Origin of the sequence: Syntrophothermus sp. (assembly GCF_013314835.1) — a bacterium.
Classification (GTDB): Bacteria; Bacillota; Syntrophomonadia; order Syntrophomonadales; family Syntrophothermaceae; genus Syntrophothermus; species Syntrophothermus lipocalidus.
The window spans coordinates 1-57032 of the sequence record NZ_JABUEX010000009.1 but is presented as its reverse complement, the minus strand read 5'-3'; the positions used below and the strand labels follow the sequence as shown (position 1 = coordinate 57032).

General features: G+C 54.4%; 64 protein-coding genes and 1 pseudogene (1 of these 65 running past the window's edge). 64 read left to right on the top strand and 1 reads right to left on the bottom strand.

Features of this window, described 5'->3' with window-relative positions:
- The 19 genes and pseudogenes from HPY90_RS04630 to HPY90_RS04550 all read left to right on the top strand — a co-directional run.
- A protein-coding gene (locus HPY90_RS04630) for an ADP-ribosylglycohydrolase family protein (protein WP_287191754.1) crosses the window boundary here: on the top strand, positions 1–717 show its 3' portion. The gene continues 240 nt to the left of window position 1, outside the view; the window shows 717 of its 957 coding nt (coding positions 241–957); its start codon lies off the left edge, out of view; its stop codon occupies positions 715–717.
- A gap of 17 nt (positions 718–734) precedes the next feature.
- Positions 735–1535 carry an MmcB family DNA repair protein gene (locus HPY90_RS04625; protein WP_287191753.1) on the top strand — a complete coding sequence of 267 codons (801 nt, stop codon included), beginning with the start codon at positions 735–737 and terminating at the stop codon, positions 1533–1535.
- The gene (locus HPY90_RS04620; protein ID WP_287191751.1) at positions 1532–1789 is read left to right on the top strand and encodes a hypothetical protein; all 258 of its coding nucleotides are present in this window, start codon (positions 1532–1534) and stop codon (positions 1787–1789) included. Before HPY90_RS04625 ends, HPY90_RS04620 begins: the two co-directional genes overlap by 4 nt.
- Positions 1786–2361 (top strand): Holliday junction resolvase RecU, encoded by a 576-nt coding sequence (locus HPY90_RS04615; protein ID WP_287191749.1) that lies wholly within the window; start codon positions 1786–1788, stop codon positions 2359–2361. Before HPY90_RS04620 ends, HPY90_RS04615 begins: the two co-directional genes overlap by 4 nt.
- Positions 2315–2560 (top strand): hypothetical protein, encoded by a 246-nt coding sequence (locus HPY90_RS04610; protein WP_287191747.1) that lies wholly within the window; start codon positions 2315–2317, stop codon positions 2558–2560. Before HPY90_RS04615 ends, HPY90_RS04610 begins: the two co-directional genes overlap by 47 nt.
- Before the next feature lie 21 nt (positions 2561–2581).
- Positions 2582–2797 (top strand): hypothetical protein, encoded by a 216-nt coding sequence (locus tag HPY90_RS04605; protein WP_287191745.1) that lies wholly within the window; start codon positions 2582–2584, stop codon positions 2795–2797.
- Positions 2794–3228, top strand: a complete 435-nt coding sequence (locus HPY90_RS04600; protein ID WP_287191743.1) for an RNA polymerase sigma factor — start codon at positions 2794–2796, stop codon at positions 3226–3228. The genes HPY90_RS04605 and HPY90_RS04600 overlap by 4 nt, the downstream gene beginning before the upstream one ends.
- Before the next feature lie 271 nt (positions 3229–3499).
- Positions 3500–3739, top strand: coding sequence for a DNA adenine methylase (locus tag HPY90_RS04595; RefSeq protein ID WP_287191740.1), 240 nt, complete (start codon positions 3500–3502; stop codon positions 3737–3739).
- Entirely contained in the window at positions 3736–4530 is a 795-nt protein-coding gene (locus HPY90_RS04590) for a DNA adenine methylase (RefSeq protein WP_287191737.1), read from the top strand. The genes HPY90_RS04595 and HPY90_RS04590 overlap by 4 nt, the downstream gene beginning before the upstream one ends.
- The gene (locus HPY90_RS04585) at positions 4530–5537 is read left to right on the top strand and encodes a ParB/RepB/Spo0J family partition protein (protein WP_287191734.1); all 1008 of its coding nucleotides are present in this window, start codon (positions 4530–4532) and stop codon (positions 5535–5537) included. The genes HPY90_RS04590 and HPY90_RS04585 overlap by 1 nt, the downstream gene beginning before the upstream one ends.
- Positions 5461–5901, top strand: a complete 441-nt coding sequence (locus HPY90_RS04580) for a hypothetical protein (RefSeq protein ID WP_287191731.1) — start codon at positions 5461–5463, stop codon at positions 5899–5901. Before HPY90_RS04585 ends, HPY90_RS04580 begins: the two co-directional genes overlap by 77 nt.
- Before the next feature lie 12 nt (positions 5902–5913).
- Positions 5914–7398, top strand: coding sequence for a terminase large subunit (locus HPY90_RS04575; protein WP_287191729.1), 1485 nt, complete (start codon positions 5914–5916; stop codon positions 7396–7398).
- Between the two features lie 13 nt (positions 7399–7411).
- Positions 7412–8995, top strand: a complete 1584-nt coding sequence (locus HPY90_RS04570) for a phage portal protein (RefSeq protein ID WP_287191726.1) — start codon at positions 7412–7414, stop codon at positions 8993–8995.
- Positions 8973–10040: pseudogene (locus HPY90_RS16090) on the top strand (minor capsid protein); the annotation flags it as partial. The gene HPY90_RS04570 and the pseudogene HPY90_RS16090, both read left to right, overlap by 23 nt.
- A gap of 85 nt (positions 10041–10125) precedes the next feature.
- A complete protein-coding gene (locus HPY90_RS16085) occupies positions 10126–10887 on the top strand; it encodes an HNH endonuclease (RefSeq protein ID WP_353733637.1) in 762 nt (253 codons plus the stop codon).
- Positions 10845–11288 carry a hypothetical protein gene (locus HPY90_RS16080; protein ID WP_353733636.1) on the top strand — a complete coding sequence of 148 codons (444 nt, stop codon included), beginning with the start codon at positions 10845–10847 and terminating at the stop codon, positions 11286–11288. Before HPY90_RS16085 ends, HPY90_RS16080 begins: the two co-directional genes overlap by 43 nt.
- A gap of 11 nt (positions 11289–11299) precedes the next feature.
- Positions 11300–13420 (top strand): hypothetical protein, encoded by a 2121-nt coding sequence (locus HPY90_RS04560; RefSeq protein WP_287191719.1) that lies wholly within the window; start codon positions 11300–11302, stop codon positions 13418–13420.
- A gap of 1 nt (position 13421) precedes the next feature.
- Positions 13422–13790 carry a hypothetical protein gene (locus HPY90_RS04555; RefSeq protein WP_287191716.1) on the top strand — a complete coding sequence of 123 codons (369 nt, stop codon included), beginning with the start codon at positions 13422–13424 and terminating at the stop codon, positions 13788–13790.
- Between the two features lie 15 nt (positions 13791–13805).
- A complete protein-coding gene (locus HPY90_RS04550) occupies positions 13806–14138 on the top strand; it encodes a hypothetical protein (RefSeq protein ID WP_287191712.1) in 333 nt (110 codons plus the stop codon).
- A gap of 102 nt (positions 14139–14240) precedes the next feature.
- Here HPY90_RS04550 and HPY90_RS04545 read toward each other — a convergent pair whose 3' ends face one another.
- Positions 14241–14621, bottom strand: coding sequence for a hypothetical protein (locus HPY90_RS04545; RefSeq protein ID WP_287191710.1), 381 nt, complete (start codon positions 14619–14621; stop codon positions 14241–14243).
- A 520-nt stretch (positions 14622–15141) separates the two neighbouring features.
- On the opposite strand from HPY90_RS04545, the gene HPY90_RS04540 reads away from it, so the two are divergent.
- From HPY90_RS04540 to HPY90_RS04320, 45 genes are all read left to right on the top strand, one after another.
- On the top strand, positions 15142–15696 hold the full coding sequence (locus HPY90_RS04540; protein WP_287191707.1) for an XkdF-like putative serine protease domain-containing protein: 555 nt from the start codon (positions 15142–15144) through the stop codon (positions 15694–15696).
- 1 nt (position 15697) lies between these two features.
- The gene (locus HPY90_RS04535) at positions 15698–16555 is read left to right on the top strand and encodes a hypothetical protein (protein ID WP_287191704.1); all 858 of its coding nucleotides are present in this window, start codon (positions 15698–15700) and stop codon (positions 16553–16555) included.
- 14 nt (positions 16556–16569) lie between these two features.
- Positions 16570–17499: a phage major capsid protein, P2 family gene (locus tag HPY90_RS04530; RefSeq protein WP_287191701.1), complete on the top strand. Its 930-nt coding sequence runs from the start codon at positions 16570–16572 to the stop codon at positions 17497–17499.
- A gap of 19 nt (positions 17500–17518) precedes the next feature.
- Complete coding sequence (locus HPY90_RS04525) at positions 17519–17758, top strand: hypothetical protein (protein ID WP_287191699.1); 240 nt, start codon at positions 17519–17521, stop codon at positions 17756–17758.
- Positions 17755–17964 (top strand): hypothetical protein, encoded by a 210-nt coding sequence (locus HPY90_RS04520; RefSeq protein ID WP_287191696.1) that lies wholly within the window; start codon positions 17755–17757, stop codon positions 17962–17964. Before HPY90_RS04525 ends, HPY90_RS04520 begins: the two co-directional genes overlap by 4 nt.
- Positions 17965–17975: 11 nt before the next feature.
- Positions 17976–18203 (top strand): DUF5659 domain-containing protein, encoded by a 228-nt coding sequence (locus HPY90_RS04515; protein WP_287191694.1) that lies wholly within the window; start codon positions 17976–17978, stop codon positions 18201–18203.
- A 9-nt stretch (positions 18204–18212) separates the two neighbouring features.
- Positions 18213–18830, top strand: a complete 618-nt coding sequence (locus HPY90_RS04510; RefSeq protein ID WP_287191691.1) for a hypothetical protein — start codon at positions 18213–18215, stop codon at positions 18828–18830.
- Between the two features lies 1 nt (position 18831).
- Complete coding sequence (locus HPY90_RS04505) at positions 18832–19206, top strand: hypothetical protein (protein WP_287191688.1); 375 nt, start codon at positions 18832–18834, stop codon at positions 19204–19206.
- Positions 19203–19775: a phage virion morphogenesis family protein gene (locus tag HPY90_RS04500; protein ID WP_287191686.1), complete on the top strand. Its 573-nt coding sequence runs from the start codon at positions 19203–19205 to the stop codon at positions 19773–19775. Before HPY90_RS04505 ends, HPY90_RS04500 begins: the two co-directional genes overlap by 4 nt.
- The gene (locus HPY90_RS04495; RefSeq protein WP_287191683.1) at positions 19772–20332 is read left to right on the top strand and encodes a hypothetical protein; all 561 of its coding nucleotides are present in this window, start codon (positions 19772–19774) and stop codon (positions 20330–20332) included. The genes HPY90_RS04500 and HPY90_RS04495 overlap by 4 nt, the downstream gene beginning before the upstream one ends.
- Before the next feature lie 15 nt (positions 20333–20347).
- Positions 20348–20551, top strand: coding sequence for a hypothetical protein (locus HPY90_RS04490; RefSeq protein WP_287191680.1), 204 nt, complete (start codon positions 20348–20350; stop codon positions 20549–20551).
- Entirely contained in the window at positions 20551–22086 is a 1536-nt protein-coding gene (locus tag HPY90_RS04485) for a phage tail sheath family protein (RefSeq protein ID WP_287191678.1), read from the top strand. The genes HPY90_RS04490 and HPY90_RS04485 overlap by 1 nt, the downstream gene beginning before the upstream one ends.
- A gap of 13 nt (positions 22087–22099) precedes the next feature.
- Positions 22100–22555: a phage tail protein gene (locus HPY90_RS04480; RefSeq protein WP_287191675.1), complete on the top strand. Its 456-nt coding sequence runs from the start codon at positions 22100–22102 to the stop codon at positions 22553–22555.
- A gap of 35 nt (positions 22556–22590) precedes the next feature.
- Entirely contained in the window at positions 22591–23340 is a 750-nt protein-coding gene (locus HPY90_RS04475) for a T4 family baseplate hub assembly chaperone (RefSeq protein WP_287191673.1), read from the top strand.
- Positions 23341–23534: 194 nt separating this feature from the next.
- Positions 23535–26798: a phage tail tape measure protein gene (locus tag HPY90_RS04470; RefSeq protein WP_287191670.1), complete on the top strand. Its 3264-nt coding sequence runs from the start codon at positions 23535–23537 to the stop codon at positions 26796–26798.
- Positions 26799–26819: 21 nt separating this feature from the next.
- On the top strand, positions 26820–27365 hold the full coding sequence (locus tag HPY90_RS04465; protein ID WP_287191804.1) for a CIS tube protein: 546 nt from the start codon (positions 26820–26822) through the stop codon (positions 27363–27365).
- 25 nt (positions 27366–27390) lie between these two features.
- Positions 27391–27687 (top strand): LysM peptidoglycan-binding domain-containing protein, encoded by a 297-nt coding sequence (locus HPY90_RS04460; protein ID WP_287191667.1) that lies wholly within the window; start codon positions 27391–27393, stop codon positions 27685–27687.
- A complete protein-coding gene (locus HPY90_RS04455; protein WP_287191664.1) occupies positions 27684–28769 on the top strand; it encodes a phage late control D family protein in 1086 nt (361 codons plus the stop codon). Before HPY90_RS04460 ends, HPY90_RS04455 begins: the two co-directional genes overlap by 4 nt.
- Before the next feature lie 6 nt (positions 28770–28775).
- Complete coding sequence (locus HPY90_RS04450; RefSeq protein WP_287191661.1) at positions 28776–29045, top strand: phage baseplate assembly protein V; 270 nt, start codon at positions 28776–28778, stop codon at positions 29043–29045.
- A gap of 2 nt (positions 29046–29047) precedes the next feature.
- The gene (locus tag HPY90_RS04445) at positions 29048–29428 is read left to right on the top strand and encodes a GPW/gp25 family protein (protein WP_287191658.1); all 381 of its coding nucleotides are present in this window, start codon (positions 29048–29050) and stop codon (positions 29426–29428) included.
- Positions 29429–29432: 4 nt separating this feature from the next.
- A complete protein-coding gene (locus HPY90_RS04440) occupies positions 29433–30866 on the top strand; it encodes a baseplate J/gp47 family protein (RefSeq protein ID WP_287191655.1) in 1434 nt (477 codons plus the stop codon).
- Positions 30863–32014: a phage tail protein gene (locus HPY90_RS04435; protein WP_287191652.1), complete on the top strand. Its 1152-nt coding sequence runs from the start codon at positions 30863–30865 to the stop codon at positions 32012–32014. Before HPY90_RS04440 ends, HPY90_RS04435 begins: the two co-directional genes overlap by 4 nt.
- A 1-nt stretch (position 32015) precedes the next feature.
- On the top strand, positions 32016–33692 hold the full coding sequence (locus HPY90_RS04430) for a hypothetical protein (RefSeq protein ID WP_287191649.1): 1677 nt from the start codon (positions 32016–32018) through the stop codon (positions 33690–33692).
- Positions 33693–33704: 12 nt separating this feature from the next.
- Positions 33705–34055 (top strand): AAA family ATPase, encoded by a 351-nt coding sequence (locus HPY90_RS04425; RefSeq protein WP_287191646.1) that lies wholly within the window; start codon positions 33705–33707, stop codon positions 34053–34055.
- Entirely contained in the window at positions 34052–35185 is a 1134-nt protein-coding gene (locus tag HPY90_RS04420) for an SUMF1/EgtB/PvdO family nonheme iron enzyme (protein ID WP_287191643.1), read from the top strand. The genes HPY90_RS04425 and HPY90_RS04420 overlap by 4 nt, the downstream gene beginning before the upstream one ends.
- Before the next feature lie 77 nt (positions 35186–35262).
- The gene (avd, locus tag HPY90_RS04415; RefSeq protein ID WP_287191640.1) at positions 35263–35598 is read left to right on the top strand and encodes a diversity-generating retroelement protein Avd; all 336 of its coding nucleotides are present in this window, start codon (positions 35263–35265) and stop codon (positions 35596–35598) included.
- A 320-nt stretch (positions 35599–35918) separates the two neighbouring features.
- Positions 35919–37028: a reverse transcriptase/maturase family protein gene (locus tag HPY90_RS04410; RefSeq protein WP_287191638.1), complete on the top strand. Its 1110-nt coding sequence runs from the start codon at positions 35919–35921 to the stop codon at positions 37026–37028.
- Positions 37029–37033: 5 nt separating this feature from the next.
- Complete coding sequence (locus tag HPY90_RS04405) at positions 37034–37255, top strand: hypothetical protein (RefSeq protein ID WP_287191637.1); 222 nt, start codon at positions 37034–37036, stop codon at positions 37253–37255.
- Between the two features lie 5 nt (positions 37256–37260).
- The gene (locus tag HPY90_RS04400; protein WP_287191635.1) at positions 37261–37614 is read left to right on the top strand and encodes a hypothetical protein; all 354 of its coding nucleotides are present in this window, start codon (positions 37261–37263) and stop codon (positions 37612–37614) included.
- A gap of 14 nt (positions 37615–37628) precedes the next feature.
- A complete protein-coding gene (locus HPY90_RS04395) occupies positions 37629–38432 on the top strand; it encodes an N-acetylmuramoyl-L-alanine amidase (protein ID WP_287191633.1) in 804 nt (267 codons plus the stop codon).
- Positions 38433–38786 carry a phage holin gene (locus HPY90_RS04390; protein ID WP_287191631.1) on the top strand — a complete coding sequence of 118 codons (354 nt, stop codon included), beginning with the start codon at positions 38433–38435 and terminating at the stop codon, positions 38784–38786.
- A 106-nt stretch (positions 38787–38892) separates the two neighbouring features.
- Positions 38893–40260: a tRNA (N6-isopentenyl adenosine(37)-C2)-methylthiotransferase MiaB gene (gene miaB, locus HPY90_RS04385; protein ID WP_287191628.1), complete on the top strand. Its 1368-nt coding sequence runs from the start codon at positions 38893–38895 to the stop codon at positions 40258–40260.
- 11 nt (positions 40261–40271) lie between these two features.
- Positions 40272–42863, top strand: coding sequence for a DNA mismatch repair protein MutS (mutS, locus tag HPY90_RS04380; protein ID WP_012032509.1), 2592 nt, complete (start codon positions 40272–40274; stop codon positions 42861–42863).
- 21 nt (positions 42864–42884) lie between these two features.
- Entirely contained in the window at positions 42885–44561 is a 1677-nt protein-coding gene (locus HPY90_RS04375; RefSeq protein WP_012032510.1) for a hydantoinase/oxoprolinase family protein, read from the top strand.
- 2 nt (positions 44562–44563) lie between these two features.
- Complete coding sequence (locus HPY90_RS04370) at positions 44564–45931, top strand: histone deacetylase family protein (RefSeq protein ID WP_041533247.1); 1368 nt, start codon at positions 44564–44566, stop codon at positions 45929–45931.
- 13 nt (positions 45932–45944) lie between these two features.
- On the top strand, positions 45945–47762 hold the full coding sequence (gene mutL / locus HPY90_RS04365) for a DNA mismatch repair endonuclease MutL (protein WP_287191623.1): 1818 nt from the start codon (positions 45945–45947) through the stop codon (positions 47760–47762).
- Positions 47759–48565, top strand: coding sequence for a class I SAM-dependent methyltransferase (locus tag HPY90_RS04360; protein ID WP_287191621.1), 807 nt, complete (start codon positions 47759–47761; stop codon positions 48563–48565). Before mutL ends, HPY90_RS04360 begins: the two co-directional genes overlap by 4 nt.
- A gap of 7 nt (positions 48566–48572) precedes the next feature.
- On the top strand, positions 48573–49517 hold the full coding sequence (gene miaA, locus HPY90_RS04355; protein WP_287191620.1) for a tRNA (adenosine(37)-N6)-dimethylallyltransferase MiaA: 945 nt from the start codon (positions 48573–48575) through the stop codon (positions 49515–49517).
- A 60-nt stretch (positions 49518–49577) separates the two neighbouring features.
- Positions 49578–49829: an RNA chaperone Hfq gene (gene hfq / locus HPY90_RS04350; protein ID WP_012032515.1), complete on the top strand. Its 252-nt coding sequence runs from the start codon at positions 49578–49580 to the stop codon at positions 49827–49829.
- A 99-nt stretch (positions 49830–49928) separates the two neighbouring features.
- Positions 49929–50882: an AAA family ATPase gene (locus tag HPY90_RS04345; protein ID WP_287191800.1), complete on the top strand. Its 954-nt coding sequence runs from the start codon at positions 49929–49931 to the stop codon at positions 50880–50882.
- Positions 50883–50927: 45 nt separating this feature from the next.
- Entirely contained in the window at positions 50928–52175 is a 1248-nt protein-coding gene (locus HPY90_RS04340) for a methionine gamma-lyase family protein (RefSeq protein WP_012032517.1), read from the top strand.
- Between the two features lie 105 nt (positions 52176–52280).
- Positions 52281–53192, top strand: coding sequence for a selenium metabolism-associated LysR family transcriptional regulator (locus HPY90_RS04335; protein ID WP_012032518.1), 912 nt, complete (start codon positions 52281–52283; stop codon positions 53190–53192).
- Positions 53193–53297: 105 nt separating this feature from the next.
- A complete protein-coding gene (locus tag HPY90_RS04330) occupies positions 53298–54938 on the top strand; it encodes an ATP-binding protein (RefSeq protein WP_012032519.1) in 1641 nt (546 codons plus the stop codon).
- Between the two features lie 31 nt (positions 54939–54969).
- Positions 54970–55647, top strand: coding sequence for a response regulator (locus HPY90_RS04325; protein WP_012032520.1), 678 nt, complete (start codon positions 54970–54972; stop codon positions 55645–55647).
- A gap of 16 nt (positions 55648–55663) precedes the next feature.
- Positions 55664–56692 (top strand): TRAP transporter substrate-binding protein, encoded by a 1029-nt coding sequence (locus HPY90_RS04320; protein WP_012032521.1) that lies wholly within the window; start codon positions 55664–55666, stop codon positions 56690–56692.
- Positions 56693–57032 lie beyond the last annotated feature (340 nt).

Below are 57032 nucleotides of genomic sequence, written 5' to 3'. Positions count from 1 at the left end.
ATCGGGCAGGCCTTTATCAGGTGGCGGAATACCAACCCGCCAGACATAGGAACCACCATCAGGGCAACATTCAGGATTTGGGACCGGGATAACCTCACTCACGAGCAATGGCATGTTGCGGCCGAGCGGGCCCACCGGCAAATGGGAGGCATGAGCGCCGGCAACGGAGCGCTGATGCGGACTCTGCCGGTGGGAATCGCCTACCGATTGATACCTGACGTTTACCGCTTTGCCGTGAATATAGCACGGATGACGCACTGGGACATAAAGGCGGCTCTTACTTGCGCCGTCTACTCTTTGGCTGTGCGGAACATTTTTGAAGGTGCAGCAGACTGCTATGAAGCCATAGCTGAGGCCGTCCATCTGGTGCGAGAGATAATAGCCAGGAAAGATTACAAGGAAGCGCTAAGAGAGATTGCGGAAAGCCCCATCAATCGTGATGGGAGTAACCTTAGACCAACCGGGTACACAGTAGACAGTTTTCACTGCGCCATATGGTCGGTGGTGGTGGCCAAGGACTTCGAGGACGCAGTGGTCCGGGCCGTAAACCTTGGTGGAGACGCGGACACCATCGGAGCTATTGCCGGCGGCTTGGCCGGGGTCTACTGGGGATATAGGGCCATCCCGGACCGCTGGTTGGAGAAGTTTACACCGGAACGGCGGGCCAGGCTGGACCGAGCGGCGGAGGGGCTACTCAAGGTCCGGGAAGGTCATTGAGGAAAGGGGCTGGCGAAATGGCTCAGCAAAAGATACGGGCCGATTTAATCCTTCGGGAGATAGCCAAACGGCACGCGCAGAACAAGGACCTATTTATCACTGAGGTTAAGGATGGCCCAACAATGTGGGGAGAACATCGCCGTATAGATGCTATCGCGATTAAGCGTAGTTGGCGCCACCCGTGTATTACCGGGTACGAGGTCAAGGTTAGTAGAAAGGACTATGAGAGGGATGAGAAATGGCCTGGCTATAGAGAGATTTGCCATAAGCTGTATTTTGCCTGCCCGGCGGGATTGATCCAACCCGAGGAGCTACCAGAAGACGTGGGGCTGATTTGGTACAACCCGGAAAAGCGGACCATCTTTACCAAGAGGGCGGCCGTCTTTCGCGATATAGAAATTCCATGGCAGATGCTCTACTACTTGGTTATTTGCCGGACGGACAGTGATCGACATCCGTTCTTTTCCAGCGAAAGAGAGTTCTTGGAGGCATGGGTGGAGGACAAGGAAGAAAGGCGCTGGCTAGGGACGGTTGTAAAGAGTAAGATGGCCGAAGCAATAACTGAGTTGGAACAACAAATTAGGGAGCTTAAGCGGGAAAAAGCAAAATACGAAAGGGCGGAACAGGCGCTTACTCAGGTCCATGAGATTATGCGCCGGGCAGGGTTAAACGTCAATTACAATTGGCTGGAGGAACTAGAAAGGGCATTGAGGTTTAAGGTGCCGCCATACCTGCTAAGTAGTTTAGAAATTGTAGAGCGAGAAGTGGAGCGGATAAAAAGCTTAGTAAATCAAAACAACCTGGGGGTGGCAGGATGAATAAGCTTATGAGAAATCGTAATCGCTACACCGGAGACAATCCCGGAACTGAAGTCCAGGAAAGGTACAATCATAATTATACTCCCCGGCAAAGGTATTGCATCGAAATTAAGACTGGCCCCAGAGAAAAAATCAAACTATCGTTCGCTTATTCGGCAATGCGGCAGGGGTTGTTGGAAAAGCTGGGCCAGGCCAAAGAGGAACTGGAGATAAGGCTTTTTACCGAGACGGAGAGTGCGGAGGTAACAGAATGATTAGCGCCCAGGCCAACCGGGGTCGACCGCTTGAAGAACTGATCATCATGGCCAACCGGCAGTACCGAGCGCAATGCCGGGCGGTAATACATAAAGTACCCACCGCCTGGATACCCCTCCGGGATAGCCGGGGCCGGGTAGTAAACGCCAAGGTGGAAGAAAAGGCCGCGGTAGATTTCTTAGGGACCTACCGCGGTCGCTCTCTCGCATTCGACGCCAAACATTGCTCAGGGGAACGCATCAGGTGGGACAGGCTGGAGGATCACCAAGCCCAGTTCCTTGAGGATTGGACCAGAGACGGCGGCATTGGGTTCATTCTGGTCGGCTTTGGAATGGAGCGCTTTTTTGTGGTTCCATGGACGGTATGGAGGGAAGGGCTGCTGGCCTGGAAGTACGAGGGAGGTCAGGCCTCTATTTCGCTTAAACAGATGGCTCCGGATTGGGAGGTTAGGTTGGGTAATCGAGTGGCGCTTGATTATTTGCAGGTAGTGGACAGCCTGTGGTTTTCGGAGGGAGGGAATGAGATTGACCAAAAAAGAAAAAGAACGCCTCAGGTATTGCCTCATGGCTAACTGCCGGGATTACCGGCGGTGCCAGGTTAAGTGGGGCAAAGACTGCGTAAGGCACATGGGGAAGAAGATACCGAGATTAGGTGAATGGCCGCGTGATGGAAGGCGGGAATATCGGAGTGCCGGGCGCCTGGTTATTATCGGGGGCCCCGGAGAGGAGATTAGAGTGCTGCGGGCCAGCGGTGACCCGTATTTTGGATAAGAGGCTAAGGGGGTAGGTGCGGTGACTATCACCATCTACGAATATATCCTCGTTACCCAACCTGGTGTACTGGCCTTGCTCAGGCAAGCCGGATTACTGGTAGATCCGCCAATAGCAGAAGAAACGCGAGAAGACGATTTTACTTATAAAGAAATAGTGGCCTTAATGCGGCATGACCGGTGGAAGCGGATTAGGGGCGCTCTTCGGCAGATCTACCCGGGGAGGGTGATCGGATGAGGGCACAGCAAGCCGAACCTGCCCCCAACATCACACCCAAAATGGTGGACTGGATACTTTACAATATGCCGGTGTTGCGGGACCAGATAGAGGCCATTGAACCGCGAACCTCAACCTCGGTGGTTGTGCTTAGCAGGCAAAACACGAGGGACCCGGTCAGCGGGGTGGAAAAAGTGGCGATAAAACGAGCGGCTCTTTCTTCGGTTTTAGATGCCGCTACCCGGGGGATAAAGGCTTTACACCCGGAGCAGCGCAAGGTGTACCGGATGAGGTACAGGGCGCACATGACTTATAAGCAGATCAGCCACCGGCTTTATATAAGCGAGGAAACCGTGGGCCGGAGACTTGCCGAAGTCCGGGCTGTTGTGGGGCAGTATCTCCAACAAGTTTCCCCCTCCGACCTGGTGGAATTTGCCCGATTTTTTGAGTAAGGTTCTTGACGGAAAATTGACGGATCTGCAAACCCCGGAAGCATTGATAATACTGGGCTGGAGGGATGCCGTCCGTTTCACCAACTTGACGGATTTTTGACGGTTTTTTGGCCCTGCTGCGTGACGGCTTTGTGGTATAATTTACCCAAGCGCAACTATGCCCGAACACTGATAAAGGGGGAGTCGATGGCGCCGTCGGTTCCCCCGCTGAACCATACATAAGAGCCGCCCGGCAATAGAAATCGGGCGGCTCTTGCTTTGGGGTGGAATTGTGGCCAATCTTCGTTTCTTCGACGCCCTGCCAGCCTACTACGGCGGCAAGAGAAAACTGGTCAAGGCCATTTTCAAGGTGGCTCCACCGGCAAGCCAGGCGCCTACCTTTGCGGATGCATTCCTGGGCGGCGGAGCGGTGTCAGTAATGGCCAAGGCCCTGGGCTACCGGGTTCTTTGCAATGACATCGCCCAGCGGTCCTATATTGTTGGCAAGGCCTTGGTGGAGAACAACCGGTGAAGCTTACGGACGAGGACATTAACCGGCTCTTTCTAGAGACCGAGAACGACGGGTTTATAAGGGCCAACTTCAGCCCCACTGTTATCCTTTCAAAACATGCGGACTTTCTGGATAATGCTTTTGCGCTGGTAAGGGCAATGGAAGAAGGACACAAGAAATACCTTTTGCTGCTTTTGTTGGTCAAATACATCTTTTCCATGCGGGAGTATAGGAAATTCTCTACACCAAACGCCTTCAACATCCCCATGGAGGAACGCCGCATTGAGTGGATTAAAAACCGCACTTACCATGCGAGCATAAAGGCTGCCCTAAAGCCCATTCCTGACGCGCTCCGGGAGCTTGCCGGTGCAGTTAATCGCGGAGTGATAGACAACGCCCAGGACAATAAAGCATATAGGTTAGACGCCAGGGAGTTCTTGCCGGCTATTCAAGCGGATGTAGCTTACTTCGACCCGCCTTATGCCGGAACCATGGCCTACGAGGACAATTACCATGCTCTGGATCAGATGCTGGAAGGCAAGATATTCCCGGCCCAAAAGAGCGAGTTCTCCCGCAAGGACGGGATGAAGTTCCTGGACGAAGTATTCCGAGCGGCCCGCCATATTCCCATCTGGATCGTGAGCATGGGGAACGCCGGCGGGGCGAATGACCTGGGCGAGTTGCAGGAAATGGTCGCCCGGTACCGGCGGACGGAGACCTACCGGATCAAGTACCGGCATATACCTGCGGTGGCCACCGAGGAGCACCAGGCCAAAAACGAGGAATACCTCATCGTAGGGAGGCCTTACTGATGGGAGAAGTTAGAACAACTGAAGTTAGATTACTGCCGATAGACAAGATCAGGCCTAACACCTATAACCCAAACAGGATCGACGAAAAGAATCTGGCCAAGCTGAAAGCTGATATTCAGCGCAAAGGGAAGGTCCCGCCCATTGTGGTGCGGCCGGTAGGGCCTGAGGAATGGGAAATTGTTGACGGGTATCATCGCTGGCTCATTCTGAAAGACTTGGGCCATACCAGGGTGCCGGCGGTGGTCTGGGAGATAGACGAGACCGAGGCCAAGCTGAAAACCCTGCAACTGAATTACCTGCGGGGAAACGCCGTTCCCATTCGCCTGGCAAACCTTATCCACGACCTCAACCGGACCATGACCCTGGAGGACCTGGAGGCAGCCCTCCCCTACGAGAAGGCCGAGTTAAAGGACAGCCTGGCCCTGCTTAAACTGCCCACGGATATTGACAAGGTCGTTGAGGAACGTGCCGAGAAAGAGCGGCGGGCAGAGCCGATCTTCATCTCGGCCACCATCTACAAGGATAAAGAGAAAAGCCTACACGATTTCGTGGAGCAGGCCATGCTGGAGAGCGAGGCCACGTTCTGCGAAATAAAAATCAAGATCGAGTGCCCTGCCGGGGACCATGACCTGGTATTGAACGCCATGCAAAACCTGGCCAAGCTGGACCGGGGGCGGGACGACCTGGCCGGCGAAAATGCCCCCGTAGTGACTCGGTTCGCTCTTTTCCCGGAACAGCTTCATGTGGTGGATCAGGCTCTGCAGCATGTAATCAAGACCCAGGGTTTAATGAAGAACCCGCGTGGCCAGGCCCTCGAGCTTATCTGTGCTGACTACCTGGCCGGGGCCATAGCCGCAGAGGAAGGCGAGGAAGATGGGCAAGTACCAACTTGGACCCAACAAGAAAATAATCGAGCGGCGCAAGAAAGTAATGCGCCTCCGGTTCGTCAAGAGATGGCCGATAGACCAGATCGCTCAAGTACTCGGCGTAAGCGTAAAGACCATTGAGCGCGATATTAAGGCCATCGTGGAGCATAACAACCTGGTTGCCAGGGATGACCTTAAGCAGCCGGTGGAGCGGACCCTCTGGGAAGCCACCCTGAACTATCATGAGCGCCAGATGCTTCGGTGGCAGGAGTTTGCCAACGCCAAGGACCCAGGGGTAAAAAACCGGATACTGCGGGATATCCAGGCTGATGAGGAACAGCACTACAAGCTCCTGCAGAGCCTGGGGGTCGTAGAACGGGTGCCTGAACAGGCCGTGGTTACCACTGAAAGCTGGGAGGACAGGATCAGAAGGCTGCAGGCCGAGCGGGCGGCGGCCGCAGAAGCAGCCGGGCAGGGGGCAGATGACGAAGATGACACGGAATAGGCAGTGGTCAGCATGGCCGAGAAAATCAGCGAGCAAAACTTCTTGGACCCGGTCTGGTATATCGAAAATTTCTTGTGGATCAGGAGTAAGAACAAGCGGATAGTACCCTTTTACCTAAACCCGGTCCAGCGGCATTATATGGCCCATAGAACAAAGCGGGATATTGTTCTCAAAGGTAGGCAGCATGGTTTCTCCACCCTCAAGTTGGCCGAATACCTGCACGACACCATAACCAACGAGGCCACCCATACCAAGATAGTGGCCCACAAGCGCGAAGCGGCGGGTAAACTGCTGGCCGCCTTGAAGCTGATGTTCTTCCGTATCCCGACCGAGTTCCGGCCGCGGGTGCGGTACGACAACAAATACGAGTTCACGTTCCCTGACCTGGAAAGCCAAATTACCATCGCCTCGGCCACCGAGGACGCCGGCCGCTCCGAAACGATAAACAACCTGCTGGCCACCGAAGTCGCCTTCTGGCCAAACGCGGAAGAAACTCTGTCCGGACTTTTGGAGGCGGTGCCGGCGAGCGGCAACATCTGCATTGAGAGCACGCCCAACGGAGTGGGCGATCCTTTTTACGCGGAAGTCCAGAAGGCCAGGGCCGGGCAGAGCGAGTTCAAACTCCACGAATACCCGTGGTGGGCAAACCCAGAATACAGGATGCCATTGAGGCCCGGGGAAACCCTGGAGCCCTATTCGGACGAGGAGCTTAACCTTATTGCCAACTATAACCTCACGCCGGAACAGATTAAGTGGCGGCGGGCTAAAATCCAGCGATTAGGGCCCAGAAAGTTTGCCCGGGAATATGAGTGCAACTTCCTGCAAAGTGGCCGGCCGGTGTTTGATGCCACGATTATCGAACGCTGGCCGAAGAAGGAGCCCATATACCGAGACAATTACCTGCGGGTATGGGAACGACCCAAGCCCGGGGAGCGGTACGCCATTGGGGTGGATACCTCGGAGGGCTTGCCGGACGGAGACCGGGCCTGCGCCCAGGTTTTCAAGATGTCCACCTGGGAGCAGGTTGCCATCCTTCACGGGGCACTGAAACCACAGGTGCTGGCGGTCTACGTGGACCGGCTGGCCAGGGAATACCGCCAGGGCCAGCCATACGGCGTCGTCCTCGGGGTAGAACGCAACAACCACGGTCACGCGGTGCTGGTAAAGCTGCTGGAGTTCGAAACCCCAGGGCTTTATTTTTACAAGCCTCAACATCCGGGGTGGGACACAAACTCTGCGACCAAGTTTATGATGGTGGACGAGGCCGAGGAGGCAGTCCGTCAGGGGTTCATTACGGTCTATGATGAGGCAACCAAGGGCGAGATGATCGCCTTCGAATGGAAGGACGACGGCAGTGCGGGGGCCCCGGACGGGGAAGGAAATTACGATGATACGGTAACAGCCCTGTGCATAGCCTGGCAGATGCGGAAAGCCACGCCGTGGCAGATCTGGGAGCCCGGCGGAGGCGAAGGCGGCCGGGCTTTGATTATCGGGTAGGCAGGTGAGAGTAATGGCCGAAAGCCAGGAACAAGCCTTGCAGGCGACCATCTACAAAGCCCAGGTGCTTGGCGGCAAGGAGATAGTCACCAGCAACAAACTGGAGGAGGACCCGTTTGCCGGGCTATATGGAGAAGGAGGAGTAATCGAGCCGCCTTATGACCTGCGGGTGCTCACCTTGCTCCCCGAGTATTCTAACATCCTGGGCCAGTGTATAGATGCCATGGAGACCAATATTGACGGGTTTGGCTTTACGCTTGAGCCGGCTGAAGGGGTTACGCCGGGCCCAGACGGGAAATATCCTCCCGAGGTGGAGGCCGAACGGCGCCGCATAAAGAACTTCTTCCGGTATTGTAACCCGGACGAGAGCTTCACGAAGATCAGGAGGAAAACCAGGCGAGACCTAGAGACGACGGGCAACGCCTACTGGGAGATACTGCGGAACGGCAAGGGCGAAATTGCCGGGATAGAGTACCTGGAAAGTTACACCATGCGTCTTACTCCGCTAGATCGTGAACCGACTGATATGGTCTTGCGGGTTAAAAGGGATGACAATAGTTATGAGGAAATCCCTCACCGCAAAAGGTTTAGGCGGTTCGTCCAGATCAGGGACGGCAAGACGGTGTACTTTAAGGAATTTGGCGATCCGAGGCTAATAGACGCCAAAACCGGCAAGGTCCTGACCGAGGAGGAGGCAAAAAAGCCGGACGTTGTACTGGCCACCGAGGTTATTCACTTCAAAATCTACTCCCCGCGGTCGCCTTATGGTGTGCCTCGCTGGATTGGAACCATCCTTGCCGTCCGGGGTAGCCGACAGGCTGAAGAGGTTAACTATGAGTATTTCGATAATAAGACGGTTCCGCCTCTGGCCGTTCTTGTTTCCGGCCGGCTTGCCTCGGATAGCGTTAAGCGGATAGAGGATTATATCCAGAACAACATCAAGGGGCGCAAGGGGTTCCACAAGATCCTTGTTATTGAAGCCGAGACCACGCCCAACCCCCTAGCGCCGGCGGGCCAGAAGGCAGGCATTGAAATAAAACCCCTGACCGAAGCCCAGCAGAAGGACGCCCTGTTTGTTGAGTACGACGAGAAGAACCAGGAAAAAGTGCGCTCGGCTTTCCGCCTGCCGCCTATCTATGTCGGGCGAACAAAGGACTTCAACCGCTCCACCGCCGAGGAAAGCAAGCGGGTGGCCGAGGAGCAGGTTTTTGGGCCGGAGCGGGATGACTTTGATTTCACCATTAACCGACTTCTCTTCCCAGCCATGGACGTGAAGTATTGGGAGTTCAAGAGCCTGGCGCCCACGGCGGACAACGCCAAAGACATGACCGAAATGCTCAACGTCTTTGTCAAGGCAGGAATGACCACCAAAGAAGCGCGGCGCATTATGGAGGAAATCCTTAACAAAGAACTTCCCGATCCCAAGGGCGCCGACTGGCTGGAGGAACCCTTGGAGGTTTACCTGGCCAAACTGCGGTCCGGAATAGCTTCCGCGGCTTCCCCGGAAGATGAGGCCCAGGCGGTCAAGAAGTTTGCTAGTTTCCTAATCGAGGTGCGAAAGAGGCTGGAGGAATATGAATTGGGCCTTGCTCAGTAAGGAAGAACGGCGGGAACTGGCCAAGACCATTGACTATATCCTGGATTTCCTCCTTTTCGTACCTGTTCGAAAGGAGGCTGGCCCGGAGCGGCATCTCTTCGGGTCGGGAGCGGAGATGGCGGCCACTGAGGAGAACATCGGCAAGGTCGAGCAGAAACTGGCCCAGGTATTGCTTGAAGGCTGGAATGCCCAGGCGCAAAAAGCCATCAACAAGGGTGCCGCCCTCCTACAGTCTTTTGAGGGCGACATTGACGAGAAGGAAATCAAGCTCCTCCTTAGCACCATCGCTCGGGAAATGGGGTCCGGCTTCCAGGCCATGACCCAGGAGCAAGTAACCAATCTGGTGGGCACCGCTTACATATTGGGCCGGAAGCTGGTGGGCCAGCAGGTGGGCATAGAGCCGAAGCTGGACCTGATAGACGAGCGAGCACGTCAGTGGCTGGCAGACCATACGGTGTTTTGGATCGGGGATTACTACGACAGCCAATTGGGGGAAAACATTGCCAGCACTGTGCGGCAATTGGCCTTGGAGCAAGGCCTGGGCCGGGAAGAAGTAGGCCGGCAGTTAAAAGCCGTGCTCGGCGATCAGTTTGCCAGGAGTGATGTTTACTGGCGCGGTTTAGCTGCTACCACCGTGGGCCGGGCCCGGAACTTCGGCGGGGTACAGAGCATGGTGGAAGCCCAGGTCTCGGAATATGAGATACTGGCCGTTATGGACGAGAGGACCTCCCCCATTTGCCGGTTTATGAATGGCAAGGTGTTTAAGGTGGAGCACGCCGTGGCACTAAGGGACGCCGTATTGAACGCCAAGATGCCGGAGGACATCAAGGCAATTCACCCGTGGCGGCAGGTTAAGGAGGTCCAGTCCTGGAGCACGGAAAAACTGGCGGCGGGAGGAATGGCGCTTCCGCCATATCATTTCCACTGTTTCCCACCAGGAACCACGGTAATGACTATTGATGGACCGCGGCCCATTGAGCAGATTGCAGAGGGGGACCTGGTCCTTACTCATATTGGGCGTTGGAAACCTGTAACGGCAACTATGGTCCGGCCTTATGAGGGTGAACTGATAGTTGTTAACGGCCAGATAACCAGCACGCTTGATCACCCATATCTGGCCTTAACCACTAATGGGATCGAGTGGTTGCCGGCTATTCGTCTTGAGAATTGCTCTCTTCTCCAGGTTGTGCTACAATCGCAATGGAAACCCGGAGGCGAGAGCCATGATCAGCAAAATATGCCAGATATGCGGCAAGGAGTATCAAGTTTTTCCATCCCGCAGCCACGTGAAATATTGTTCGCAAGAGTGTCGGAACCAGGCGAGAGCGAAGGCGTCTACTGGGCGGACCAAGGAAAAACGTTGTCATCATCCCAAGGTGACCCGGGTGTGCCGGCAATGCGGGAAAGAATTTCTGGTTCAAGAGAACCAGGTGAAGCTGGGCAAGGGCATTTACTGCAGCAAAGAGTGCAAGGCCAAAGCTCGGGATACCAGAGTTGCACTGGTCTGTGCGGTTTGCGGGAAACAGTTTCAGAAGAACAGAGCCTATCTGGAAAAGGGCTTTGGGAAATATTGCTCCCGGGCTTGTCGGAACAAGGCCAGGAGCGGGGAAAAGCATTACAAGTGGAACGGCGGGATCAAAATAGGCAAGAGGGGGTATATATACGAGTACCGTCCAGATCATCCCTTTGCCAACAGCCAGGGGTATGTGCCGCAACACCGCCTTGTAATGGAGAAGTTGTTGGGACGATACCTCGTTCCAGAAGAAGTGGTTCATCACAAGAACGGCATAGTGACGGACAACAGGCCAGAGAACCTGATGCTCTTCTCAAACAACTTGGCGCACCTGGAATACCACAAGGAGCAAGACATGAGTTCCAATGGATCCCGGTAGTCTCACTGGAAAGGCAGCGATATCGGGGGCCTGTATATAACCTTGAAGTCGAAGACGACGAATCCTACTTTGCCAACGGCTTTGCAGTCCATAATTGCCGGACCACCTATATTGTCTCCGCCTTCGGCGAGGCAATTGCAAGCCATGAGCCTTTAGACATCAAATTTGAGCAGCCAAAGCCCAAAAGCGAACTTCCGTCTATGGACCACCTGGACTATGTGGGCAGTGGGGCCTACCTGGGCGGGAGCGGCCAGAAATTCATCTACCAGGGGCCGGATGGCCAACAGTACATCTTCAAGCCCGCGGTTTCTAAAGGGGCAAGCCAGAGCCCTTCCGGGCCTATGTCCAGGAGGCGGCCTCGGAAATCGGGAAACGCCTCTATGACCCCGGCCAGTTCGTAGAAGTAAAGGTCGTGGTGGACGAACAGGGGCGGCTGGGTACCTTGCAGAAGTTATTCCCGGACGTGGAGGGCAACCTGAAGCAGATCAACTGGAAGTCCCTGACCCCAGAGGACTGGAGGCAAATCCAGCGGGAGCACGTCTTGGACTGGGCCATCGGAAATTTCGACAGCCACGGGGGCAACTTTATCCTCCTCAAGGACGGAAGGATACTGGGCACCGACAAAGAGCAGGCCTTTCGATACATGGCCGATCACAAGTCCTGGAAAATGAGCCTGGACTATCACCCCAATGCCGTCTACGGAGAGCAGGAGCCCATTTACAACACCATCTACAGGGCCTTTGCCAAGAAGGAGGTTGACCTGGACCTGCAAACAGTGCTTCCGGCCCTGCAGCGGCTGGAGGCCATACCCGATGAGGAATACCGGGCCATCCTGCGGCCCTATGTCGAGGCCCTTCACGGGAAGGGGGCGCAAGCCGAGGCTTTTCTGGACCAGGCGGTTAAACGGAAGCAGGAAACGCGGGAGCAGTTCCGGCAGTTCTTCACCTCCCTGCTCAAGGCCCGGGACCCGAAGTTCAAGGGGACGTTCAAGTTCGCAGATGAGATGACCGGAGCCGAGATGGTGAAAGCTCCCCTAGCGGTCCGGGTAATGACCAAGGAGGAGCTACAAAAACTCAACACAAAGGCTCTGAAAGAAATGGCCAAGGCCCAGCAGATCAAATACTTCCAGCAGATGACGAAGGAGGAATTGATCGAGGCCCTGGCCAACCCCGATAAGGCCAGTGCATTGAGTATGGCCGCCAAGGAGCGTGCCCGGGCCAGGCTGCGGGCGGCGGTAAAAGAGCCGCCCCTGCCCAAGCTGGAGGTGCCGGCGGGGGCTGATGTCCTGGAGGATTTCGGCCAGGTGCCGAAGAATCCATTTGGAATAGCCATCCGCAAAGACGGAAAGCGCCTCGAGGGCCAGCAGATTACCATCCGCCGGATTGAGGAGGATGGCCAGGCTGGGTTCCAACTCACAATGAAAATCCCTCAAGCCTATCACGCCGAGGTCGAGAAAGCCCTAAAGAAAGCCGGGGCCGGCCGCGGTGGGTTCACCTTTCAGGCTGGCCGGCCGGATCGGACCAAAGGCGTCTACCAGATGACCCGCCAGGATTACAGGCGGGTGGGCCAGGCCTGGTACTTAAGCGATGAGGATGTGACGGTGTATTTCGCCGGTACCGCCCCGGAGCGGGCTCTGATGAGGCAGTTGGAAATCAGGGTATACGAGACAGACGGGGTGCGGGCCGCGAAGCGGGCACAGGAGGTTCTGAAGAAACTTAACCTAGAGGCAGCCCTGGCTGACCCGCTGCCCGAGGAGGAGCGCCTGCTTCGGCTCTCCCGCCTGGCCTGGCAGCACGTCCCTAGGGAGGAATACCAGGTCAGCCTCGAGGCCCGGACGGTCGAGCAGATGGAACGCCTGCTACGGAACAAGGGCATTGACCCGGCCCGGGCGGATAAGCTGGTGGAAAAGGAGGTCTGGCCGGGCTATAGGACCTACGTGGAGGAGGGCATTAGCCAGGAATACCGTCGGCTGGGGGCAGAATATTTGTTTGCGGGTGTTGGGGATGACGCGCAGAGGGTAGTGGATATTCTCTCCCCCGACAGCCCAGGCCTCATGTCAACTTTACAACGCTACCATAACGGCATTTTCAGCGGCGGTGCCAGCCAGAGCGCAGACGTTGAAACAGGCGGGGCCGATAGCGCCTTTGTCCGCTTGGTGCCTACCGGGGCCAGGGGCAAGTACCGGTTCGCCGAGCATTTCAAGGGAGGCGGCTACAGGCTACTTGTTGACGTAAGCGAGTTAGAGCGCACCGACTGGTATGCTTACGGGCATGATGGGTTTGGGAGCACTGCGGAAAGCGAGTTTCGGAGACGGTTGGGGGCCGAGGAGTTCATTGCCAGGTTGAATAACGCCTACAGGCCGGGCAATGAGGTAATGCTGAGGCGCGGCATCCGAAAAGAGAGTATCACCGGCGTCGTCTGCGATACTGAGCGCCAGCGGCAGACTTTGATCCAGGCCCTCCGTAAGGCCGGTATGAAAGAAATCAACGGCCAAAAGTTAGAGGACTTCGTTAGAGTGCAGGAGATGATCTAAAGTGATCAGCGACAAGGTGCTCTACCTGGTGAAGGACAGCCATTTTGGCCTGCGCCCTCCCTTGATGCTGGCGATAGGGGTGGAGGTGCACAAAGACTGGGTGGGCTTCCACGACACCAACCGGGGGCATCAGTTCTTTGGCGAGCTGGTGAAGGAGACCACAGACGGGTTTGTTTGGCACCGGGTAGAGGACACCCTGGAGGACGGGCGACGGGACTTTGGCCTAGTGGAGTTCAGGGCCCTTACTCTTGAGGAGTACAACAAGAGGGTGCGCCCTTATCTCTTGGGGCCTGCCCCGGAGTTCAGTTCAACCGAGGAGCTCTATGAATTTTACCGGCGGCAATTTGGGCGCCGGGGTTATCATTATTGAGGTGGTGAGGGGCTTATGCCTGAAGGAGCCAAGGGCTGGGACGAAACGGGCACCAGCTACCGCTACCGGATCAGGGCACCAGACGACTTCGAGGAAGGGTCCTTCAGGACGATAGAGTTGCAGAATACCAACGGGATCAAGATGGTGGTCGGCAAACTGAAAAACGGGACTGGGTCGATGGTCGCCCAGTCTTTAATTTTTCCCAAAGACCAAGGATGGACACTAGACAAGGCCAAGAAATGGGTCAAGGACCACCCTGGCCTAATTCGGGTGGGGAAAGAGGAAACTGGCGAGGTCGTACTACAGCCCATAACTAAAGCATTTTATCCTCTTTTTGTTGGTCAATAACCAGCCCTGCCTTTTCATGCTGGCGTTGAAGTGCTTCTTTTAAGACGGCCATATCGATTTTCTTTTGGTGTACCAGGCGATGGTGATTGGGGCAAAGCATTATTAAATCAGAAATGTCGTTTGAGCTCCTTCCGTAAATATGATGAGCGTCACAGGATGCTTCACTCCAGCCGCAGATCGCACACTCATTTGGTAGCCATTTGTGAGCTTGTTGGCGAGCTGTGGCCGGGCTTGAAAAATAACCATTGCCACGGATAAGGTTGCCATGATCGGCATGCCGGCATTCATTCGAGCAATACCTGGCATCTGGACGAACGCTCGGGTAGAAAGAAAATAACTTACCACAAACGTGGCAAACGCCCGTTTGTTTTCCACCTCGCCAGTTAGGGTTATCTGGGCCTTTAGGTCCAAACTTTTTAAGATAACCAGAGCGGCACTCAGAAGAGCAGAAGAAGCGGCCTGATTTCGATCGATTAAATTCATGTTTCCATACAAGCTTAGGCATTCCACAATAGGCGCATTCTACTTGAACACGGCCAGGAGTTTGTAGAGGTAAGAGAGACTTTTGATAGCGGGAGGCGCATTCCCGACTACAGAAGCGGGCGGCATCTTTGCGATATCGCTTAACCCAAAAAGTCTTTCCGCAAAAGGTACATGTTTTCTCAAACCTTTTGTTCTTGCACTCCAAGGAACAGAAAACTGCGGTTCCTTCGCGATAAGGAGATGTAAGGAAAGGACGCCCACATTCGCGACATATGAGAGTTACCGGCATAAATATACCTCCAATCACCAATTCCGCTTATAGTATACCACAAATTAAATAAAGGGGGTGATAAATATGAAGGCGGTGCTAGAAGAAATTACGAAGGCAAAGTGGACAACCGCCTTCATTTGAAGGCTCAACGATCTACCGGATGCCGCTTTCGCCGTTATAGAGCCGGCATACAAGAAGGGTGAAACCCAGGATAAGCGGGCCAGGCACCTGCCGCACCATGGCAAGAGCGTGACTGATCCCAATGATGACGGCAGCGTGGACCTGCCCCACCTGCGGAATGCCCTGGCCCGGGCAAATCAGATCAAGCCCATTACCGACAGCATCACGGCAGAGGAATTGCGGAAGAAGGCCTTGGCCCACCTGCAGGCCCACGCCAAACGGCTGGGGATCGGGGAGGTCGGAGAGGTAAAGAAAGAGGTCGCCTTCAAGAAGGCGGACCTGCAAAAGCGCATCGTCTACGGCGAGGTCTATGTCCCAAACGAAAAGGACTCCCAGGGCCAATGGATGACGGCCGAGGAGATCGAGAAGATGGCCCACCGGTTCATGGAGAACCTGCGCCTTACTCAGATTGATAAGCAGCACGACTGGGAGCCCGACGAGGGGGTTGTCGTGGAGAGTTTCATTGCCCGGCCGGGGGACCCGGACTTCACCCCGGGCGCCTGGGTGCTGGGCACCAAAATCCTGAAAGAGGAGACGTGGCAGGCCATCCTTAAAGGGGAGATCACCGGCTATTCTATGGCCGGTGTCGCCGAGTTGATCCCGGAGCAGGAGGGGGTGAGTTGACGTGGACAAACCGACGCCAGGAGAGCTGCGGAACGTGGATGTTCAAATGGTAAGCCTGGTCAAAAAAGGGGCTAACCAACGGTCGTTCAAGATATTCAAATCCGCCGAGTGGCCGGAGAACGAAAGGCCAGTTCAAGAGTCCCCGGCCGAAGAGCAAGAGATGAAGGGCTTCTTTCGGGTGCTGAAGGAGTTCTTCACCGGCACCAGGAAGGCCGACACCAACACCACTCCCTCTTTTGCCCAGGCCATGGCGGCCATTGAAACCGAGGACGCCCTTTGGCGGGCCTTCAGCACTCTGCGCGAGATATGCACCAACATCTTGAGCAGCGATGCCGAGGACAAGCCGGCCAGGATAAATCAGGTGGTAGAGGAATTCCGGGCCTATCTGCTCGGCAAGATCAGCCAAATTGGCTTTGCCAAGGCTGCGGAGCAATTATCTGTAGAGGTAGAGAAGGCCGGACGGAAGATTAGCGCAGCCCGGCTAAAGGCATTAAAAGACGCCCATAACCTACTGGCGCAGATTATTGCCGAAGCCGAGGCTGATACCAACAGCGGGGAGGGGACGCAAGTGACCAAGGAGGAACTGACCAAGATGGTGGCCGACGCCGTTACCGAGGCCACCAAGCCCATTAGCGAGAGGTTAGAGAAGCTGGAGAAGCAGACCGAGGGGCAAGAGCCGGCGGCCCAGGGCCAGGAGGAACTACAGAACATAATCAAAGAGGCCGTGGCCCAGGCTGTTAAGCCCCTGGAGGAGCGTCTGGAAGTGGTAGAGAAGGCCCGGGGCCTCTCTAATAAGGTCCCGGAGGAAAAGGATAGGGTAGAGAAATCCGACTTCTGGGGCGGCGTATTTCTCAGCTAAAGGAGGCAAGCAAGATGATCTCCAACAGGGCATTGATTGCCAAGGCGGCCATCACTTCGGCTGACCTAGCGACCGGGGGCAAACTGAATCCCGAGCAGGCAAACAAGCTCATTGACTACATGGTAGACCAGTCCGCGTTCCTGAAGGACATCCGGACAGAGCGCATGACCGGCCCCACCAAGGACCTCGATTTTATCGGGGTTGCCAACCGGATTATCCGTAAGGGCGTGGAGGCCACTGAGCCGACCGAAACCGCAGGCATTCAGACCAGCAAAAAGCAGCTAAACTCGACGGAGATAATCCTGCCGGCCGACATTTCTCTCACCTTCCTGGAGGATAACATCGAGAGGGAGGGGGCGGAGGACCACATCGCCCGGATGCTAGCCCTGCAGTTCGCGAATGACCTAACCGACCTGGCGTGGAACGGGGACATTGCAACGCCGAATACCGATCCATTTTACGCGTTCCTTTCCATTGACGACGGGTTTATCAAACTGGCCAAGGCCAGCGCGAATACCTACAAGTTCGATACCAACGGGAGCACCGACTACAAGGGCGTGGTTTTCCCGGGCATGCTGAACATGCTGCCCAACAAATGGAAGGCCAACAAGGCCGAGCTGCGCTTCTATGTTTCCCCGACCGTGGCCGAAGCCTATATCGAGCAGTTGACCACCCGGCAGACCGCCTGGGCGGATGAGTTGCTCCAGACCGGTAAGCTGCCGCAGTATAAAGGTATCACCATCTTCCCGGTAGACTACATCCCAGACGATGTGATCGTTTTGACCCTACGAAAGAATTTGGCCACGGGCATTCAAAGGGAGTTTACCAGCGACCGCGAGCGCAAGCCTCGCAAGCGGGTCATCGAGTACACCATGACCGGTCGGGTAGACGCAGCGCAGATTGTGGTGGACGATGCCCTGGTGATCGGTTACAACATCGTTTAAATAGGCAGGTGAGTGAGTAATGGCGGCGAGTAAGAAGCAGCTTACTGAAGCCGAGGTCATGGAGGTAAAGGACGAGGCTTTGACGGAAGGCAATAATGAAGCCCAAGAAGAAGCGGCCGTGCTGGTGTTAAAGGGCGCGGCCGCCTTAGTTTCGGGGGGCGTGAAGTTCGTGAAGGAGGTCCCCCGGCAGGTCGAGAACCAGGAGCTGGCCCGGCGGCTGATGGCCTCCGGCCTTTTTGAGGCAGGTGGTAAGCGGTGAAAATTCCATTTAACATCGGGGACGCCGGGGCCCACCAGGAGAAGCTATGGCAGATACTGAACGACATGGCGGCCGATTTGGAGGCACTGAAGAATGCTCTGCAGACCCATACCCATGGGGGAGTTACCGCCGGCGCCGATAGCACTGCGCCCACTACGGCCACCGTAACCCTCAAGACCGTCAAGGCCGATAACTATACCGGCTAAGGAGGACTACCATGAATGAGATTAAAGAGTTCGCAACTTCAGACCTGGCCCTGGCCGGATACCTGAAGTTGCGAGGGTTAGAGTTAGTCAGGATAGACCGCAGCACCCCAAGGCGAGCGGTCTTTTATTTTAACGACAGCCTGGATGTGGTGGAACACCTGGCTATCGAGTTCGCCAATTCGGACTTCCGCAAGTACGACGCCGAGGTGCGGGCCCTGAAAAAGCTGATCCACAGGTAGGTGGTGGCCATGGCGTATTGCACGGTTCAGGACATACGGGAGGAGGGTATCACGGCCGAGCGGGCTACAGATACCCGGTTGGCCTTGCTTATAGACCTGGCCACCGCCTACATTGATGGCATCACCCGGCAGTGGTTCGAGCCACGGGCCGTGACCATTATGGTGGACGGTACGGGAGGGCAGACCATTTTCCTGCCCATCTTCGCCATTGAGGTGGCGGCCGTTACCGTGGATGGCTTGGCCGTGACCGACTTCAAGGTCTATAACCGGTTCTTCCCCGATGACCGCCGCAACCCGAAAATCTACCGGGAGGCGGGATGGCCCAGGGGGCGCCAGAACGTGGTTATCGCCGGTACTTGGGGCTTCGTGGACAAAGTGGGGACCGAGTACCAGACGCCAGCCTTAATCAAGCAGGCGGCCAAGCGTCTGGTCATCCGTGAACTGCCCCTCTTAGGAGATTCCGAGGGCCAGGAGGACCGGAAGCGGTCCCGGATCGTGAGCGAGACCACCGACGGCCACTCCTACACCCTGGAGCGGTTGGTGGGGACCCTTGACTTGACCGGAGACCCGGATATTGATCGCGTGCTGGCCCTTTTCCGGGCTCCGATAGCCATCGGAGGGGTCTGACATGAGGCCGAAACTCATTCACCCGGTAGATGTGACCATTTACCGGATTGACCGGGCGGCTACCCAGTTCGACCCGGACTTTCGGGAGCCCACAACCGGGGTTCAATACGAGCTGGCGCCGGTGACGGTCGAAGCCCAGGTCAAATATGACCGGTTCGAGGCCCTCAACATGGTCGCTGGCGGGGACTCTCCGCTGACTACGGGGCACCTGCTCATCGAAAGGGAACCTCCCGGGGGGCTCAACAAGGGTGATAAGATCGCCGCCGTAGCCGGCCAGCCGGTCGAGTTGTATATCACGGAGAAGCGGCCGGCGGCCCACTACGGCGGGCAGGCCAGGCTCCTGAAAGTCCTGTTCGAGGCAAGGAGGAAGGGATGATGGGCGTCCAGATGATCGGCGAGTGGGCCAAGACCAAGGCCTTCCTCAGCCGCCTGGATAAAGAGTACCAGAAGGCCTACCGGACCGGCCTGCAGCGGGTGGGTCAGGCCGCCGTAGGGTCCCTTAAGCGCGGCATGACCGAGGGGGCTCCTGGCGGGAAGAAGTATGCGCCGAACCACCCCTTTACTATCGCCCAGAAGAAATCCTCCAAGCCCCTGATCAGGCACGGCGACTTGAGGGACAGCATCAATTATCAGGTCGTGGACGGCGCCACCGTCTTCGTGGGGGTCAAGCGGACAGCCAAGAACAAGGAGGGGCAGGCCCTGGTCAACATCGCGGCGATCCACGAATTGGGGAATGGCGAAGGCGGAGACCTCCTGATCGAGGTCACCCCCAAGATGCGGGCGTTCTTGCATTCCCAGGGTCTGCACCTGAAGCCCGAAACCAAGTACATCCGCATCCCCCGGCGGCCCACGTTTGAGCCAGTATTTCAGGCCGAGAAGGACAACTGGATTGAGCTGTTCGCCGAGACTGTGGCCAAGGGAACCATCGGGGGGGCGCCCAGATGAGCGAGTTTGAGGCGGTAATGAGGACGCTCCTTCAGGGCCTAAAGGCCAACGTCCTGGCCAACACCGTTTCGGCCACCCACAGCGACATGCTGGAGATCGCCGAATTGCCGGTGCTCATCCTGTTTTTGCCGGACGCGGCCCGGTCCAGGCTGGACGATGCCAACGTGCCGGTCCAGGTAAAGGACGAGACTGCGGGGACGGTGCGGGTGTTTGACCCGGCGCCCACTTATGACCTGGCCTTTGATTTCGAGGTCGTGGCCGAGACCACCACAGGGGTGTTGGAGATCGGCGAAAAGATGGCCGCCTATTTGGAGGCCAATCCTTACCTCACTGTCAACAGCAAGGAATATCCGGTGCGGGTGGTGGAGCCCATGGGCCGGCCGGGCGCAGTGGAACCGGCCAACCTCCGGCGGGCCTCGGGGAGTTTCGTTGTTGAGAGCGTGGAAGTGGACACCGGCAAGTTCCAGGACGGCAAGCTGGCCAGGCAGTTTGAGGCGGTCTATGAGAACCAGACAACCGGCGGCACTGATCAGGCAACCTGGAGCCTGAAGAAGTGAGGAAGGAGGTAAGCCATGCCCACCATTAAAAACAAGCAGAACGCCCCTCTTGCCATCGACCTGGGCGGTGGGGCGAGCATTCACCTGCTGCCCCTCGAGAAGCGGGATGTGAGCGACAAAGACATTAAAGCGAGTCAGATGCAGGCGGCCATCCGGGCGGGGTACATCGCTGTGCTACCGGAGCAAGCGCCTGCCAAAAAGAAGGGGAGTGACAACTGATGCCTGAGTTCCTTTCTCCAGGGCACTTGGTCACTGAAGTGCCGCCCCAGGTGGTGACCACCCCGGGAGCACCCACTAGCACGGCGGCTCTAATTGGGATAGCGGAAAAGGGGCCTATCGGTAAAGCAGAGCTGGTGACGAGTTGGGCCGACTTCGTAAAGAAGTTCGGCTCTTTTATTTCCAGCGGCTGGCTGGCCTACGCCGCCTATGGGCTTTTGCTCAACAAGCGGGGGGCCAGGGTCTATGTGGTTAGGACGGCCCACTATACTAATCCTGATGACCCGGCTACCTTGACCGCACAAAAGGCCACAATCACCCTTCAAGATAGGGCCAGCGTGCCAGTTAACACCCTCAAGGTGGACGCCCTGACCGAGGGGATCTGGGGCAACCGGATCAAGGTGAAGATTTCCGATGCGACTAAGGACGCCACCAACAAGTTCAAGCTGGAGGTTCTGGAAACGGTTAACGGCCAGGACGTGCTGCGGGAAACCTATGACGAGCTTTCTATGGTCGATACCAGCACCGATTTTGTGGAAAGCAGAATTAATGGCAAGAGCCAGTACATCACGGTAACTGACTTGGACAGCGCCACGGTAGCCCCGAATGACCGCCCGGCAGTCGGAACGTTTTCACTGGCCAACGGGAACGACGGTCTGACCGGCCTGGCCGATACTGACTACATCGGCTCCCCGGCCGGCAGGACCGGGCTCTATGCCCTTGACGTGATCGATGAGAGCCTGCTTATTGCGGTGCCCGGAGTGGCCACTTCCGCTGTCCAGAACGGGGTGCTGAATTACTGCGCCGGCAGAGGAGACTGCTTCGCCATACTGGACCCGCCCTTTGGCAACACGCCGGACGAGGCGAAGGCTTATGTGGAAACCACGGGCGGGTTCAATAGCACCTACGGGGCGTTCTATTATCCCAACGTTAAGATCATGGACCCAGCTACCGGCAAGGAAAAGGTGGTGCCGCCCAGCGGCTTCATTATCGGGGCCTATGCCCGCACGGACGGGGTAAAGGGCGTTTGGAAGGTGGCGGCCGGCATCGAGGACGGGAGGCTTGCCGGGGTAATTGGGCTGGAAACCGACCTGGTTAATGACAAGGGCATCAGGGATATCCTCTACCCGGCCCGGATCAATCCGATCTGCTTCCTGCGTGGCTATGGGATCAGGGCCTATGGGGCCCGGACCCTGGACGGCAGCGGCAGCTTCCCCTACATCAATGAGCGTCGGACTTTCATCTTCTGCGAGAAGTCCATTGAGGAAGGGACCCAGTTTGCCGAGTTCGAGAATAACGAACCGGGGCTTTGGAAGCGCCTAACCAGGTCGATTAACGCCTTTTTGCTGGGCGTCTGGAAGCAGGGCGGCCTGAAGGGGGCCACACCCCAGGAGGCTTTCATAGTCAAGATTGACGAGGAATTGAACACTCAGGAGACAATTGACCAAGGTCTCTTGCGCGGCCGGATCGGCCTAGCTACTCACCGCCCGGCCGAGTTCATCTGGTTCGAGTTCGAGCGCAAGCTCCAGACTGAGTAAGGGGGTGGCATGAATGGCTGGAAGGGCTCGCAAGTTCCGGGATAAGTTCAAGTTCCTGGTGGAGATAGATGGCCTGGTGCAAACCGGCTTCCAAAAGGCCGGTCCTCTGCGCGGGAGTGTGGAGGTTATCGAACACGAGGAAGGCGGAGCTTTAATACCCGATAAATCCCCGGGTAAGGGCAAGTTCGAGGATATTACCCTCGAATACGGCGCCACTGAGAACCTGGAGATTTACGAGTGGTTCAAGCAGGTCCTCGATGCGGCCCAGGAGACCGGCGGTGCGGACCCGGACGAGTACAAGCGCAACCTGGCCATCATCGAGCAGGACCGGACCGGAAAAGAAGTTGGGCGTTGGAATGTTTACGGCGCCTGGCCGCGGGAGTTTGAGGCCGGGGACTGGGACAACACCGCCAACGAAAAGCTCATCCGTAAGGTTACGCTGGCGATAGACTATTTCGAGCCCGCCTAAGAAGCGGGCTCTTAAGCTATTAGGGAGGGATTAGAGTGGGTGAACTGGTAAATTTGCGCCTGCCCCGGACCATTGCCGAGGCGGAGGTTGCGCCGGGTACGTTCTTATTCCCGGGGCGCTATGAGTATCAAATGCGCGAAATGAAAGTAGCCGAGGAAAATATCCTGGCTAACCGGCGTAATCGGAAGAACGCTGCGGCCATTAACAATGTCCTCCAGGCCTGCATGGTTACCGAAAGCGTGGACGTGATGGAGTTGCTGATCGGCGACCGGACCTTTGCCCTGATCCAGTTGCGGCGGTTGACCTATGGGGACGAGTACGCCTTCAAGGTCAACTGCCCCGCCTGCCAAACCAGGTTCGAGTGGGAGGAGAACTTGGGAGATTTGGAGGTGCGCTATCTGGAGGACCCGGGCCAGGCCGCCCCGGACCATGTCTTTAGCTTTACCTTCCCCAAGACGGGCAGGACGATTAAATGGCGCCTACTTCGGGGTAAGGACGAGCAGAAGCTGGCGGCGGCCAGACGAGATGACCCGGACGGTCTGGTTACTTTCTCGATGCTCCTGCGGACCGTAGAAATTGAAGGCGAGAAGGCCGTCAACCGCCGGTTCTTTGACGAATTGCCCGGCTCGGATGCTGCTGCCTTCCGAGCCGAGGTGCAGGCCAAGGAATGCGGTGTGGAAACCACCATCGTGGTGGATTGCCCGGAATGTGGAGGTAGTTTTGACCTTGACCTTCCCATTGGGCCTGATTTTTTCCTTCCGAGGAAGAAGGCCCGGGGGCAGTAACTTTCCTCACCGCAAAAACGGAGGAGGAACTTCACGAACAGGTCTTCTGGCTCATGTACCGGTCTATGGGGTCAGGCCTGGGGCAGCAGTTCTCTGAGGTCATGGAAATGCCAGTAAGCTGGGCCAATTTCCTTTACCGGAGATTGATGGAGCGGCTCCAAGATGAAGCTGACGCCGTAAGGAGGGGTGGCTAGGTGGCGTTGAATTTCAACATGATAGGATTGGGCTTTCATTTCTTCGTTCAAGATGATGCCACCCTTGGCCTGCGGCGGATAGACCAGACGTTTAAGAACGTTTCGGCCGACGCCGAGGAGATGTATTACAAAACCAAGGCCAGCCTGGACCAGTTGGAAGCCAAGATGGGGGCCCTGGGAGATGCCCGGGTGCAGGCCGCTCTCCAGCGGAGCGGCATGGCCCTTGCCGGCGTGGGCGCGGCAGGTTTGATTGGGATAGGGGCAGCCACTAAGTCCTTTGGGGACTTCCAGCAGCAAATGCTCAATGCCCAATCCGTGGCCCAGTGGACGGAGGAGGAATTCCAGGAGTTAAGCAAGTTCGCGATCCAGGTGGGCGCCGATACCAAGTTCTCCGGCAGCCAGGTGGCCGAAGCTATTTATGAGATAAGCTCGGCCGGGGTTTCCGCCGTGGACGACATTAAGAAGTTGACCATGGGCGTGGCGGACTTCGCGGCCGCTGGGAATATCCAGATGCCGGAGGCGGCCCGGGCCATCGTGGCGGCCGTGCAGGGGTTCAAAAGGCCCATGTCGGACGCCACCAGGATAGCGGATATTTTCACAGCAGCTATCCAGAATTCTATGCTCAAGGCCAATGAGTTTGAGGTGGCCATGGGTTCCATGGCCGGGGTAGCCGGACAAGTTGGACAATCGGTAGAGGCGGCCACCGCCGGCTTGATGGCAGCCAGAAACGTGATCGGCTCGGCCCAGGACGCGGCTACCTCCCTGCGGAGCGCCATGATGCATTTGATTGCCCCCACGAGCGAGGCCAACAATATCATGCGGACCCTGAGCATTAACCTGCGGGACGCCCAGGGCAACATGAAGCCATGGCCACAGATCATCCGGGAGTTCGAGGAGTCCTTTGCCGGAGCTGGTGCCCTGGTCAAGCAGTTTGCTGGGTTTGCTGACGCGGAAGAGGATCAACTCAAGGCGCTAGCGCAAGCCTATGGCCTGACCACGGAGCAGGCTAAAGGACTCGCTGGGGCTGCGGCCCAAGGACAAAGGGCCTTTGAGGATTATGTAATAGCCACTATCTTTGGCACGGACGGCATTCGGGCCGTGACCGCAGGGCTTAATGCCCAGGCCAAGGCTATGATTGACGGCCGGGAAGTAACTCTGACCGGGGCCGACGCCCTGGAGTACTGGCAGATTAAGCTGGAGAACAGTGCGGGTGCCGCCCAAAAGGCCGCGGACGTCCAAATGAGCGGGCTAAACGGGGCCTTTGAGCAATTGAGAGGGTCAATAGAGAGCGCCGGATTTGTGATCGGTGGCCGGTTTGAGCCTTCCATCCGGCGCATTGCCGGCTTTCTGGACCGCGTGGTGGACGTTTTTAACAGGATGCCGGAGCCCATGCAGACGGTGCTGTCCTATTCTTTGCTGTTGGGCTCTGTTGGGCTTTTGGGTGCCGGGTTCGGGCTTATTTTCCTGGCCCAGTTGCCGGACGCGATCCAGGGCATGACCATTTTGCGGAGCACCATGATTGGCGTCAAACTAGAGGCTATCGGGACCAAGCTGGCTACCTTGGCCCTCCAGGGGGCCATGTGGGTTGCCCGCGGGGCCACCCTGGCCTGGACTGGAGCGCAATGGCTGCTCAATACGGCCTTGACGGCCAACCCCATTGGACTGATGATAGCCGCCGTAGCCGGGCTGGTAGTAGGCATAATCCTCCTGGTGCGGAACTGGGAAAAGGTGACGGCCACCATTGGAAACTGGTGGAATAAGCTAATGGGATGGTTTTCCGAGATGCCGGCCTGGGGGAGATACCTCCTGGCCATTTTTATGCCGGTGATTGGGTTCCCCTTGCTCATAGCCGAGAACTGGGAGAAGATTAAAGCCTGGTTCGCCGGTCTGCCGCAAGTTATTACTGGTTTTATAAGCACAATACCAGGGTTCCTGAGCAAGCTGTTCCTGGAGGATATTCCTTACTGGATTGGGTACGGGATAGGATACATGCTCCGCCTGGTCTGGGAAGGAGTAGAGATCGTGGTTGGCTTCTTCGCCAGCCTTCCGGGGCGGGTAATAGCCTGGGTAGTAGACCTGGCCGGCCAGATACCCATATGGTGGACCCAGATAAAAGATACCGGCATCCAAATAATTAGCCAAGGGATTGAGGCCATAGTTGGCTTTTTCGCCGAGTTACCGGGAAGGATATGGTCCTTCTTGGTGGGGTTACCCGGTACGATCCTCAGCATTGGCACGGAGCTATGGAGCGCAGCCAGGCAGGCGGGCGCCGAGGCGGTAAACGGTATGGTAAATGTCATTAGCAAGCTGTTCCTGGAGGATATTCCTTACTGGATTGGGTACGGGATAGGATACATGCTCCGCCTGGTCTGGGAAGGAGTAGAGATCGTGGTTGGCTTCTTCGCCAGCCTTCCGGGGCGGGTAATAGCCTGGGTAGTAGACCTGGCCGGCCAGATACCCATATGGTGGACCCAGATAAAAGATACCGGCATCCAAATAATTAGCCAAGGGATTGAGGCCATAGTTGGCTTTTTCGCCGAGTTACCGGGAAGGATATGGTCCTTCTTGGTGGGGTTACCCGGTACGATCCTCAGCATTGGCACGGAGCTATGGAGCGCAGCCAGGCAGGCGGGCGCCGAGGCGGTAAACGGTATGGTAAATGTCATTGCTGACCTGCCTGGGCGGATTTGGGATATTTTGCTTGACGTAAGAGACAATATCGTGAACTTCGGTTCCCGGCTTTGGGACGCCGGCAAGCAAGCCTTCGGCAGACTGTGGGAGGGTGTCAAGGCCGGGCTTGGCATTCATTCGCCATCATACATTGAACAGGCAATGGCCAACATCTTATGGTACAGCCGGGAGGCTACCCGCCAGGTAGAGGCTGATTTCAGGCGATTGAGCGGGCTTACTGCTCAGCCCACGATTACCTTGGCAGCCTCTTATGAGCCTCCGGAGCCGGCGGGCATGCCTGCCTTGCAAATGGCCGCGCAGCCGGAGCCCGTCGCTGGGGTAGTTGGAACGGGGGCGGCAGGCGCAGTCCCGGCCGAAAGGGCGGTGCCTATTCCGATACCCCAGGCGGTTCCGGCAAGCCCTCCGCTCCCCGCACCGGCACCGAGACAGCAGCCGGCCCCCGTAACCGGAACGATATCCAGGGTGGCGGAAACCATCCGCCAGCCTATCCAACTGGTCCTTGACGGCCGGGTGCTGGCCGAGATCATCGCCAATATCCAGGCCGAGAATGAAGCTCGGGCGGGCGCTTACTAAGGGGGTGAGGCCGTGGCGATAATGCCCGTTAGAAAGGGATATATGATCCGCGAGGATACCGGAGAGCGCCTGGAGTTCCAATACAACCCGACGTTTCTCGAGGACGAGAAGACGGCTGAGTATGAGAATACCAACGTCCCCGGGGCCAACTTTCCGCACAGCGAGTTTGCGGGCGGCGGGGATTGGAAGTTCAAGTTTTCCCTGCGGTTTATAGCCAATGGGATGAAGTACGATACCAGTAAAGCGGTTGTCTGGTTGCGGCAGTTACCTTATGCGGTCAGGCATCCGGACGGGACCGTGGCTCCGCCCAAAGTTCTACTGGCTATAGGGGGCCTAATAGTCAGGTGCAAGGTTACTAAGGTTACGGTCCACTATCTCCGGTGGGCACCGGCGCTGCGGCCTGTCGATCTTCAGGTTGACCTGGAAATGAAACACTGGCCCGATGTAATGCCCCCGAAGCCGGCGCCGCCGTCTAAAGCCAAACCCAAGGCCGTGCCGGTCGTGGAGAAAATCACGGTTCAGAAACAGTCCACCAGGAGCCCGTATCTTGATCGACTAAGACAGTAGCGGTTGTTCGGGTGAGGTGTAGAAAATGCCGTTTTATGAAAAGAGCAGGTATGCCAAAGCAAAGATCATTAGGGATACCCAAGGCAGGGCTTATGTCCCGCCCGTGGAGCGGCCGGCTAAACTGGACTACCCGGACAATATTCTAGTGCCGGCCGAGCCCGGGGATACCTGGAGCACTCTGGCCTACGCCTACCTCGGCGACCCCGAACTCTGGTGGGCCATAGCCATTTTTAACAACGTCTTCAACCCCTTGGAAGATCCCAAACCGGGTACGGTGTTAACTATCCCTTCCATTCGGACAGTGCATGAGGTGCTGTTATGAGCGAGGGAGTATTCTTTTTAACTGCAAAGGGGCAGCGACTTCCACCGGAAGTGGAGCAACAGGCCTACTATTTCGAGTTTGAGACTGCGGAGGATCGCCTGGCCAGGGCCGAAGTGAGGTTTAAAGAAGGGGCAAAAATAGCCGACAAAGGGATTTTCGCCCAGGGAGATGTCTTGGGCGTTTCCTTCGGTTCCGGCACCAATCTGTACAAGGAAACGCTCCGCATACACCGGGCCGGCGGGGGCCATGACTTCAGAGTGATTGCTTATGAGGAAGCCCATGACTTGCAGCGGGTTTCGCGCTCCAGGATATGGGCCGCGGTAACCTATTCCGAGATTGCCAGCCAGATCGCCAGAACATACGGGTTCGGCACAGATATCGAGCCCACTAAATACCGGCATCCCCAGGTGGCCCAAGTGAACGAGAGCGACCTGCATTTTCTCCGACGGCTGGCCAGGCGCATCGGGTTTGAATGTTACGTGGAAAACAAGGTCCTCCATTTCCACCGTCGGCGGTGGGAGGCCGGCCCGGTAGACACTTTAACTTACATTCCGGGCGGCGGAGGAACCTTAACTGAATTTTATCCGAACGAAAGCACCCTGGCCCGGCCGGGGAGGGTGACGGCGGCGGGAATAAACCCGTGGACCAGGCAACCTTTTGAAGTTCACATAGATGACCGGACGGCCCAGCGGACGGTGACCGGGCCGGCAACTTTTCAAGATAATTACCCGGCTGGGGCCACTGGCTATCGGCTGGCTGTGGCCCACCACGACCAGCAGGCGGCCAGAGAAGAAGCAGAGGGGCTATACCGGTTATTGCAGGATGACCTGGTATTGGCCGAGTTTGTCGCCGTTGGCAATCCCCGAATCCAGGCCCGGGCCATAGTGGAGGTTCACGGGTATGGGGCTAGGTGGGACGGTCTGTATCGGGTGCGGTCAGCCAGGCATATTATTGCCGGCCAGTACATTGTGCGGGGCTGGCTGGTGCGAAATGCGGCAGCGTCTGGGGGCTTATTGAAAGCAACCGCAGCCAAGCGTAACACCCAGCGGGTGCCTACCGGCCGGCGATTGGCAGGGGGATGATGAATTATGGCACTACCGGATGAGCCAAAGTTCTATGGCAAATACAGGGGATTTATTGCCGATAATAACGACCCTAAAGGGGTGGGGCGCGTCAAAGTTAAGGTCCCTGCCCTTTTTGGCGATCAAGTGCTTGCCGAATGGGCCTGGCCTTGTTTGCCCGTGGCCAGTACCCCTTCGCCCATCACCACGCCACCGCCAATCGGCGCCCCGGTTTGGGTTGAATTTGAGATGGGCGATATTGACAAGCCAATTTGGAGCGGCTTTTGGGGTGAGTAAAAATGATAGAAACGGCATTAGGTAGGGGCCCGGGGTTTCCGATGACCTCTGACGGGGCGGGAAACTTTGCGCTGGCTACAGGCGAGGAGCTGATCGCCAGTAGTATCCGGCAAATCCTCGGCACCATTCCCGGCGAGCGGCCCATGGTACCCGAGTTCGGCTGCCAGGCGGCAGCCATGATATTCGAAAACCTCTCTGAGGACCTCTTGCCGGTGATAGAGTTTTACGTCAAAGAAGCTCTGGAGCGCTGGGAACCCAGGATCAGGGTAGACGAAGTGACCAGCGAGATGGACGAGACGGTGCTCAAAGTTCACGTGCTCTATACCATCCAGGCGACGGGGCAGCAAGCAGGCCTGGAGTACCCCTATGTGATAAGGGGGTGAAATAGTGGCATTACCGCCTATTGACTATTCGGCAAGAGATTTTGCTTCGCTTTACGAGGCGCTCAAGGCCTATGTTCGGGCGCGCTACCCGCAATGGACGGACTTTGCTATTGCCAACGTGGGCAACGTCTTGCTGGAGGCCGTTGCTTACGTGGGTGACCAACTGCATTACTACATGGACAGGCAAGCAGGAGAGGCTTTCCTCTCGACGGTTACCCAAAGGAGCAACATGATTAAAATTCTCAAGCGGCTTAGCTATAAGATGGCCGGGCCCCAGGCTGCCCTCGTTGATCTTCAGTTTACCCTCGCAGCACCGGCCGCGGGAGACGTGGTCATCCCGGCCAAAACCCAGGTACTGACGGTCGGTCCAGAACCCCTGGTGTTCGAGACTCAGACGGAACTGATAATTCCGGCGGGGGCTACTCAGGGTACTGTCCAAGCCAAGCACGCTGAGACCAGAGTGGAAGAATTCGTGGGGGACGGCTCACCAAACCAAAGGCTGCGCCTTTCTTTTGGGCCGTACCTCGACGGCTCGGCTCGCGTAGAGGTAAATGGGGAGCCGTGGGCCGAGGCCGAGGGGTTTATCGGGACAGACTCGACGTCAAAGATTTTCTTGGTAGAAGTGGACGAAAACGACCAGGCCACTATTCTGTTTGGAGATGGGACGAACGGCGCAATTCCAACCGGAAATATTAAGGTGACTTACGAAACAGGGGGCGGCGCCAAGGGCAATGTAGCTGCGGGGCAAATAACTCTGCTTCCGGCTACGTTTACGGACAGCCTGGGGAATATGGTTTCGATTTCTGTCACTAACCCCTTGGCGGCAACAGGTGGGGCGGACAGAGAAGACATGGAGGTTGCCAGGTACCGGGCACCTCAAGAGGCCAGATCCAGAGAGGTGAGCATCACGGTTGACGATATTCAGGCCAACGCTGAAAGCGTGGCCGGGGTGGCCAGAGCGTTATGCCGGCTCACCTGGCAGGACAGCAGTATTCCCGATAACACCGCCCGGGTCTATATCGTCCCAGAAGGCGGCGGTTTGCCCAGCCAGGCCCTCAAAGATGCGGTTAGACTGGAGTTGACCCAAAACAAGTCCATGCCACCCACCATGGGGCTGGAGGTAGTTGACCCGCTTTACAAAGTGGTGGATATTGCGGGCACGATTTACGCATTACCCACGGCCGATAAGGCAGCGGTTGAGGCGCAGAAGCAGGCCGTTCTCGCCGATCTGTTCAGTTACACTAAGAGAGACGAGAACAATGCCTATGTGGTTGATTTTGGCAAGCCGTTTTATTTGAGCACCATTATCGCGGCGTTGCGGAACATTCCCGGAGTCTATAACGTGGTCCTCACCGCACCAACAGGGGATGTATTGCCAGCGGCTGCCGAGATAGTTGCGCTTGGCGATACTTCCGGCCTGGTGGTGGTGCAGCCATGATAATAAGGGTGCCGGCAATATACCTGGAAGACAAGGAGACGCGAGCCCTGCTCGATGTGATGGAGCAGGGTTTTGCTTTAATCCTCGAGGAGCTGGCCAACTGGACCAACGTCCTCGATCCAGACCACTGCCCGGCTTCCGTTCTACCTCACATGCTTTTTGAGGAGGGATGGACGGAGCAGATACCACTGACTGAAGCCCAACAGCGAAGGCTGGCCAAGGAGCTGCCCAGGCTGCGGAAATGGCGGGGAACCTACAAGGCTATTATCCCCGCTATAAAGATTTTTACCGTAGAGGCCAATAAGGACTACCAGGTGGATATTATCACCCACCGGCCCAGCCGGACGTTCTGGATACGGGTACCTTGGCGGATGTTGAGCGCCCTGGACTTCCCCTCTATGTTTCGCGTGGTGTGGAAATTCACTGCGGCAAATGAATATTTCGGGGTGGTGGGCATCCCGGACCGCATGCTCCTGCTGAACCAGGCCGGGGCCCTGGCAACAGTTACCCAGGACCTTTCCTGGCAGGAGATCAAGACGTGGAAGGTGTTCGCCGGGCCGCGGCTCAATGCCGCCGGCGCCGTGGAGACCGTGACCGAGGACACTTCCTGGAGTGAAACCATTACTATCAAGACGTTTATCGGGCCCCGGCTCAACGGTCTCAGTTTGAAACTGAACGGCACAGGAAGGGCCAACGAGGGGCCAACGTCCACCCAACAACAGGGAATCCAGCACCCAGGCATCCGGACCTATAAGCGTTTTGTGGCACCGGTAGCGGCCCTCAATGCTCGCGGTACCGTAATCGAGGACGTGGTAGACCACGGCTGGGATGAGACAATTACCGAGCACAGGTTCACGGGCCCACGGTTAAACAGCCCGCCGACTTTAACTATGACCGGCCAGGCCAGGCTCAATGCCGGGCCAAAGACCAGCGAGCAGGTGGTGGTCCATCATCCGGTTTTGGAGGTCACCGTCAAGAACGACGGCGGCACCCTTCTAAATCGGGGGCCCACCGAGACCAGGCAGGAGATCATAAATCACCCGGATGTGCGGACATACAAAAAGTTCAATCCCGAGGCCGGCATGATCCTGAACGGCAAGCCGGTGCTGGGGTACATGTGGAAGAAAGAACTGAAGGAGGCGGTCTAATGTGGCAGAGAAGCTAGTGAAGTACCAAGGCGATACGACTTCCCGCGAGCTGTGGACCGGGGGGCCTGTGGTAGCCACTGGCGTTTCCAGGTTGCTGGACCCAACCGACCGGGGATTTACGGCAGTGATGTTCCAGCAAGGAAAGCCGCCCCTGGACGCGGAGATAAACCTGCTGCAGCAGATCCAAAACCATCTTCGGGCGCAAATTATGCGGCAGCTAATGCCGTCGGGAATATTGTCTCTTGGCGCCTTGACCACAGGGGTAACTAGCCCGCTCAACTGTTTGCGCTTGGGCGAGACTTACGCTCTGGTCAACGGCTGGCTGGTCAAAATCGCCGGAGCCAACCGGAGCGATACCGCTAACGACATTATCTTCCCGGAAGCCCCTATTTCGGGCTACCGGGATGACCTGGCTTTCATCGAGTTCTGGTTTGAGGAAGTGGCGCCCACAGGGAGCCCGGAACCCGATAGCGAGAACGTCTATAAGTACGGCGGCGTCCAGAGCGGCACCCAGACCAATGATCTCCAGGATACCACCATCGGGGACGAGACCACCCGGCGCATCCAACTCAGGTGGCGTATCCGGACTGTAGCCGACGTCGACTTTGTGAACTATCCAGACGGCGTAAACCATGGGGACAAAGTAAAGGCCTGGGGCGGGGCCGGGGCCGATACCATTTACACTTTCTCGCCGTCGAGTACCGACAGCAAGCTCTATGTGGCCGGTGACGGTTCCGAAGCGGCCTGCGATGCCCTTAAATGCGCCACCGGTTACGTCTATGCCCTGAGTTTATTTAAGGTTCATAGACGGAACCAGACGGCCTATGATGCCGTGAATAACCCTGACGGCGCCCCGGCCTATGGGCAGCCCAACCCGCGGCCAGACCAACTATTCCACAACGTCATTGCGGCCAGGGACGTAACGCCAACCTATTTTTTAACCGACCTGAAGGAATACCTCTCTCCCGGCATTGAAGCCATGGGAGCCACCGTAATGGAGCTTGCCCGGGCGGTCAGGAGCACCGACCTCGAACTGGACAAATGGAAAAAGCAGCGGCTGCAACAGGGCACGGTGACCATCTACAATAAGCTGGTGGTCGAGGGAGCAGTTATTAACGGAGTGCCCAACTCGAGGAACATCCAGGTTACAAAGACCGGCACTTATACGGCTGGCAATGTTTCTAAGGTATATGTAGATGGTAAGGACGTCCTGATCCCGGATGAGCAGAACGTGGCTGCGGTGCCCACGAACCCGGACACAGTGGCCAAGACCTACTACACCTGGCTGGACTGGGATGCCAGTTCTGGGAGATATAAAGTATATCTTGGCGCTGCCGTCCCGGAAGGTAAATTAAAACTCTACCAAATCACGGTGCCGGCGGGCGACCAGGGCACAGACCTGAGCGCCTGCACTTTCACAGACCAGCGGCGGCTGGAACCAGGGCATCCGAACTACTACAACACCAAGCCCTTCGCCTTAGTCAACCCTGGGGGGTACCCGATGCTTGACACCCCTGGCTATGACGTATTGCTCACGATAGAAAGCGCCAGCGACCCGGACAAGGTGGGGCGCCTGGAAATCTATGATAAAGCGAGCAATGGGTTCAAGATCAGGCCTACCGGCACCGCGGACAACATTCAGGTGCGCTGGACCATTGTTAATCCGGATATCGCTTAAGGGGGTGAGCGAATGATTGTGCGAGAAGTAAATGCGGGGCCGAAAATCGACTACGCGCTGAACGGGACGGTCCTGAGCCTAGGCGGCGGAACCATTTCGATTGATCTGGCAGCCCGGCAGCAGGATACGGAGACGGTGATCGATATCTGCCTCGACGACGGCCACCTGGTGGAAGGCATGGGGCGATGGTACGTGGCCACCATCATCATTCCACCCAGGCGCTATCACCTGGTGGACACCGGTAAGGTAGACGAGAACGGGGCGCCGGTTCTGGCATCGGAGGCCTTACCTTTGGACCTAGATGCCGTGGTCCTCAATTTATGGGCCTTGCCCGAAACTAGCGAAGGAGGTAGTGAAGTATGATCTTCAGTATTAAAGACACCTACCGGCAGGCTGTAGAAGCTGCTTCTGGCGGGAAGAATACAGTGCTTTATGACGACCTGGGTTACCCCTCCGTTATGGTCGTGGTTCCGCGGTTCAAGTTAAGCGACATTGACCCAACATGGCCGGCAGATCCTCATCCGGCGTTTATAGTAAACGGCCGGATAATCGATGAAATTTTCATCTCGAAGTTTCAGAACGTAGTGGTAGGCGGCCGCGCCCTCTCCCTGCCGATGCAGGACCCGAAGGTCTATGTGAACTTCGACCAGGCCAGGGGCTACTGCACTGCCAAGGGTAAAGGCTGGCACCTGATGACGAACGCGGAGTGGGCCGCGATTGCCCTCTGGTGCTGGAAGAACGGTTTCTTACCGCGGGGAAATAACTATGCCGGAGCCGACCATGGAGCGCTGTATGAGAACGGCCGCAAAATCTATGACTGGATTCTCACTTACAACTGGAACAATCGGGCCTACAAGATTGACGGCGCGAATTATTACCACGTAGGCCGAGTGGCCACGGGTAGTGGACCCGCCTCTTGGTACCACGACAACACCCCATTTGGCATTGCCGACCTAAACGGCAACGTATGGGAGTGGGTCGACGGTCTGAAACTCCACGATGGTAAGATATACGTCCATGGCGCCGGCGGAGTGGCCCAAAACAACTTTGAGACTCAAAACAACAGCCATGATGTGACCGGCTGGGTGGATACCGGAGCATTCTTCGACAGCACCGTGGCGGGCGATACGACTCAGACCGACCACGAGATAGCCGGCGATCCCATTTTAAGCCCGGACCGCACCAACCCCATGTATATCACTGACCCGACAACTGACGCCTATTACGGGTGGGAATTCGTTAGCTTTGAAAGTCTCACCGCCGAAACCGGCTTTACGCCCCCGGCCATGCTGAAACATCTGGCTATCCAACCCCCCGGCACTGGCCTTGGTGGCGACGGCCTCTGGGTGCGTAACTACGGCGAGCGCCTCCCGCTCCGGGGCGGGCATTGGGGCCATGGTTCGCGAGCCGGGGTTTTTGCTCTGAACCTGAACAGCGCCCGCTCGCACTCGGCCCACGCCCTCGGCTTCCGCTCGGCTTTTATTCCCGTGTAATCTGGGTTTTGAAACCTGAAATCTGCTGGGCGGGCGACAGCCCGCCCTCCCAGTTCTTGAACACGGGGGTAAAAGCCTTGGCTGAGGAGTTGAAGGTTCTACAAAAAACCTACGACATGATCCAGTACGGATACATTTGCCTGCGGCAGTACCCCAAGAGCGAGAAGCACACTTTGGCGGCCGAGACCAAGCGGGCCATGTTTGAGTTGCTAAAGGCCATCATCATGGCCAATAGGCGATACTACAAGAGGAACGCAATCCAGGAGGCTGACGTCCAGTTAGAAATCCTCCGCCATTATATACGGCTTGCAAAGGACCTGGAGTTTCTACCCATCAAAAAGTACGAGAACTGGTCTAAGATGACCACAGAAATAGGGAAAATGATTGGCGGCTGGCTTAAGTCAGCCCGTTAATCATTTTGGGGAGAAAGCCAAAGCGCCTCCCGATCCGGGGCGGGAATTGGGACAATGGTTCGCAAGCCGGGGTTTTTGCTCTGAACCTGAACAACGCCCGCTCGAACTCGGACAACAACATCGGCTTCCGCGCGGCTTCACCCTGTAGCCACAAGTGGCCGGCTCACGGGCCGGCCTCCAGCGCGCAGGGGTAAAGGGGCTTTCTTCCCTGCCGTGCCTCGATATCGGGACCGGCAAAAAACTGAATTGCCGGGAAGGCAGTTAGTAACCCGCGAGGGCGAAGGGTGCCACGCCCGGCGCCTCTTTTTAGAGGTGATGACATGAAGAAACTTAAGGGGTTATATCCCAAGGTCTACGATTTCGAGAACCTTCTGGAGGCCTACAAGGAGGCCCGTAAATGCAAAAGGTTTCAGGACGAAGTCCTGGCGTTTACCCGCAACCTCGAGGAAAACCTGATCAGCATTCAGAACGAGCTGATCTGGAAAACCTACAAGGTGGGCCGATACAGGGAATTTTTTGTCTACGACCCGAAGAAACGGCTGATTATGGCATTGCCATTTAAGGACCGGGTGGTCCAGTGGGCCATCTACAGGGTACTTAACCCGCTTTTGGAGCGGCGCTATATCTCGGACAGTTACGCCTGCAGGGTGGGCTACGGGACCCACCGGGCGGCGGATAGGCTTCAATACTGGCTCCGGTATCTGGCCAGAAGATACCCCAGGGTATACGTCCTTAAGCTGGACATAAGCAAGTATTTCTACCGGGTAGACCACGACGTTCTCATGGGGATCTTACGGCGGATAATAGCCGACGAGGACATGCTCTGGCTGCTAGAGACCATCGTCCGGTCGGAGGACACCAAGTTTGGCATCCCTCTGGGCGACCACGGTTTCGAGTGCGAGAGGGTCGAGGGAGTGGGTATGCCTATAGGCAACCTAACAAGTCAAATGTTCGCCAACCTCTACCTGAACGAGCTGGACCAGTATGCCAAGCACGTCCTGAAAGTCCGGCATTATATCCGCTATATGGACGATGTGATCATTTTGCACCCGGATAAGAAATACTTGTGGCGGCTCAAAGAAGAGATCGGTGCCTTTCTGGAGGACCATCTGCACCTGGTGCTCAACGACAAGACCACCGTCCGGACTGCGGACCAGGGGATTGACTTCTGTGGCTACCGGATATGGCCCACTCATAGGAAGCTCCGCAAGAGGACGGCCCTCAAAATGAAGCGGCGCCTGAAATACCTTCAGAGGGCCTATGCCCGGGGCGAGGTCAGCTTTGACGAGGTGAACGCCAGCGTGCAGTCCTACCTTGGGCTGCTCAAGCATTGCAACAGCTACAGGCTGCGGAAGAAGTTGTTTGACGATCTTGTTTTTGTACGAGGAGGGGATGCCGGTGAAAACGATGATAACCTGGCCAAGGGGTGAGGCTTATGCCCGGGCCTGATCTCGCGCAATATGGCATTGCATTTTTCACGGTGGCAGGTTTGATTTTCTTGGTAGCCCAGTGGTTCAAGCACAAGAGTGACCAGGAGTTAGCGGAGGTGGTCCAAAACAACACCAAGGCCTTAGAGCAGTTAACGACCTTGATCCAGGTGGCGTTAGCCCGGCAGGAGGCTAAGATAGACGAGCTTCTCGAGCGGGCCAGGCGGTGATGGCCATGCGGGGATTTTGGAATGATCCTGATGGGATCACTATCGAGGACCTTGCGGTCCTTGCATCACTGGGGCTGTATGTCTTTGTTGGAGTAAAAATCGCCCTGGCTGGAGATGTCTCCACAAATCAGGTCGATTTTTTCGCTGTCTTGGGATACCCGATCATTGCGGCCATTGCCAAAAAAGCCATTGAACGGATTGGGTGGCCTACGCTTGGGCGGCGGGGTCAGGTCTCACCGTACCAGCCACCATACTCTTATGATGGCTATTACTCGCCTCCGCCACAACAGGTTTATACCCCGAGAGACGAGGGCGGCGGAGAAGGGCAGACCGGCGCTTCTAATAAACCCACAATTTAAGGAGGTGTTGTTAGGTGAGAGTGTGCATTGATCCCGGCCACGGGGGGAGCGACCCGGGGGCCATGGGGGTAAACGGCCGGCCAGAAAAGGAGACTAACCTCCGGGTAGCCATTCTCGTTGAGCAGGAACTGAAGAGCAGAGGCATCGATGTGCTGCTGACCAGGCGGGACGACCGGGACGTTAGCCTCTCCGAGCGGTGCCAGATAGCGAACCGCTGGGGAGCCGATATTTTCGTGAGCCTCCACGCGGATGCTGCGGGCGGCCCGAGCGCCAAGGGACACCATGCTATTCACAGTATCCATTCCAAGCCGGGGCAAGGGGGCAACAAACTGGCCAGGCTTTTGGTGGACCAGGTAACACTGGTCACGGGCCGGCAGCCCTTCCCCCGGGGAGACAGGGGCGTATGGACCAGAGAGAGCGAGAAGCACCCAGGAGTTGACTACTATGCGGTAATCCGCGAGACGGACATGCCGGCGGCTATATTGGAGCGCGGCTTCCTTACAAACCCGGAGGAGGCGGCACTGCTGTTCGACGATGGTTTTCTGCGGAAACAGGCCCAGGGGATTGCCCGGGCCATCATGATGTATTTCGGTTTGAAAATCGAGGAGGTGGCGGCAGCCATGTTCAAGGACATCATAGGCCACTGGGCTCAGGGCAACATCGAGCATCTGGCTCAACTGGGGATTGTGCGCGGCCGGGAGGACGGCACTTTCGCCCCGGATGCGCCGATTACCAGGGCGGAGGCGGCTGTGATCGTGGGCCGGGCCATCGAGTACGTCCTGGCCGAGGTTAAGAAAATGATCAAGGAGGCGGCGTAAATGGACGATTTGCTTTTGCGGGTGCTATATGACGTTCTGGTGCTTTTGGCAACCGTAGCGGCCGGCTACGCGGTAGCCTGGTTCCGCAAGCGCCTGGGCGTAGAGGGGATGAAGCGGATTGAGGCTGAACTTGCCGCAAAGCAAGAACTGGCAGCCCTTGCGGTACGGTTTGTTGAGCAGGTTTATAAGGATATCCATGGGGAAGCGAAATACCAAAAGGCCGCCGAGTGGCTGGCGGCCAGGGCGGGAGAACTGGGCCTGAAGATAACGCCCGAGGAGATCAAAGGCTTAATCGAAGCGGCCTTACGGACATTCAAGGACGAGTTTGGCGAGGAATGGGCCAAGCAGGCGTAATATGGCAGGAGGGGCACGGACAGACCGGCCCCTCCTTTTGTTGTTTTGGGCCGGACCGTACGGTATAATAGTTGTGAGTCTTGAAAATCGGAAGGGATGGACTTTAATGAGCGATAGAGATGATCGTCGGCGGAAGTATATCACATTTACCTTCGGCTGCCAGATGAACGAACATGATTCAGAGGTGCTGGCTGGCATACTGGAAAGCATGGGCTATTGCCAGGCCGGTAATTCGGAAGATCCCGATATTATTCTTATAAATACCTGCTGTGTGCGCAAAACCGCGGAAAACAAGGTGTTTTCCCTGCTAGGTCGGCTGCGCCGGCAAAAGGCACAGAACCCTAACCTGATCATTGGCGTATGCGGCTGTATGCCCCAGCAGGAAGGCATGGCCGAAAGAATAAAGCAGCTTTTCCCGCATGTCGATTTGATTTTCGGCACGCACAATGTACATCAACTCCCGGAACTGATCGGCAAGGTTATCGAGGGGCAAAAGCAGGTCCTTGAGATATGGCCGGGTTATGGCGGCGAACTCCGGGAAGAGTTGCCCGTTAAGAGAAAGGAGGGGGTTCGCGCCTGGGTCACGATAATGTACGGCTGTAATAATTTTTGCACCTACTGCATAGTACCGTATGTAAGGGGAAGGGAAAAAAGCCGCAGTCCCGAGGCTGTCTATGAAGAGGTAGCAAGGCTTGCCGGGGAAGGATTTAAGGAAGTAATCCTCCTGGGACAGAACGTGAATTCTTACGGCAAGGACCTCGGAGTTAAAACAGATTTTGCCTCTCTGCTCGAATCCCTGGAAAATATCGACGGTATCGATAGAATACGCTACATGACATCGCATCCGAGGGATTTTAGCTTAAGGCTGGTCGAAGCAATTGCTGCCTCAAAAAAGGTGTGCGAGCATTTCCACCTGCCGGTGCAGGCAGGCAGCAACCGGATTTTAAAAAAAATGAACAGGGGATATACAAGGGAAGAATATGTAGATCTAATCAGATATATTAAATCCCTTATTCCGCATGCAACCGTAACTACTGACATAATGGTCGGTTTTCCAGGAGAAACCGATGAGGATTTTAACGACACCCTGGATCTGGTCAGAGAGATCCGCTTTGACAGCGCCTATACGTTTGTCTATAACATCAGGCCGGGCACACCGGCCGCTGAAATGCCGGACCAAGTAGCAGAGAATGTAAAGAAAGAAAGAATTCAGGCCTTGATTAAGCTGCAAAATAAAATCAGCCTGGAAAGAAACGAAGAGGAGGTCGGGCAAACCCAGGAAGTCCTGGTGGAAGGGGAGAAAGACAGGGGCTCAGGGTTCATTTACGGCAGGAACAGGGGAAATAAAACGGTTATTTTTAGCGGCGATCCCAGCCTCGTCGGCAAAGTTGTCCCGGTAACCGTAACTGGCGCAAGATTAGCCCATTTAACAGGAATATTAAGTTATAATTATCACCAGGAGGGATCCCGGTGACTTTTACTCCGATGATCAGGCAATATCTTGAGATAAAAAAACAGTATCCGGATGCCATCCTTTTTTTTCGCCTGGGCGACTTTTACGAAATGTTTTTTGACGATGCGCGCCTTGCCTCCAGAGAACTGGAGATAACCCTTACCGGAAGGGACGGAGGAAGCGAGCGCGTTCCTATGTGCGGCATACCTTATCATGCTGCCGACGGCTACATTGCCAGGCTGATCAGCAAGGGGTACCGGGTTGCCATTTGTGAGCAGGTGGAGGATCCTGCCGAGGCGAAGGGCATCGTCCGCCGGGAGGTAACGAGGGTAATTACTCCGGGCACGGTTACGGAAGGTCATTTCCTGGAGGACAAAAAAAACAATTATCTGGCCAGTATTGCCCCGTTTGAAGAGGGATACGGACTTGCCGTTACCGATATCACTACAGGAGTTTTTATGGTCAGCTCTTTCTCCGGTGTCAGAGCATGGAGCGAGTTAATTGATGAAATGGCAAGGCTAAACCCGGCCGAAGTGATTATTCCCCTGGCATATTCTGACAAAATGGGAGGGGATTTAAAACAGCAGGGAATTCTGGCAGTAAGCGGTTACAGGGATACAGCCTTTTCTCCGGCGGAAGCCGTGCCGGCTTTTGAGGAGCAGTTTGGGTCTGCCGGTTCTTTGTGCAATAGGACAATTGATTATCATGCTGCAGTTGCGGCGGCAGGCGCCCTCCTCATTTTTTTAAGGGAAACTCAGAAAAGAGTATTGAAGCATATAAACAAGGCTGCTTTTTACCGCCCCGGTAAGTACATGATACTGGATGCCAACACCAGGCGCAACCTCGAACTGACCAGGGCTATCTCTGACGGATCACGAAGAAACACGCTGCTTTCAGTAATAGATCATACCGTCACCGCCATGGGCGGAAGGCTGCTGAGAAACTGGATCGAGCAGCCCCTTTTGGATGTGGCAGAAATCAAGGCGCGCCTTGAGGCAACAGAGGATTTGGCCGGGAATGCAATGCTGCGCCTGGAATTGAAAAGTTTACTGAAGAACGTTTATGATCTGGAAAGGTTGACGGGGAAGATATCTTTCGGCACGGCAAATGCACGCGACCTGATCGGCTTAAAGAAATCGCTGGCCAATCTTCCTTTAATTAAACAACTGTTACTTGCCCAGGCCGGTGCCGCACTGTTAAAAGATGTTGCCCGGTCTATCGATCCGCTTGAAGAAGTGCGGGAGTTGCTTGAGGCGGCAATAGACGATAACCCACCGCTGTCTTTGAAGGACGGGGGAATTATAAAAAAAGGGTATAATCATGAAGTGGACAGGCTCCGCCAGGCCAGGCGCGAAGGCAAATCCATGCTGGCCGGCCTGGAGGAGCGTGAACGCGCTCGAACCGGCATAAAGTCTCTCAAGGTGGGTTTTAATAAAGTTTTCGGATACTATATCGAGGTTACCAGGGCTAACCTGGAGCTGGTTCCTGAAGACTACCAGCGCAGACAGACGCTTGCCAACGCTGAAAGATTCATAACCCCTGAGTTAAAGGAATATGAGGATATGATCTTAAGAGCGGAGGAGCGCCTTGCAAGTCTGGAGCGGCGCTTGTTTGACGAAGTGCTGGAAAGGCTTTCTGGGGAGATTCACCGGATTCAAAAATCAGCTTCCGCCATAGCAACGGCTGACGCGCTTTATTCCCTGGCTGAAGCTGCCGTTAAAGGGAGGTACTCTAGGCCGGAAATTGCTGAGGACGGCAAACTGCATGTAAAGGACGGACGCCACCCGGTTTTGGAACAGGTTATGGGGCCCGGCCGGTTTGTGCCGAATGATACCTTCATGGATAACGAGGAAAGCCGCTTTATTCTGTTAACTGGCCCGAATATGGCCGGAAAAAGTACCTATATGCGGCAGGTTGCCTTAATAGTTTTGTTAGCGCAAATTGGCAGTTTCGTGCCGGCATTATTTGCCAGAATACCGGTGTTTGACAGAATATTCACCAGAGTGGGCGCGTCAGACGACATTGCCGGCGGGCAGAGTACATTCATGGTGGAAATGAATGAATGCCGTATTATTGTTAATGAAGCAACAGAAAAAAGCTTGATTATTATGGACGAGGTGGGCCGTGGCACGAGCACTTACGACGGTATTAGCATTGCCCGGGCGCTGGCCGAATACATACATACAAAAATCCGGGCAAAAACTTTATTTTCCACCCATTACCACGAACTGACGGACCTGGACAGTATGCCGGGGATTGTCAACTTTAATGTGGCAGTCAGGGAGGAAGGCGAAGATATCATTTTCTTGCGCAAGGTGGTGCCGGGAAAATCTGACCGCAGTTACGGGATTCAGGTGGCCAGGTTGGCAGGCCTGCCTGGGGAAATTATAAACAGATCAATGGAGATTTTAAAAACCTTGGAGCTTGCCGCAGAACGGCCGCCGCAGCCTTCACCTGCAAAAGAATGGCCGGCATACAGGTATAAAGAAAACGAGTGCCATGTCATTCAAGAGCTGCGCAGGTTAAATGTGCTGGAAATGACTCCACTGGAGGCAATCAACAAGCTTTATATGCTGCACAAGAAGTTAACTGAAAGCGCGACACTAAAGACAACATCTCTTTAGCTTTTAAGAGGGGGGAAGCCAATGTATGTCGGTGTTGATGTAGGGGGTACATACACCGATGCGGTACTGGTTGAAAACGGCCGGGTTAGGGCCACGGCCAAGGTGCCTACCGGGAAAGACCTTCTGGAGCCAATTTTAAAGGCAATGGATATTATTCTTAAAGATGTTGATAAAAAAAATATTAAGAGAGTTGTCTTCAGCACCACGATGATTACCAATTTAATAGCGGAAAAAAAATACGACCGGGTTGCCCTCCTTTTAATTCCGGGGCCCGGCTTGAGCCACAAGTACTATGAATTAGGCACTGATGCGCATATACTCTCCGGTTCTATTGATTACCGCGGCAGGGAAATAGTCCCCTTAAAAAGGAGTGAAATTGAATCTGCCTTGGCCGACCTGGCCGCCAAAGGTTACAAAAAGGTCGGTGTTGTCGGAAAGTTTTCCCCCCGCAATAACTCCCATGAAAGGCAGGTTGCTACAATCATAAGCGAAAAATACCCCTACTGGCAGGTTGAAACGGGTTCCCGTATTGGAAGCAGGCTGAACTTTCCGCGCAGAGCAGTTACTGCCTACTTAACCTGTGCCACACGTGAGCGTTACAGTTATTTTGTCGAATCGGTCCGCCAGGCGCTGAAAAAGCGTGAAATCAAGGCAGATGTATTTATTTTAAAAGCAGACGGCGGAACTCTGCCCCTGAAAAGTTCTGAAGAAATGCCGGTAGAAACGATTTTTTCCGGGCCTGCTGCAAGCACGTTGGGAGTACAGGCATTAACTCCGCCGGGAGAAACGGCCGTTGTAGTGGACATTGGCGGCACCACTACCGACCTCGCCTTAATTTTAAGCGGCAAGCCACTTCTTTCTGCAAAAGGGGCAAGAGTTGAAGGGCAGCTTACCCAAGTGCGCACACTGGCCGTAAAATCCATTCCTGTCGGAGGGGATAGCCTCCTAAAATGCACCGGTGCCGGTTTGACGATATGTCCTGAGAGGATGGGGCCTGCCTATTGTTTGGGAGGGCCGGCGCCAACCCCGACCGATGCCTTGAGGGCACTTGGAATGACCGAATTAGGAGACCTGGAAAAGGCAAGGGAAGCCATGACCCTGCTTGGAAAGGACGCCGGCATGAACGGTAGCGATGTTGCCGGAAAGGTGATAAACCTTGTGGTGGAAAAAATTGCAAACGAAATAGACAGGATGTTTCTTGAATGGGAGCAGGAACCTGCCTACAGGGTATGGGAAGTGCTGCAAAAGCAAAAGGTAAGACCTTCCGTTGTGGTCGGGGTGGGAGGCGGCGCCCCGGGTTTTATTGCCGGGGTGGCTGAAAAACTGGGGTGCCGTCCGGTTATACCTTCCTATGCGCCGGTGGCCAACGCAATCGGCGCTGCAGTGGCCAAGCCGACAATGCAGGTGAGTCTGCGGGCAGATACCGAACAAGGCTATTACATTATCCAGGAAGAAGGTATTAAAGAAAAGATCGACAGGAGGTCTTTTAACGAGCAAACAGCGCTGGATGTGGCCAGGGACATGCTGGTCAGGAAGGCGTTAAAGTACGGCCTGGAGGTAGCGCCGGAAGAAATTGAGGTTACCCACCAGGAAGTGTTCAATATGTTCAGGGACTGGACGACGAAAGGAAAGCTTATTGAGGTCATTGTGCAAACTGCCAGGGGTATTATGTGCAGTATAAGGACGGGAGGGAATTGAAAATGAAAAGGGTCTCAAATAAGCAAACAGGCTTGATTTTCTTCCCGGCCTTTGACTGGGCAATTTCGCCCACCCATCCGGAAAGAGAGGAAAGGCTCCTTTACACCCGGGACCAGATATTCGAGGAGGGCATAATGGACCTGCCTCAGATAATTGAATTTGCCCCAAAATTGGCCACAGTTCACGATGTCGCCAGAGTGCATTTTTGTGTGCCCCGGGTAAAAGACCAGACCACCGAAGCGCATCTGATTGCAGCCGGTGCCGCAATCCTGCTGGCAGAACAAATTGTTGCCGGAAATATCCTTAACGGCTTTGCCCTGGTCAGGCCGCCGGGGCATCACGCCATGCGGGTGGTGCACGGAAACAGGGGTTTTTGCAACATAAACAATGAAGCCATTATGATAGAAAAACTGCGCAGCCGCTATGGAATCAACCGCATTGCCGTTGTTGACACGGATGTGCACCACGGCGACGGTACTCAGGACATATTCTGGCATGACCCCGATGTTCTGTTTATATCCTTTCACCAGGACGGCCGCACGCTTTATCCCGGCACCGGATTTACCTATGAACTGGGCGGGCCAAAAGCTTTTGCCCGGACCATTAACATACCTTTGCCGCCCGGAACAACTGATGAAAGCCTGATGTACGTGGTTGACAACCTGATTGTGCCCGTCTTAAAAGATTTCAAGCCAGATTTTATTGTAAATTCGGCAGGCCAGGACAATCATTATACCGATCCGCTGGGAAGCATGCGGATTACAGCCCAGGGTTACGCCAGGCTGACTGAAAAGTTAAAGCCTGATATTGCCGTGCTTGAAGGCGGCTATGCCATTGAAACCGCCCTGCCGTATGTAAATATGGCTATCATTCTGGCTTTGGCCGGTTTGGACTATTCTGAAGTGCGGGAGCCGGATTACTGGCCGGGCCGCTTTAAAGAAAGCCCGGAACGCAAGGCGCAGGTACAAAGGCTTGTGGAGGAACTGTTAAAATACTGGGAAATGCGCGACAAAGCTTCGCCCGACCCCAAATCAGTCAACGGCAGGTTTTATCAAAGAAAGCGAAGGATTTTTTACGACACGGATTATATAGAGGAAATTCAGTTTGAAAGCCTTAAACTGTGCGACGACTGCCCGGGGTACCTGTCCATTGACTCGACGGCCAATCACGGCTATGGCAGGACGGGGAAGGTTTTGTGCCTTTCTGTGCCTTTCAAGGCCTGTTCCGTCTGCCGGGCGGAAGCGGCCGAAACATATGAGAGGTCTAAAAAGGACAGGGACTATCAGTACGTTTACCTTCAGGACAAAGCCGCCGACACTTTCCTCGGCTATGAAGTTAGTACCGGCCAGGAATGGTTTTCGAACGGCTAGTGGAGGTGCTGCCTTGGCAAATATAATTATTCTGGATGAATTTACGGCCGGCCAGATAGCAGCGGGGGAAGTGGTAGAGCGGCCGGTGTCAGTGGTCAAGGAGTTGGTGGAAAATTCCATCGATGCGGGGGCCGGCAGAATCGTCGTTGAGCTTGAGGGAGGCGGCCTTCAAGCAATAAGCGTGTTGGACGATGGCTGCGGCATGAGCGAGGAAGACCTTGTGCTGGCCTTCCAGCGCCACGCCACGAGCAAAATTAAGTGCAGTGACGATTTAAACCGCATAACCACGCTTGGGTTCAGGGGGGAAGCCCTGCCCAGTATAGCGGCGGTTTCAAAAATAACCGTTGCCACCCGGACCCGCGATGCTTTGGCCGGAACCAGGGCGGAATTTGCAGGGGGAGAGCTGATCGGCAAGGGGCCAATTGGCTGCCCCCCCGGCACAAGTATTACGGTAAGGGATTTGTTTTACAACACACCGGCCAGACGAAAGGCAATGAAAGCGCCTTCAGCCGAGGGCGCTCTGTGCGGTGGGCTGATATCACGCCTGGCCCTAGCCCGCCCCGATATCTGTTTTGAGCTGGGAATTAAGGGCAGGCGGGTTTTTTACTCGCCCGGTTCGGGCAACCTGATCGATTCGCTGGCTGCCGTTTACGGCCGTCAGATTGCAGCAGAAATGATTGCGGTAAAGGCTGTTGCGGAAGGCCTCTCGATAAACGGGTATTTGGGCAAGCCATCTCTTAGCCGCAGCACCCGCAGCCATATAACGGTAATAATAAACGGACGGTACGTGCGCTGCCCTGCCATTGCGGAGGCAATTGAAGGAGCCTACGGCACCCTCCTGTCCAGGGGGAGAAGGCCGGTGGCGGTTCTGTCCTTATCAGTTTCGCCGGAACTGTTGGACGTAAACATACATCCGGCCAAACTGGAGGTGCGCCTGCTGGAAGAAGAAAAAACAGCAAGCCTGTTGGCCGGCATCTTGAAAGACGCTCTTGCTGACAAAGCGGTAATACCGTCCGCGGGTAATTTCCGGCAGGCAGCACTGCGCTTGGAAAATAATAAACCCGGGGCTGAGATTTTCGACGGCCTGGGTGCGGGGATCATTAAAACGCCCGGCGGGGGATCTTCTGACAGGCATGTTCCGGGCGACAAAAAAAATATCCAGGAATGTTTAACCCTGCCTGATGCCCATGAATATGTTGCAGACAGGGTATGGGTCAGGGAAGCGGAAGACACCCCGGCCTACGGCAATAAGGTTGAAAAGCTGCCCGTTTTAAATGCCCTTGCCCATTTTCCACCCGTTTACATTCTGGCCGGAGGCGAAGACGGGCTTTATATTGTTGACCAGCATGCAGCCCACGAAAGGATTATCTATGAAGAAATCCTGTCGTCAGGCAGGACCAGACCGAGCCAGTACCTGCTTGTTCCGGTAATGCTGGAACTGGACTACCGCGAAGCTTCCATTTTGATCGAACGGATAATCTGGTTTACAGACGCCGGCTTTGTTATAGAACATTTTGGAGGAAATACTTTCCTTTTGAGGGGTGTACCTTTTGAATTGCCCGCTGGGCAAGAAAGAGAAATAATTTTAGATCTTTTGGATTACTTTGAAAGTAAAGGAACTGGTGCGGGTATGACAGATTTCTTTAAATGGGCTGCCGCTTCAATTGCCTGCAGGAGCGCAGTGAGGGCCGGAGAAAAGCTTTCGCTGCCTTCAATGAATGCGCTTCTCCAGAGGCTGTCAGGAACTGCCAGCCCGTATACTTGTCCCCATGGAAGACCGGTCGTTATCAAATTGTCATTCAGGGAGCTGGAATTGCGTTTCAGGAGATGAAACAAAAAGATTATCTGAGATTTGCGGTAACGACATCTCTCCGGCCGTCCCCGGAACAGGTTGCAGCGGCAAAAAGGCTTGCCGCGGAATTGAATACTGTTTTTCTTGAGAGAAACAATCTTTCCTTAAAAAGCCTCTCCCGGCTGTTCAATGTCGAAAGGTTAATAGTAGTATCGGCGCAAAAAGTCTCCTGTATTTCGCCGGAGGGAAAGGAGTTTTTTTTCCACCCAAGTCTTGCCATACTGCGTATAAAGGAAATAAAAGATGGGAAAACTGACCAAATGATTAACGCCATGTCTCTGGGAACCGGACACTCGGTTCTGGACTGCACCCTTGGTTTAGGTACCGATGCGATTGTAGCCAGTTATGTAACCGGTTCAGGCGGCCGGGTAACCGGCCTGGAGAGTTCTCCAGTAATATCGGCGCTGGTCCGTGCCGGATTGTCGTCATATAATAAGGCCGGAGAGGATATTGCTGCAGCAATGCGCAGGATAACGGTGATTACCACAGATTACAAAGAATATCTGGCGACTTTGCCGCCCTGCTGTTACGATGTTGTTTACTTTGATCCCATGTTCCGGCTGCCCGGGCGAAAATCGCCGCCAGTAGATGCCTTCAGGACGCTGGCCAATCACGCCCCGGTTGATCGGGAATCCGTTGAACTGGCGCTGAGGGCGGCCGTAAAAAGGGTTGTTTTAAAGGAAAGGCGCGGCAGTTTGGAATTTGAGCGACTTGGGTTTAAAAAAATTTACGGAGGAAAATACTCCCCCGTAGCTTACGGGGTGATAGATTTGCAGGGTTAGCAGAAAGATGAGCAGCGAGAACAAAAAAGAACCTCTCCTGGTAATTACAGGGCCTACGGCTACAGGAAAAAGCGAAGTCGGCGTGCTGGTGGCCGAAAAGTTAGGCGGGGAGATAATTTCAGCCGACTCCATGCTTATTTACAGGGGCATGGACATCGGAACTGCCAAGCCCACAAACGCCGACAGGCGCGGTATCCCGCACCACATGATTGACATTGTTGAGCCGGATCAGGATTACAATGTTGCTCTTTACCGGGAGCAGGCAATGGCGGTTATAAAAAAAGTGCTTGAAAGGGGAAATTTACCCATAGTAGTTGGCGGTACGGGATTATACATAGAAGCCCTGATTAGGAACTATAGTTTTGGCGGAGCCGGCACCGATAAAACGCTGAGAAAAAAGCTTCAAAAAGAAGCCGCTGAAAGCCCCTTCCTGCTCCACCAGAGGCTTGCCAAAATCGATCCGGCAACAGCCTCGCAGCTCCACCCTGCCAATACAAGGAGGGTAATTCGTGCCCTGGAAGTATATTACCTTACAGGAAAGCCCATTTCGAATTTTAAAAGGCTAGATGAACCTGACCCTCCTTTTAACCTTTTAATGTTCGGTCTGACCATGGAAAGGGAGGCTCTGTACAGGAGAATTGAAAAAAGGGTTGACAGGATGATTGCCATGGGACTTATTGAGGAGGTGCAAAACCTGCTCCAGCGCGGCTTCAGTCCCGGATTAAATTCAATGCGCGGGCTTGGCTATAAGGAAATGATATCTTACTTAAATGGCACGCTATCTTTGGAAGAGGCGGTTGAAGTCCTGAAAAGGAATACACGGCGCTTCGCCAAGAGGCAAATGACCTGGTTCCGCCGCTATAAAGAAATAAGATGGCTTAAAATAGAAAATTTTGCAGATTGTGAGGCTATTGCCCAAGAAATTGCCAGATGCACAGAAGGAGTATTATAAGGTACGTAGAAACAATATTATTTAAAAAAGAAAAACATTCCAACGAAGGGAGCTCCTACAATGACAAAACCCCAGATTAACCTCCAGGATGCCTTTTTAAACCAGGTAAGAAAGGAAAACATCCCTGTTACCATTTTCCTTGTTAACGGCTTTCAATTAAAGGGAATGGTGAGGGGCTTTGATAATTTTACGGTGATTTTAGAAAGTGAAGGCAAGCAGTTGATGGTCTACAAGCATGCAATTTCCACCGTAAGCCCGTTGAAGCCTGTAAGCACTTCTTTTTCTGAAGCCAAGGCACCAGAAAAGTCCTGAGATTACGGCTCCTCACCGAGGAGCTTTTTTTTAGGTTGTAAAGAGCCGCTTTGGGCGTATAATTTATTGACTCAGAACCAGAGCGGGGTGTCGGAACAGTTGAAGATAAAAATTCTTAACGGCCAGCTTCCAGGTGTTTGTCAGGTGCAAAGGCCCGAATCCAAAATAAAAAAAATGCCTGTAAGCCATACTGCCGGAAAGACGGTAAAAGGAGGATATGAGCCCGGCCCGCCTAAGACAGCCCAGGAAATCATGATGGAACTTAATTCTCTGGTTGGGCTGCAAAGTGTAAAAAAATTAATCGAGGAAATTTATGCTTTTGTAGAGATACAGAAGAAAAGGCAAAAAGAGAAGCTAGCAGTGGAAAACCTTGTGCTGCACATGATCTTTAAAGGAAATCCGGGAACCGGCAAGACAACGGTGGCCAGAATTCTAGGCAGGCTTTTCAAGGAGGTTGGTGTGCTGCCGAGAGGCCATCTGGTTGAGGTGGAGCGCGCCGATCTGGTAGGAGAGTTTATCGGTCATACGGCCCAGAAAACCAGGGAGCAGATTAAGCAGGCCCTGGGCGGAATACTTTTTATAGATGAAGCCTATTCCCTGGCCAGAGGAGGAGAAAAGGACTTTGGCAAAGAGGCGATAGACGCCATGGTAAAGGGAATGGAGGACCACAGGGACAACCTTATCCTGATCCTGGCGGGATACCAGGAGGAGATGGACAGGTTTTTAGAAACCAACCCGGGCTTGCGTTCCCGCTTTCCAATTCATATCACCTTTCCCGACTACAGCATTAAAGAACTTTTGGCCATTGCAGACATAATGCTTAAGCAGAGGCAGTATGTTCTTTCCAGCGGGGCCAGGGAAGAGCTTCGCTTTATAATTGAAAAGGAACATAAAAGACATGAACACAGCGGCAATGCCAGGCTGGTGAGGAATCTAATCGAACAGGCCATCCGGCGGCAGGCGGTCAGGCTTTTACACAAAAAGGGCGAATTGAGCCGCAACGACCTGATGACCATCACCAGAGAGGATCTGGAAAGTGCGGCGGGTAATTAAAAGGCAGGTTGCCAGATATAGCCGAATGTTGCAGGGGAGATTAAAATGCCGGTGAAAATTATTGTTGATCTGGAGCTTTTGGCTAAAGAAGTGGAAGATGAAGTGCGGGAAGTTTATCTTTCAATAGAAAAAAAAGCCTTAAAAAATCACGCCAAGGTTCTTGAAGGCTTCCGCAGGTGGCACATCAGTGATTACCATCTTAAGGGCTCGACAGGCTATGGCTACGGCGACGCGGGCAGAGAAGCGCTGGAAAGAGTTTACGCCGAAATATTCAGGGCAGAAGCGGCACTGGTACGCGGACAAATAGTATCCGGCACGCATGCTATAGCTTTATGCCTCTACGGCATACTGCGCCCCGGGGATGAACTGCTTTTCATCCAGGGAGAACCTTACGACACCCTTAGCGAAATGATTGGCATCAGAGGCGAGGATCATGGATCTCTTAAAGAATTTGGCATTAATTACAGGCAGGTCGGGCTTGTTGACAGGACTGCAATTGATTACGAAGCCGTCGGACAGGCCATAAGCGACAGGACCAGGATGGTGATGCTGCAGCGTTCACGGGGTTACAGCTTAAATCCTTCCCTCAGCATAAGAGAAATGAAAAGAATTATAAATTTCATAAGAGACAAAAAGCCAGATACAATAATCTTTGTTGACAATTGTTACGGTGAATTTGTGGAAGAAGAGGAACCCATAGAGGCAGGCGCCGACCTGGCAGCGGGTTCTCTGATAAAAAACCCGGGCGGCGGGATTGCGGCAACCGGCGGCTATGTGGTGGGCAAGGCGCAGTACGTACAAATGGCTTCAAACAGGTGGACCGCCCCCGGCATTGGTGCAGGTGTGGGACCAACGCTGGAACATAACAGGCTTCTTTTTCAGGGGCTTTTTCTTGCCCCCCATGTTGTTGCTGAGGCTTTGAAAGGAGCTGTCTTTGCCTCAAGGTTTTTTGAAAGGCTGGGCTTTGAGGTGATGCCCCGGTATGATGAAGAGCGGCATGATATTGTGCAGGCCATCAGGCTGGATGCTCCGGAGAGGATGCTGGCTTTCTGCCGCGGCATACAGGCGTGTTCCCCGGTAGACTCCCATGTTGTTCCGGAAGCAAGTACCCTGCCGGGCTACGGAGAACCGGTGGTTATGGCTGCCGGAACATTCATCCAGGGGGCCTCGCTGGAACTCAGCGCCGACGGCCCCATCCGGCCGCCCTACGTCGTTTACCTCCAGGGTGGCCTATCCAAGGAATACGTGAGACTGGCTGTGATATCGGCTGCCAGAGAAGTTTTAAAAGTTTAAAAACTTATATTTTGAAATTTTATGAATATTTAATATTAGAAGGAGGTTTTAAGAGACAAATAGAGAATCTTTATAACGATTATTTTTAATAATGGCGGTGCTCTTATGAATTTAAAACAGTTAGAGGCATTCCTGCTGGTGGCAGAATTACAAAGCTTTACCAAGGCAGCACGGCAGCTTTACATGAGCCAGCCGGCCGTCAGCTTTCAAATCAAGGCCCTTGAGGAAGATCTGCAGGTTGCTTTATTCCAGCGCGGCGACAAGAAGGTGATTCTTACCGAAGCCGGACGCCTTTTGTACCCGGAAGCCAAACAAATGCTCAAGCATTACCAGAAGATTAAAGTAGGCCTTGATGATTTGAGAGACCTGAAAAAAGGCCATCTAGTAGTGGGGGCGAGCACAATTCCGGGGGAATATCTTTTGCCTTTATTGATTGGTAAGTTTAAGGAAAAATACCCCGGAATAAAAATCACCCTCAAGGTTTCCGGCAGCGGGCAGGTTGGACAATGGGTTCGGGAGAGGGAAATAGACCTTGGTATAACAGGTGCATTTATAGAAGGAGAAAGTCTTGAGTGCCGCCCCTGGATTGATGACCAGCTTGTTTTGATTGTCAATCCTTCCCACCGTTGGGCAAGCTTAGGCGCTGTCCAGGCGTCCGAATTAAAAAACGAACCGATGATAATGCGCGAACATGATTCCGGCACTCGCCGGACCATAGAAAAAAAGTTAAAGGAATGCAATTTGAGTCTTGAAAAAATCCCTCAAGGGATGGAGCTAGGCAGCACCAGGGCTGTTATAACGGCAGTGGAGGCGGGTCTAGGAGTGAGCATAGTGTCAAGATATGCCGCTAGGGAGGCTCTTGAATTGGGGCGGGTAAAAGAGGTTCAGGTAACCGGCCTCAACATGAACCGTAGCCTCTATCAGGTAAGGCATAAACAGGGTATAGAAGGGTTTGCCATCAGGGCTTTCACCGAATTCATTAATGACAGGAATGTTCTGGAACGTTTCCTTCTTTAAAACGCTTCCTGGTTAAACAGGAAGCGTTTTTTTGGAAAGCCGGCCGGCCAATTTTAGCTGTACATTTAGAAGGAAATTTAGTTCATTTTGTCAAATAAATCTCGCATGCAAAAGGCTTCATTATTAACTAAAAACAATAAAAAAAAGTTTTTAACCCTTCGCACCAAAATGGCCATCCTTTCATTTGGATCGGTTTTTCTTTCTATTTTAATTGGAGGGCTCATCGTAGTAGGAAAAATTTCCGTAACTCTGGAGAAAGAACTCGGCATGAGGGCGATGGCCATTGCCCGGACCCTGGCCCAATTTGAGGAGATCCAGAAAAATGTCGGCAGGCCGGGCGGAGAGGTTTTTATTCAGCCGCTTGCCGAACGTACCAGGCTTGCCACCGGCGTTGAATATATAGTTATTGTGGATATGGAGGGCAGACGCTATTCTCATCCGGTGGAAGACAGGATTGGCAAAAAGTTTAATGACCCTGATCTTGGCCCGGCCCTGGCTAACAACGAATATATATCCAGTGCCGAAGGAGTGCTGGGTCCGTCCGTCCGTGCGTTTGTCCCGATTAAGGTTGATGAGGGTACCAGGCAGGTCGGCGTTGTAATAGTCGGAATACTTACCCCTACAATAGGCAGCATTCTGAGAACAATTCAAATTCAACTTTATTATTCCCTGGGCATTGGGCTTGCAGTAGGCCTTCTAGGCTCTCTCTACCTGGCCAGGAAAATTAAAAGCGCCATGTTCAGCCTGGAACCAGAAGAGATTGCCCGCCTGTTAGAGGAACGGGAGGCAGCATTCCAGGCCATGAGCGAGGGCATAATCGCCATAGATACAGAGGGCCGCATAACCATTGCCAATAATGAAGCGGGGCGGATTATAGGGAAAAATAGAGAGGAAATTGTCGGCCGGCATATTAAGGAAGTTATTCCTAACACCAGGTTGCCGGAAGTCTTGCACACTGGTATTGCTCATATAAACACCGAAATGTTTTTAAACGATACCATGGTTCTGGTTAGAAGGGTTCCGATCAGGTTTAAGGGTGAGATAATCGGAGCGGTTTCTACTTTTCAGGATAAAACCGAGGTTAACAAGCTGGCAGAAGAACTGACCGGAGTAAAGGCTTTTGTGGAGGCATTAAGGGTACAGAACCACGAGCACATGAATAAACTTCACACCATAGCAGGATTAATACAGCTCGGCAAATACCAGCATGCCCTCGATTATATCTTTAACCTGACCGAAGAGCAGCAGGAGTTGACCAGGCTGCTGTCCAAAAATATTTTTGATCACAGCATAGCCGGCCTGATTCTGGGGAAATACAACAGGGCCAAAGAACTGCGGGTCGAAATGGAAATAGACCGCAACACCTTCCTAAAAGAACTGCCTCCTTCCCTTGAAACCGGCGGGCTGGTAATAATAATCGGCAATCTCATTGAAAACGCACTCGATGCCGTCCGCCGGCAGCAACCGGACCGGCGGAGGGTGTATTTTGGCCTGTTTGACAAACCGGGCAGCTTGGAAATGATCGTGCGCGACAGCGGACCGGGCATTCCGGAAGATGCCCGTGATAAAATTTTTGACCAGGGATTTACTACTAAAGGGGCCGCAAACCGGGGACTGGGTCTCTACCTGGTTAAGCGTTACGTTGATCTAGCCCAGGGTTCTATTTCCTTAAAGTGTCCAGATGGCGGGGGAACTGAATTTAACATTCGTATCCCAAAGGCATCAAATAATTATAAAGAATCATAAAGCAGACAATCTTGGGGAGGCGGATTAACAAATGTCCCAAATTGGCGTCTTAATTGTTGAAGATGACCCCATGGTGGTTGAGGTAAACCGCGGTTTCATCAATGCTGTTCCCGGATTTAAAGTGGTAGGAGTTGCCCGTTCCGGCCGCGAAGCCATTGAAATGATTAAGGAACTGTCGCCCGATCTGGTTCTTCTGGATATTTACCTTCCCGATGTAGATGGTCTTACCACCCTTCAAGAAATAAGGCGCATCGGCCTGCCGACCGATGTGATTATTGTAACTGCCGCTCAGGATGCAGAAACAATCCAGAGAGGTTTTCGTTACGGCTCAATTGATTACATTATCAAGCCTTTTAAATTTACCCGTCTAAAAGCGGCCCTAAACAGTTATGCAACACTGTATAACCGGTTCAGGCGGCAGGCCCAGATGAACCAGGCTGAAATCGACAGCCTAACGCTCGGCCGCGGCCAGCAGGTAGATGAAGGGGTTCCAAAAGGATTGAACGAAGTAACCTTAAAGCAGGTTTTCCTGTACCTTCTGAAGGAAGGCGTTGCCCTTTCGGCCGAAGAAGTGGCCGAAGGAGTCGGACTGGCCAGGGTTACTGCCAGAAGATATCTTGATTATATGGAAAAATCGGGGAAGGTAGTGCTAGAGCTCCAGTACGGCTCTGTTGGAAGGCCGGTTAACAGGTACAGAATAAAGGAATAACCCAAGGGGTAAAGAAATGAATCTGCGGATTTTTCTTTTTTTGTGCATCGTATGGCTGGTGGTTATTGCTGCCGGATGCAGCAGGCGGGTGGTTGACTCAGAACAGGTCAGCAGGGAAGAAAAAATCGTTATCAAGTTTTCCCATGTGGTGGCCGAGAACACTCCGAAAGGGCTTGCTGCCCAGCGTTTTGCAAATCTTGTCAAGGAACGCACGGGAGGAAGGGTGGAGGTTCAGGTCTTTCCTAATTCCGTTCTTTATAAGGATGGTGAAGAAATTCAGGCCCTGCAGGCCGGCGCGGTGCAGATGATCGCTCCCGCCACATCAAAGCTGTCCTTACTGTACCCCCAGTGGCAGGTTTTTGATCTTCCGTACGCGTTTGCTGATGAAGAGGCCGTTCACAGGGCAATGGAAAGCTACCTGGGCAAAAAGCTGTACGATGGGTTAAAAGCAAACAACCTTGTGCCGCTTTCTTTCTGGGGCAGCGGATTCAAGCAAATGACCAACAGCGTAAGGCCACTGATTAAGCCAGAGGATTTTCAAGGGCTTACTTTCAGAGTAATGATTAACAGCCAGGTTTTAAAGAGGCAGTTTGAGAAACTTGGCGCACACCCTGTAGAAGGTACTTTTGACAACCTGTATCGTGTCCTCGAGTCACGGGCGGTAGATGGAGAAGAAAATACGCTATCAAATATTTTTTCTAAAAATTTTTATAAAGTTCAGCCTTACCTGACCATTTCCAACCATGGTTACATGGGTTACGTGGTAATGACAAACAGCGAATTCTGGTCAAGTCTGCCGGAAGATGTCAGAAACATTTTGGAAAGCACGCTGCAGGAGGTTACAGAATGGGAGCACGAGCAGGCCTTGCAAATTAACAGGGATTGCTTAAAGCAAATAATTTCCTCCGGTATGGTACAGGTTCACTATCAGACCGAAGATGAAAAGAGAGAGTGGGTCAGAGCATTGAGGCCTCTTTATGAAGAGTTCAGGGAAATCATAGGGGAAGACCTTATAGATTATCTTGAAGAGTCCCGCCAGGAATAACCTCTTTACAATTACCTTAAATCTTTAGCAAGGCTATTGGCAATATTTTTCAAAAAGGGTTTAAAAGCGGGAAGTAAAAAAGACATCTTTTTTCCCGGTTCATCACTTATTTGATCTTTGAAAGGGAAAAAAGTGCCTATTTTTGTGATATTTATGATAAGTTATAGTATGAGCTGTATTGCATCAATATAAAATATAAACAAGCTAATAAATGGGAGTGTAAATTATTTTGTGTAAATGGGTATTCCCAGAAAAAATTGGTTAAGCTATAAATGGCTCTTACCTGCCAGGAGGGTAGGGCACTGCTGGAGAGCAACCCGAGCGCCTGGCAGGGTTCTGC

Coding starts and splice junctions, on each gene's coding strand:
- HPY90_RS04625 (WP_287191753.1), top strand. CDS start 735: ATGGCTCAGCAAAAGATACGGGCCGATTTAATCCTTCGGGAGATAGCC.
- HPY90_RS04620 (WP_287191751.1), top strand. CDS start 1,532: ATGAATAAGCTTATGAGAAATCGTAATCGCTACACCGGAGACAATCCC.
- HPY90_RS04615 (WP_287191749.1), top strand. CDS start 1,786: ATGATTAGCGCCCAGGCCAACCGGGGTCGACCGCTTGAAGAACTGATC.
- HPY90_RS04600 (WP_287191743.1), top strand. CDS start 2,794: ATGAGGGCACAGCAAGCCGAACCTGCCCCCAACATCACACCCAAAATG.
- HPY90_RS04585 (WP_287191734.1), top strand. CDS start 4,530: ATGGGAGAAGTTAGAACAACTGAAGTTAGATTACTGCCGATAGACAAG.
- HPY90_RS04580 (WP_287191731.1), top strand. CDS start 5,461: ATGCGCCTCCGGTTCGTCAAGAGATGGCCGATAGACCAGATCGCTCAA.
- HPY90_RS04575 (WP_287191729.1), top strand. CDS start 5,914: ATGGCCGAGAAAATCAGCGAGCAAAACTTCTTGGACCCGGTCTGGTAT.
- HPY90_RS04570 (WP_287191726.1), top strand. CDS start 7,412: ATGGCCGAAAGCCAGGAACAAGCCTTGCAGGCGACCATCTACAAAGCC.
- HPY90_RS16085 (WP_353733637.1), top strand. CDS start 10,126: ATGGGATCGAGTGGTTGCCGGCTATTCGTCTTGAGAATTGCTCTCTTC.
- HPY90_RS04550 (WP_287191712.1), top strand. CDS start 13,806: ATGCCTGAAGGAGCCAAGGGCTGGGACGAAACGGGCACCAGCTACCGC.
- HPY90_RS04545 (WP_287191710.1), bottom strand. CDS start 14,621: ATGAATTTAATCGATCGAAATCAGGCCGCTTCTTCTGCTCTTCTGAGT.
- HPY90_RS04530 (WP_287191701.1), top strand. CDS start 16,570: ATGATCTCCAACAGGGCATTGATTGCCAAGGCGGCCATCACTTCGGCT.
- HPY90_RS04525 (WP_287191699.1), top strand. CDS start 17,519: ATGGCGGCGAGTAAGAAGCAGCTTACTGAAGCCGAGGTCATGGAGGTA.
- HPY90_RS04515 (WP_287191694.1), top strand. CDS start 17,976: ATGAATGAGATTAAAGAGTTCGCAACTTCAGACCTGGCCCTGGCCGGA.
- HPY90_RS04510 (WP_287191691.1), top strand. CDS start 18,213: ATGGCGTATTGCACGGTTCAGGACATACGGGAGGAGGGTATCACGGCC.
- HPY90_RS04505 (WP_287191688.1), top strand. CDS start 18,832: ATGAGGCCGAAACTCATTCACCCGGTAGATGTGACCATTTACCGGATT.
- HPY90_RS04500 (WP_287191686.1), top strand. CDS start 19,203: ATGATGGGCGTCCAGATGATCGGCGAGTGGGCCAAGACCAAGGCCTTC.
- HPY90_RS04495 (WP_287191683.1), top strand. CDS start 19,772: ATGAGCGAGTTTGAGGCGGTAATGAGGACGCTCCTTCAGGGCCTAAAG.
- HPY90_RS04490 (WP_287191680.1), top strand. CDS start 20,348: ATGCCCACCATTAAAAACAAGCAGAACGCCCCTCTTGCCATCGACCTG.
- HPY90_RS04485 (WP_287191678.1), top strand. CDS start 20,551: ATGCCTGAGTTCCTTTCTCCAGGGCACTTGGTCACTGAAGTGCCGCCC.
- HPY90_RS04480 (WP_287191675.1), top strand. CDS start 22,100: ATGGCTGGAAGGGCTCGCAAGTTCCGGGATAAGTTCAAGTTCCTGGTG.
- HPY90_RS04465 (WP_287191804.1), top strand. CDS start 26,820: ATGCCCGTTAGAAAGGGATATATGATCCGCGAGGATACCGGAGAGCGC.
- HPY90_RS04460 (WP_287191667.1), top strand. CDS start 27,391: ATGCCGTTTTATGAAAAGAGCAGGTATGCCAAAGCAAAGATCATTAGG.
- HPY90_RS04455 (WP_287191664.1), top strand. CDS start 27,684: ATGAGCGAGGGAGTATTCTTTTTAACTGCAAAGGGGCAGCGACTTCCA.
- HPY90_RS04450 (WP_287191661.1), top strand. CDS start 28,776: ATGGCACTACCGGATGAGCCAAAGTTCTATGGCAAATACAGGGGATTT.
- HPY90_RS04445 (WP_287191658.1), top strand. CDS start 29,048: ATGATAGAAACGGCATTAGGTAGGGGCCCGGGGTTTCCGATGACCTCT.
- HPY90_RS04435 (WP_287191652.1), top strand. CDS start 30,863: ATGATAATAAGGGTGCCGGCAATATACCTGGAAGACAAGGAGACGCGA.
- HPY90_RS04425 (WP_287191646.1), top strand. CDS start 33,705: ATGATTGTGCGAGAAGTAAATGCGGGGCCGAAAATCGACTACGCGCTG.
- HPY90_RS04420 (WP_287191643.1), top strand. CDS start 34,052: ATGATCTTCAGTATTAAAGACACCTACCGGCAGGCTGTAGAAGCTGCT.
- HPY90_RS04410 (WP_287191638.1), top strand. CDS start 35,919: ATGAAGAAACTTAAGGGGTTATATCCCAAGGTCTACGATTTCGAGAAC.
- HPY90_RS04405 (WP_287191637.1), top strand. CDS start 37,034: ATGCCCGGGCCTGATCTCGCGCAATATGGCATTGCATTTTTCACGGTG.
- HPY90_RS04400 (WP_287191635.1), top strand. CDS start 37,261: ATGCGGGGATTTTGGAATGATCCTGATGGGATCACTATCGAGGACCTT.
- HPY90_RS04390 (WP_287191631.1), top strand. CDS start 38,433: ATGGACGATTTGCTTTTGCGGGTGCTATATGACGTTCTGGTGCTTTTG.
- miaB (WP_287191628.1), top strand. CDS start 38,893: ATGAGCGATAGAGATGATCGTCGGCGGAAGTATATCACATTTACCTTC.
- mutS (WP_012032509.1), top strand. CDS start 40,272: ATGATCAGGCAATATCTTGAGATAAAAAAACAGTATCCGGATGCCATC.
- HPY90_RS04375 (WP_012032510.1), top strand. CDS start 42,885: ATGTATGTCGGTGTTGATGTAGGGGGTACATACACCGATGCGGTACTG.
- HPY90_RS04370 (WP_041533247.1), top strand. CDS start 44,564: ATGAAAAGGGTCTCAAATAAGCAAACAGGCTTGATTTTCTTCCCGGCC.
- HPY90_RS04360 (WP_287191621.1), top strand. CDS start 47,759: ATGAAACAAAAAGATTATCTGAGATTTGCGGTAACGACATCTCTCCGG.
- miaA (WP_287191620.1), top strand. CDS start 48,573: ATGAGCAGCGAGAACAAAAAAGAACCTCTCCTGGTAATTACAGGGCCT.
- hfq (WP_012032515.1), top strand. CDS start 49,578: ATGACAAAACCCCAGATTAACCTCCAGGATGCCTTTTTAAACCAGGTA.
- HPY90_RS04340 (WP_012032517.1), top strand. CDS start 50,928: ATGCCGGTGAAAATTATTGTTGATCTGGAGCTTTTGGCTAAAGAAGTG.
- HPY90_RS04335 (WP_012032518.1), top strand. CDS start 52,281: ATGAATTTAAAACAGTTAGAGGCATTCCTGCTGGTGGCAGAATTACAA.
- HPY90_RS04330 (WP_012032519.1), top strand. CDS start 53,298: ATGCAAAAGGCTTCATTATTAACTAAAAACAATAAAAAAAAGTTTTTA.
- HPY90_RS04325 (WP_012032520.1), top strand. CDS start 54,970: ATGTCCCAAATTGGCGTCTTAATTGTTGAAGATGACCCCATGGTGGTT.
- HPY90_RS04320 (WP_012032521.1), top strand. CDS start 55,664: ATGAATCTGCGGATTTTTCTTTTTTTGTGCATCGTATGGCTGGTGGTT.